General features: G+C 35.8%; 59 protein-coding genes, 3 pseudogenes and 1 other annotated feature (2 of these 63 running past the window's edge). Of the genes and pseudogenes, 45 read left to right on the top strand and 17 right to left on the bottom strand.

The annotated features are described in order from the left end of the window. Nucleotides 1-844 carry the 3' portion of a helix-turn-helix domain-containing protein gene (locus MHH44_RS10450; protein WP_340798515.1) on the top strand. The gene continues 404 nt to the left of window position 1, outside the view, so 844 of the gene's 1248 nt are visible here — the last part of the coding sequence; its start codon lies off the left edge, out of view; its stop codon occupies nucleotides 842-844. Between the two features lie 74 nt (nucleotides 845-918). Here the strand turns inward: MHH44_RS10450 and msrA are convergent, their stop codons facing one another. After that, nucleotides 919-1440 carry a peptide-methionine (S)-S-oxide reductase MsrA gene (gene msrA / locus MHH44_RS10445; protein ID WP_008407243.1) on the bottom strand — a complete coding sequence of 174 codons (522 nt, stop codon included), beginning with the start codon at nucleotides 1438-1440 and terminating at the stop codon, nucleotides 919-921. Between the two features lie 288 nt (nucleotides 1441-1728). Between msrA and MHH44_RS10440 the strand changes: the two genes are divergently transcribed. The 3 genes from MHH44_RS10440 (at nucleotide 1729) to MHH44_RS10430 (ending at nucleotide 4471) form a co-directional block, all read left to right on the top strand. Next, complete coding sequence (locus tag MHH44_RS10440; protein WP_339264583.1) at nucleotides 1729-2667, top strand: LCP family protein; 939 nt, start codon at nucleotides 1729-1731, stop codon at nucleotides 2665-2667. A gap of 93 nt (nucleotides 2668-2760) precedes the next feature. Continuing rightward, nucleotides 2761-3972 carry an AI-2E family transporter gene (locus tag MHH44_RS10435; RefSeq protein WP_340798514.1) on the top strand — a complete coding sequence of 404 codons (1212 nt, stop codon included), beginning with the start codon at nucleotides 2761-2763 and terminating at the stop codon, nucleotides 3970-3972. 106 nt (nucleotides 3973-4078) lie between these two features. After that, the gene (locus MHH44_RS10430; protein WP_008407240.1) at nucleotides 4079-4471 is read left to right on the top strand and encodes a cysteine synthase; all 393 of its coding nucleotides are present in this window, start codon (nucleotides 4079-4081) and stop codon (nucleotides 4469-4471) included. Between the two features lie 45 nt (nucleotides 4472-4516). Here the strand turns inward: MHH44_RS10430 and MHH44_RS10425 are convergent, their stop codons facing one another. Further along, entirely contained in the window at nucleotides 4517-5656 is a 1140-nt protein-coding gene (locus tag MHH44_RS10425) for an aminotransferase class I/II-fold pyridoxal phosphate-dependent enzyme (RefSeq protein ID WP_340799508.1), read from the bottom strand. 204 nt (nucleotides 5657-5860) lie between these two features. Between MHH44_RS10425 and MHH44_RS10420 the strand changes: the two genes are divergently transcribed. The 6 genes from MHH44_RS10420 (at nucleotide 5861) to MHH44_RS10395 (ending at nucleotide 11655) form a co-directional block, all read left to right on the top strand. Beyond that, nucleotides 5861-6661 (top strand): hypothetical protein, encoded by an 801-nt coding sequence (locus tag MHH44_RS10420; protein ID WP_340798513.1) that lies wholly within the window; start codon nucleotides 5861-5863, stop codon nucleotides 6659-6661. A 168-nt stretch (nucleotides 6662-6829) separates the two neighbouring features. Then, nucleotides 6830-8194 (top strand): FAD-binding oxidoreductase, encoded by a 1365-nt coding sequence (locus MHH44_RS10415; protein ID WP_014823837.1) that lies wholly within the window; start codon nucleotides 6830-6832, stop codon nucleotides 8192-8194. Between the two features lie 11 nt (nucleotides 8195-8205). Further along, nucleotides 8206-9186, top strand: a complete 981-nt coding sequence (locus MHH44_RS10410; RefSeq protein WP_340798512.1) for a TRAP transporter substrate-binding protein — start codon at nucleotides 8206-8208, stop codon at nucleotides 9184-9186. A gap of 15 nt (nucleotides 9187-9201) precedes the next feature. Next, nucleotides 9202-9669 (top strand): TRAP transporter small permease, encoded by a 468-nt coding sequence (locus MHH44_RS10405; RefSeq protein ID WP_340798511.1) that lies wholly within the window; start codon nucleotides 9202-9204, stop codon nucleotides 9667-9669. Beyond that, entirely contained in the window at nucleotides 9669-10937 is a 1269-nt protein-coding gene (locus MHH44_RS10400; RefSeq protein WP_340798510.1) for a TRAP transporter large permease, read from the top strand. Before MHH44_RS10405 ends, MHH44_RS10400 begins: the two co-directional genes overlap by 1 nt. A 16-nt stretch (nucleotides 10938-10953) precedes the next feature. Further along, nucleotides 10954-11655 (top strand): FadR/GntR family transcriptional regulator, encoded by a 702-nt coding sequence (locus MHH44_RS10395; protein WP_340798509.1) that lies wholly within the window; start codon nucleotides 10954-10956, stop codon nucleotides 11653-11655. A 341-nt stretch (nucleotides 11656-11996) separates the two neighbouring features. Here the strand turns inward: MHH44_RS10395 and MHH44_RS10390 are convergent, their stop codons facing one another. Further along, complete coding sequence (locus MHH44_RS10390; protein WP_340798508.1) at nucleotides 11997-12416, bottom strand: RDD family protein; 420 nt, start codon at nucleotides 12414-12416, stop codon at nucleotides 11997-11999. Nucleotides 12417-12983: 567 nt separating this feature from the next. On the opposite strand from MHH44_RS10390, the gene MHH44_RS10385 reads away from it, so the two are divergent. Further along, nucleotides 12984-14291, top strand: a complete 1308-nt coding sequence (locus MHH44_RS10385) for a sensor histidine kinase (RefSeq protein WP_008407231.1) — start codon at nucleotides 12984-12986, stop codon at nucleotides 14289-14291. A 158-nt stretch (nucleotides 14292-14449) separates the two neighbouring features. Here the strand turns inward: MHH44_RS10385 and MHH44_RS10380 are convergent, their stop codons facing one another. Continuing rightward, the gene (locus MHH44_RS10380; RefSeq protein ID WP_014823843.1) at nucleotides 14450-15253 is read right to left on the bottom strand and encodes an enoyl-CoA hydratase/isomerase family protein; all 804 of its coding nucleotides are present in this window, start codon (nucleotides 15251-15253) and stop codon (nucleotides 14450-14452) included. A 173-nt stretch (nucleotides 15254-15426) separates the two neighbouring features. On the opposite strand from MHH44_RS10380, the gene MHH44_RS10375 reads away from it, so the two are divergent. Both MHH44_RS10375 and MHH44_RS10370 read left to right on the top strand, forming a co-directional pair. Continuing rightward, nucleotides 15427-16296: a tyrosine-type recombinase/integrase gene (locus MHH44_RS10375; RefSeq protein WP_340798507.1), complete on the top strand. Its 870-nt coding sequence runs from the start codon at nucleotides 15427-15429 to the stop codon at nucleotides 16294-16296. Nucleotides 16297-16335: 39 nt separating this feature from the next. Next, entirely contained in the window at nucleotides 16336-16740 is a 405-nt protein-coding gene (locus tag MHH44_RS10370; protein WP_340798506.1) for a hypothetical protein, read from the top strand. A 54-nt stretch (nucleotides 16741-16794) separates the two neighbouring features. On the opposite strand, the gene MHH44_RS10365 is transcribed toward MHH44_RS10370, so the two are convergent. Next, complete coding sequence (locus MHH44_RS10365) at nucleotides 16795-18216, bottom strand: hypothetical protein (RefSeq protein WP_008407227.1); 1422 nt, start codon at nucleotides 18214-18216, stop codon at nucleotides 16795-16797. A gap of 277 nt (nucleotides 18217-18493) precedes the next feature. Between MHH44_RS10365 and MHH44_RS10360 the strand changes: the two genes are divergently transcribed. Continuing rightward, entirely contained in the window at nucleotides 18494-19435 is a 942-nt protein-coding gene (locus MHH44_RS10360; RefSeq protein WP_340798505.1) for a tyrosine recombinase XerC, read from the top strand. 125 nt (nucleotides 19436-19560) lie between these two features. On the opposite strand, the gene MHH44_RS10355 is transcribed toward MHH44_RS10360, so the two are convergent. After that, nucleotides 19561-20820: a mechanosensitive ion channel family protein gene (locus tag MHH44_RS10355; protein ID WP_340798504.1), complete on the bottom strand. Its 1260-nt coding sequence runs from the start codon at nucleotides 20818-20820 to the stop codon at nucleotides 19561-19563. 199 nt (nucleotides 20821-21019) lie between these two features. Here MHH44_RS10355 and MHH44_RS10350 point away from each other — a divergent pair, with 199 nt between their 5' ends. Together MHH44_RS10350 and MHH44_RS10345 are read left to right on the top strand one after the other, a co-directional pair. After that, nucleotides 21020-21181, top strand: coding sequence for a hypothetical protein (locus tag MHH44_RS10350; protein WP_008407224.1), 162 nt, complete (start codon nucleotides 21020-21022; stop codon nucleotides 21179-21181). Beyond that, nucleotides 21174-21341, top strand: coding sequence for a hypothetical protein (locus MHH44_RS10345; RefSeq protein WP_008407223.1), 168 nt, complete (start codon nucleotides 21174-21176; stop codon nucleotides 21339-21341). The genes MHH44_RS10350 and MHH44_RS10345 overlap by 8 nt, the downstream gene beginning before the upstream one ends. A 100-nt stretch (nucleotides 21342-21441) precedes the next feature. On the opposite strand, the gene MHH44_RS10340 is transcribed toward MHH44_RS10345, so the two are convergent. Beyond that, nucleotides 21442-22815, bottom strand: a complete 1374-nt coding sequence (locus MHH44_RS10340) for a nucleoside-diphosphate sugar epimerase (protein WP_065215953.1) — start codon at nucleotides 22813-22815, stop codon at nucleotides 21442-21444. A gap of 501 nt (nucleotides 22816-23316) precedes the next feature. On the opposite strand from MHH44_RS10340, the gene MHH44_RS10335 reads away from it, so the two are divergent. From MHH44_RS10335 to MHH44_RS10320, 4 genes are all read left to right on the top strand, one after another. Continuing rightward, on the top strand, nucleotides 23317-23691 hold the full coding sequence (locus MHH44_RS10335) for a hypothetical protein (protein WP_008407221.1): 375 nt from the start codon (nucleotides 23317-23319) through the stop codon (nucleotides 23689-23691). Nucleotides 23692-23846: 155 nt separating this feature from the next. Continuing rightward, on the top strand, nucleotides 23847-24386 hold the full coding sequence (locus MHH44_RS10330) for an ATP-dependent exonuclease (protein ID WP_340798503.1): 540 nt from the start codon (nucleotides 23847-23849) through the stop codon (nucleotides 24384-24386). 134 nt (nucleotides 24387-24520) lie between these two features. After that, a complete protein-coding gene (locus MHH44_RS10325; protein ID WP_340798502.1) occupies nucleotides 24521-25321 on the top strand; it encodes a protein phosphatase 2C domain-containing protein in 801 nt (266 codons plus the stop codon). Nucleotides 25322-25342: 21 nt separating this feature from the next. Further along, entirely contained in the window at nucleotides 25343-25987 is a 645-nt protein-coding gene (locus MHH44_RS10320) for a hypothetical protein (RefSeq protein WP_008407218.1), read from the top strand. A 44-nt stretch (nucleotides 25988-26031) separates the two neighbouring features. Here the strand turns inward: MHH44_RS10320 and MHH44_RS10315 are convergent, their stop codons facing one another. Together MHH44_RS10315 and MHH44_RS10310 are read right to left on the bottom strand one after the other, a co-directional pair. Beyond that, nucleotides 26032-26541, bottom strand: a complete 510-nt coding sequence (locus MHH44_RS10315; protein ID WP_340798501.1) for an Ltp family lipoprotein — start codon at nucleotides 26539-26541, stop codon at nucleotides 26032-26034. A 429-nt stretch (nucleotides 26542-26970) separates the two neighbouring features. Beyond that, nucleotides 26971-27363, bottom strand: a complete 393-nt coding sequence (locus MHH44_RS10310; protein ID WP_340798500.1) for a hypothetical protein — start codon at nucleotides 27361-27363, stop codon at nucleotides 26971-26973. Nucleotides 27364-27662: 299 nt separating this feature from the next. Between MHH44_RS10310 and MHH44_RS10305 the strand changes: the two genes are divergently transcribed. From MHH44_RS10305 to trxA, 3 genes are read left to right on the top strand one after another with little or no spacing between them, the layout of a single operon-like run. Then, nucleotides 27663-27815, top strand: a complete 153-nt coding sequence (locus tag MHH44_RS10305) for a hypothetical protein (RefSeq protein WP_340798499.1) — start codon at nucleotides 27663-27665, stop codon at nucleotides 27813-27815. Beyond that, a complete protein-coding gene (locus MHH44_RS10300; protein WP_340798498.1) occupies nucleotides 27742-28788 on the top strand; it encodes a TlpA family protein disulfide reductase in 1047 nt (348 codons plus the stop codon). Before MHH44_RS10305 ends, MHH44_RS10300 begins: the two co-directional genes overlap by 74 nt. Nucleotides 28789-28791: 3 nt before the next feature. After that, the gene (gene trxA, locus MHH44_RS10295) at nucleotides 28792-29103 is read left to right on the top strand and encodes a thioredoxin (RefSeq protein ID WP_014823856.1); all 312 of its coding nucleotides are present in this window, start codon (nucleotides 28792-28794) and stop codon (nucleotides 29101-29103) included. Nucleotides 29104-29281: 178 nt separating this feature from the next. Here the strand turns inward: trxA and MHH44_RS10290 are convergent. Next, nucleotides 29282-29431 (bottom strand): annotated as a pseudogene (locus tag MHH44_RS10290) (sulfurtransferase TusA family protein); the annotation flags it as partial. Between the two features lie 80 nt (nucleotides 29432-29511). Here MHH44_RS10290 and MHH44_RS10285 point away from each other — a divergent pair. Genes MHH44_RS10285 through arsC form a run of 3 tightly spaced genes read left to right on the top strand, consistent with a single transcriptional unit; the run spans nucleotide 29512 to nucleotide 31567 of the window. After that, on the top strand, nucleotides 29512-29826 hold the full coding sequence (locus MHH44_RS10285) for an ArsR/SmtB family transcription factor (RefSeq protein ID WP_340798497.1): 315 nt from the start codon (nucleotides 29512-29514) through the stop codon (nucleotides 29824-29826). A gap of 9 nt (nucleotides 29827-29835) precedes the next feature. Next, the gene (locus MHH44_RS10280) at nucleotides 29836-31125 is read left to right on the top strand and encodes an arsenic transporter (protein ID WP_445683051.1); all 1290 of its coding nucleotides are present in this window, start codon (nucleotides 29836-29838) and stop codon (nucleotides 31123-31125) included. Between the two features lie 16 nt (nucleotides 31126-31141). Next, entirely contained in the window at nucleotides 31142-31567 is a 426-nt protein-coding gene (arsC, locus tag MHH44_RS10275) for an arsenate reductase (thioredoxin) (protein WP_008407210.1), read from the top strand. A 45-nt stretch (nucleotides 31568-31612) separates the two neighbouring features. On the opposite strand, the gene MHH44_RS10270 is transcribed toward arsC, so the two are convergent. Both MHH44_RS10270 and MHH44_RS10265 read right to left on the bottom strand, forming a co-directional pair. Then, nucleotides 31613-33010 carry an NAD(P)-binding domain-containing protein gene (locus tag MHH44_RS10270; protein ID WP_008407209.1) on the bottom strand — a complete coding sequence of 466 codons (1398 nt, stop codon included), beginning with the start codon at nucleotides 33008-33010 and terminating at the stop codon, nucleotides 31613-31615. A gap of 69 nt (nucleotides 33011-33079) precedes the next feature. Beyond that, complete coding sequence (locus MHH44_RS10265; RefSeq protein ID WP_008407208.1) at nucleotides 33080-33526, bottom strand: MarR family winged helix-turn-helix transcriptional regulator; 447 nt, start codon at nucleotides 33524-33526, stop codon at nucleotides 33080-33082. Between the two features lie 93 nt (nucleotides 33527-33619). Here MHH44_RS10265 and MHH44_RS10260 point away from each other — a divergent pair, with 93 nt between their 5' ends. The 14 genes and pseudogenes from MHH44_RS10260 (at nucleotide 33620) to spoIIP (MHH44_RS10195) (ending at nucleotide 48035) form a co-directional block, all read left to right on the top strand. Further along, a complete protein-coding gene (locus MHH44_RS10260) occupies nucleotides 33620-34108 on the top strand; it encodes a GNAT family N-acetyltransferase (protein WP_008407207.1) in 489 nt (162 codons plus the stop codon). Nucleotides 34109-34418: 310 nt separating this feature from the next. Continuing rightward, complete coding sequence (locus MHH44_RS10255) at nucleotides 34419-35009, top strand: YitT family protein (RefSeq protein WP_340799507.1); 591 nt, start codon at nucleotides 34419-34421, stop codon at nucleotides 35007-35009. Between the two features lie 269 nt (nucleotides 35010-35278). After that, nucleotides 35279-36574 carry an MFS transporter gene (locus tag MHH44_RS10250; RefSeq protein ID WP_340798495.1) on the top strand — a complete coding sequence of 432 codons (1296 nt, stop codon included), beginning with the start codon at nucleotides 35279-35281 and terminating at the stop codon, nucleotides 36572-36574. A gap of 359 nt (nucleotides 36575-36933) precedes the next feature. After that, nucleotides 36934-37168, top strand: a binding site (T-box leader). A gap of 46 nt (nucleotides 37169-37214) precedes the next feature. Further along, nucleotides 37215-38861 (top strand): methionine--tRNA ligase, encoded by a 1647-nt coding sequence (gene metG, locus MHH44_RS10245; protein WP_340798494.1) that lies wholly within the window; start codon nucleotides 37215-37217, stop codon nucleotides 38859-38861. A 317-nt stretch (nucleotides 38862-39178) separates the two neighbouring features. Continuing rightward, a pseudogene (locus tag MHH44_RS10240) lies at nucleotides 39179-39690 on the top strand (cytochrome c biogenesis CcdA family protein). Between the two features lie 57 nt (nucleotides 39691-39747). Further along, on the top strand, nucleotides 39748-41109 hold the full coding sequence (locus MHH44_RS10235) for a sensor histidine kinase (protein WP_340798493.1): 1362 nt from the start codon (nucleotides 39748-39750) through the stop codon (nucleotides 41107-41109). Nucleotides 41110-41124: 15 nt separating this feature from the next. Next, on the top strand, nucleotides 41125-41805 hold the full coding sequence (locus tag MHH44_RS10230) for a response regulator transcription factor (protein ID WP_008407202.1): 681 nt from the start codon (nucleotides 41125-41127) through the stop codon (nucleotides 41803-41805). Nucleotides 41806-41835: 30 nt separating this feature from the next. Beyond that, entirely contained in the window at nucleotides 41836-42372 is a 537-nt protein-coding gene (locus tag MHH44_RS10225; protein ID WP_008407201.1) for a CueP family metal-binding protein, read from the top strand. Nucleotides 42373-42478: 106 nt separating this feature from the next. Further along, on the top strand, nucleotides 42479-43210 hold the full coding sequence (locus MHH44_RS10220) for an urease accessory protein UreH domain-containing protein (RefSeq protein ID WP_008407200.1): 732 nt from the start codon (nucleotides 42479-42481) through the stop codon (nucleotides 43208-43210). 212 nt (nucleotides 43211-43422) lie between these two features. Continuing rightward, entirely contained in the window at nucleotides 43423-43743 is a 321-nt protein-coding gene (locus MHH44_RS10215) for a helix-turn-helix domain-containing protein (protein ID WP_008409062.1), read from the top strand. Nucleotides 43744-43751: 8 nt separating this feature from the next. Next, nucleotides 43752-44615, top strand: coding sequence for an IS3 family transposase (locus MHH44_RS10210; RefSeq protein ID WP_340797581.1), 864 nt, complete (start codon nucleotides 43752-43754; stop codon nucleotides 44613-44615). A gap of 214 nt (nucleotides 44616-44829) precedes the next feature. Beyond that, a complete protein-coding gene (locus tag MHH44_RS10205; RefSeq protein ID WP_340798492.1) occupies nucleotides 44830-45141 on the top strand; it encodes a hypothetical protein in 312 nt (103 codons plus the stop codon). A gap of 248 nt (nucleotides 45142-45389) precedes the next feature. Then, nucleotides 45390-46910: a multicopper oxidase family protein gene (locus MHH44_RS10200; RefSeq protein WP_340798491.1), complete on the top strand. Its 1521-nt coding sequence runs from the start codon at nucleotides 45390-45392 to the stop codon at nucleotides 46908-46910. Nucleotides 46911-47018: 108 nt separating this feature from the next. Next, nucleotides 47019-48035, top strand: a complete 1017-nt coding sequence (gene spoIIP, locus MHH44_RS10195; RefSeq protein WP_340798490.1) for a stage II sporulation protein P — start codon at nucleotides 47019-47021, stop codon at nucleotides 48033-48035. A gap of 166 nt (nucleotides 48036-48201) precedes the next feature. Here spoIIP (MHH44_RS10195) and MHH44_RS10190 read toward each other — a convergent pair. From MHH44_RS10190 to MHH44_RS10180, 3 genes and pseudogenes are all read right to left on the bottom strand, one after another. After that, nucleotides 48202-49169 (bottom strand): annotated as a pseudogene (locus MHH44_RS10190) (IS110 family transposase); the annotation flags it as partial. A gap of 993 nt (nucleotides 49170-50162) precedes the next feature. Continuing rightward, complete coding sequence (locus MHH44_RS10185) at nucleotides 50163-50762, bottom strand: hypothetical protein (protein WP_340798489.1); 600 nt, start codon at nucleotides 50760-50762, stop codon at nucleotides 50163-50165. A 55-nt stretch (nucleotides 50763-50817) separates the two neighbouring features. Further along, complete coding sequence (locus MHH44_RS10180) at nucleotides 50818-51279, bottom strand: hypothetical protein (protein WP_340798488.1); 462 nt, start codon at nucleotides 51277-51279, stop codon at nucleotides 50818-50820. A 359-nt stretch (nucleotides 51280-51638) separates the two neighbouring features. Between MHH44_RS10180 and MHH44_RS10175 the strand changes: the two genes are divergently transcribed. The 5 genes from MHH44_RS10175 to spoIIP (MHH44_RS10155) all read left to right on the top strand — a co-directional run bounded on the left by MHH44_RS10175 (nucleotide 51639) and on the right by spoIIP (MHH44_RS10155) (nucleotide 55263). Further along, complete coding sequence (locus MHH44_RS10175) at nucleotides 51639-52394, top strand: SDR family oxidoreductase (RefSeq protein WP_340798487.1); 756 nt, start codon at nucleotides 51639-51641, stop codon at nucleotides 52392-52394. A 159-nt stretch (nucleotides 52395-52553) separates the two neighbouring features. Further along, complete coding sequence (locus tag MHH44_RS10170; protein WP_340798486.1) at nucleotides 52554-53168, top strand: kinase; 615 nt, start codon at nucleotides 52554-52556, stop codon at nucleotides 53166-53168. A 146-nt stretch (nucleotides 53169-53314) separates the two neighbouring features. Continuing rightward, on the top strand, nucleotides 53315-53590 hold the full coding sequence (locus tag MHH44_RS10165) for a hypothetical protein (RefSeq protein ID WP_445683039.1): 276 nt from the start codon (nucleotides 53315-53317) through the stop codon (nucleotides 53588-53590). A gap of 253 nt (nucleotides 53591-53843) precedes the next feature. Further along, complete coding sequence (locus MHH44_RS10160; RefSeq protein ID WP_340798485.1) at nucleotides 53844-54383, top strand: RNA polymerase sigma factor; 540 nt, start codon at nucleotides 53844-53846, stop codon at nucleotides 54381-54383. Continuing rightward, nucleotides 54373-55263, top strand: a complete 891-nt coding sequence (gene spoIIP / locus MHH44_RS10155; RefSeq protein WP_087617246.1) for a stage II sporulation protein P — start codon at nucleotides 54373-54375, stop codon at nucleotides 55261-55263. The genes MHH44_RS10160 and spoIIP (MHH44_RS10155) overlap by 11 nt, the downstream gene beginning before the upstream one ends. 420 nt (nucleotides 55264-55683) lie before the next feature. Here spoIIP (MHH44_RS10155) and MHH44_RS10150 read toward each other — a convergent pair whose 3' ends face one another. Both MHH44_RS10150 and MHH44_RS10145 read right to left on the bottom strand, forming a co-directional pair. Beyond that, complete coding sequence (locus tag MHH44_RS10150) at nucleotides 55684-57201, bottom strand: transglutaminase domain-containing protein (protein ID WP_340798484.1); 1518 nt, start codon at nucleotides 57199-57201, stop codon at nucleotides 55684-55686. Nucleotides 57202-57219: 18 nt separating this feature from the next. After that, nucleotides 57220-57671, bottom strand: the 3' portion of a protein-coding gene (locus MHH44_RS10145) for a GNAT family N-acetyltransferase (protein ID WP_340798483.1). The gene runs 88 nt beyond the window's last position; only the last 452 of its 540 coding nucleotides appear in the window; the start codon falls outside the window, past its right edge; its stop codon occupies nucleotides 57220-57222.

Here is a 57671-nt window from a genome sequence, read left to right as displayed (position 1 = left end):
CAAATCACTTGATGAATATTGGAAGTTTATCGATCAATACGAAGAGATTCATGCATATAGTCAAATGCTTCGCTGTTATTTTTATTTATGTCAGGCTGCGATTGAACAGCGTAATTACAATGAAACATTAGCTATATTAAAGCAAGGAGAAAAACGGATTGAACCTTATGAACTGATGATGGACCCGATGGTAATCCTTGATTTATACTATAATTTAACGATTTCCTATTCGGCAGTAGATAATACTAGAATGTCAGATCATTATTTACAAAAGGCATTAAATATGGCAAAAAAGAAGCAAATATTTTATCGTATGGACCGCTTTTATCATTTGTTGTTTATTCAATCCATTGCAAATGAGGATATTAATAAATGTAAAGAGTACATAGAAAAATTAATGCTTTTATCAGAGTTTGCTGACGATCCGGCGATATCTGTACGTTATTTGTACAGCAAGCTGCATTATATGAACATTGTTGAAAAGAAATACGCACAAATCGTTATGGAAATTGACCATTATAAAACAAAACTGCAGGATTACTTATTTTTATTTAAAAATCCTATCTTCATCGGTGAAGAGATGTATGCGGAATTTAAATTACAAAACTACTCGAAAGCACTCCAAATCGGTACTGCTTTAACCATTCCTGACTACTTACACCATCCCATTGATCTAGCCAAATATTATCAATTCTTTGCTGTACGGGCATTAGCTTCTTACTATGAGAAAGATGAAGTTGCCGCGAAACGTGATATCATTTTTGCCAAAAATGGTGTAGAAGACTTTCCCGAGACAATTTACAAAAAATTTATTTATAAAGCTTTCAATGAAATTTTTATTTAATTCAATCAAAATTAACTTAAAAAGAACGTACCGCTCGAAATTTCGAGTGGTACGTTCCTTTTTATACAGAAATTTTAACTTTCCTTCCAGTGAACATCAATAAACTCATCGCGTCCTGATTTAGCCCGGTCTTCCTGATAATGTGCTTCTTCTTTTTTGTAATAGTCTTGATGGTAGTCTTCCGCTGGCCAAAAAGTTTGTGCCTGTTGAATTTCAGTGACAATCGGTTTTTTGAAACGTCCACTTTCCGCCAAGTCTTTCTTTGATTTCTGAGCAGCCTTATATTGATCATCGCTATGCGTAAAAATAACTGTTTTGTACGACTCACCGCGATCTTGGAACTGACCGCCAGCATCTGTTGGATCAATTTGCATCCAATATATATCCAATAATTTTTCATAGCTGAAAAGCTCTGGATTAAATTCAATCTCGACAACTTCAACATGTCCAGAGTCACCACGTTTTACATCTTCATATGTAGGATTTTCCACATGACCACCCATATAACCGCTTGTTACTTTTTCGATGCCTTCCCATTGATCAAAAGGTTTGACCATACACCAAAAACAACCACCTGCAAATGTAGCCTTTTCCATTCTGTATCACTCCTCATAAACCAGTAAAAACATATTCAACCTTAAACTTTAACCTTAATTAAAGCAGTTAAATATGCTGTATTCTACCATGGATAAGAATGACATTCAATTTATTAAACTTCCTGTAAGCGCATATAATATTCTATAGCAAAAAATTGAAAAAAAGATATGCTGACATTTCATTAATTAGGAAGAAAATGTGCATAAAATGGTATACTATAAGTAATTTGCAACTAAATTTAATGTAAATCGTCTAAACTTCACAGAAATAGAAAGGAAGTTGTAGGAATGGAAGAACAGACGCGTCAAACCCGCTATCGAAAGAAAAAAATGCGCAAAGGCCGGTTACTTTTCGTAGTGGTATTTCTTTTGCTTATTAGTGCTATTGGATATAGCTATGTCCAATTTAATAAGGGAAAGGAATTGGCAAGCGGTAATAAAATTGAAGTAGAAGGCTTTGAACCAGATGACAATCATCCGACTATAGAAAATTATTTAATCTTAGGTGTAGATACCCGAGGTGAAGAAAAATCGCGTTCCGATACGATGATGGTTCTTTCATGGAACCATAAAACGAACGATATGAAGCTCGTATCATTTATGCGTGATATTTATGCGGAAATTCCCGGTTATCAATCGTATAAACTGAATACGGCCTATTATTTAGGTGGGGTACCGTTACTTCAGGAAACGTTAAATAATATGTTCGATATACCGATCCACCATTATGCAATGATTGATTTTAAAAGCTTTGAAACATTGATTGATATTTTGGCTCCAAACGGTATCGAAATCGATGTTGAAAAAAAGATGGGTGGATTAATCTATGTAGAGATTGAAAAGGGTCTTCAAAACTTAAACGGTAAAGAACTGCTCGGCTATGCCCGTTTCCGTGGGGATGCTGAAGGTGATTTTGGACGTGTAGCACGTCAGCAAAAAGTAATCGAAGCATTGAAAGATGAATTCTTATCACCAAAAAATGTTGCGAATCTGCCAAAATTCATCGGTGCTACCCAAGGTTATATTACGACGGATTTAACAAATAAAGACCAGCTGAAAACCGCATTAAAGGCAGTTTCAAGCGGGGAAATCAATGTTGAAAAAATGACGATTCCAGCAGAAGGTACGTATAAAATTAACAACTACCGACATGCTGGGGAAGTACTGGAAATTGATGTTGCGAAAAATTCGCAAATTTTACATGATTTTTTAAATTTAAACGAGTAAGCATTACGTGTACATCCGTTATTCATGATAAAATAAATAATAAATTAAATATTGTTGAAATATTGAGGTGGTCTTTTGGAGAGAAAAAATGAAATGAATAAAGTGAATTCTTTACCCCAGGAAACGTCTAGATTTTTCTCTTCTAAATTTATTCGATTTTTAGGTGGTAAAAATTTATTATTCTTATTAGTGATCATCTTATTGGTTGGTTGTACGGTATTCATCTACGATAAAATTTCCTTTATCTTCGAGCCGTTACATGTATTATTTGAAGTCATCATATTGCCTGGTGTATTAGGGGTAATCTTGTTTTACTTATTACGCCCGCCATTGAAGCTTTTAGTAAGATGGAAAGTGCCGCGTGCCTTAGCGATTCTAATTTTGTATATTGTAGTTATTGCTTTGATCACATTGCTTGTTTTACTGGTTTTCCCGTTTTTACGTGATCAGTTTACAAACTTAGTACAGGAATTTCCTGTTGTTTTAATGGCACTTGCAAATGATTTATTAGCATTTTTAAACAACTCTCACTTCAGCGAGTATTTTGAAAAGATTAACTTTGACTACAATCAGATTTTAACGGACTTTACTGATAGTTTCATTACAACAGTAAAGGTAACTTTAGGTAGTTTAGCGACTGGAGTTGCGACTGGTATTACAGGATTCCTGTCAACAGTTACAGGTATCATTTTATCGCTCGTAATCGTGCCGTTTATTACATTTTATTTATTATATGAAGGGGATAAAATGCCGCGCTTCATCTTACTCCTATTTCCGCCGCGTATGCGTAAGCGAATTGGAGATGTATTGCATGATATGGACAAGCAGATTAGCTCTTACATACAAGGCCAGATTTTAGTATCGTTTTGTATTGGTGTCATGATGACAATCGGCTTTTTAATTATTGGAATGCCATATGCTTTACTACTTGGCTTCCTCGCAATGATCACAAGTGTTGTTCCATATTTGGGACCAGCCATTGCCGCTACTCCTGCAGCAATTATTGCGATTGTAAATTCACCATGGCTGTTAGTAAAGTTAGCTATTGTATGGACAATTGTACAATTAATCGAAGGGAAGTTTATTTCCCCTCAAATTATGGGTAAATCATTAAGTATCCATCCTATTACGATTATTTTTGTATTATTAACAGCTGGTTCTTTATTTGGAGTTCCAGGTGTCGTGCTAGGTATTCCTGGTTATGCTTTAATCAAAGTTCTCATTTCACATACGTATCGACTCTTTAAACAACGTTACAATCGTTTCCAATCTGACGAGACGAACCTGTATGAAGAATTGAAATAAGAAAACAGGAAATTGTAAAGATGGGGTGTGTTAAAAGCGAAAACTTTTAACACGCTCCCTTTTTTAAAATCTTTTATCAATTACATATTTAAATGGAGGAGTATACATGTTAAGCAAATGGCTAACATCACTTGAAGAAAATGGCGTGAAGGTTGAAACTGTCATCGAAAAGACAGAGCTTGTAGAAGGTGACATATTAAACGGTTCCGTTTATGTTACATCACTTACAGAAGATGAAGAGGATAAAATTGATTACATTTCATTATTAGTCCTTTGTGAAGAGTTGGATGGTGAATTTTCCATTATCGGAAAGCACTCGTTTCAGTTAGTTGGAGGGATTCGATCAAAAGATGGGGAAATAATCCCATTTGAGATTATTCCAGACGAACGCTGGGTATGCGGTAAAGATGAGCAGCTGATTTTCCAAACGACAGTTGTATTTTTAGACGGTGTGGAAATCGAAGAAAAAGGTGTTATTACGTATAGCGCTATGGAATAATTAAAAAGGCGTTGCTGATAATTACATACAGCAACGCCTTTTTGTTTATAATTTTATTGTAGACAGTCGTTTAACCGCTTCCTGGAGTTGTTCGACAGGTTGAACCAATGCGAGACGCATATAACCTTCACCGGCTGTGCCAAACACCGTACCCGGAACCATAACGACACCAGTTTGTTCGATCGCTTTATAGGCAAAGTCAATACATGGAATATCATACGGATATTTTGCCCATACAAACATCCCGCCATCACTTGGCGCAACTTCCCAGCCGATTGATGTTAAGCCTTCCATAAGTGTTTTATGGCGTACAGAGAAAGTTTCTCTCAGTACACTTGTAACTTGTTCAGCATTGTCCAATGCTAAAGCCGCTACTTGCTGAATCGGTTCAAAAATACCAAAGTCCAAGTTCGATTTCAGTTGCTTCATAATCGCAACTAATTCGGCATTTCCAACTATGTAGGCAATACGAGTCCCAGCAAGACTGAAGCTTTTCGATAAAGAGTTAATTTCCAAACCGACTTCTTTCGCACCAGGTGTGGCAAGGAAGCTGATTGGGGCATCTCCCTTAAAGTAAAATTCAGAGTAAGCCGCATCGTGCAAAACAATAATATTATACTTTTTCGCAAAGGCCACCACTTCTTCAAAATACGCGATTGATGGCATGGCCGGTACGGGGTTACCCGGCAAGTTTAAAATTAGTAATTTTGCTTTTTGACGAATATCTTCTGGAATGGCTTTTAAATCAGGCAAATACTGATTTTCCTTTGTTAATGGCATATAATAAGGTGTTGCGCCTGCCAAGTGAATCCCCGCATCATAAGCAACATAGGCAGGATTTGTAGTAAGTACAATATCACCAGAATCACAGAAAGCGACTGGAAGATGGACTAAACCTTCCTGAGAACCAATTGTTTGGACAACTTCTGTTTCCGGATCCAACCCTACATTGTTTACTCGTTTATAATAACGACATACCGCTTCATTAAATGTTTGAATACCCGTTAAAGTATAGCCGTAAGAAGAGGAGAGCGCAGTAAGCTCGGACATTTTTTGGCGTAAATTCTCTGCAGGAGCGATATCAGGACTCCCAAGGCTTAAATCAATGAGTTCCGTTCCTTTTTGCTCTTGTAATTTAGCATGTTTTTTTAAGTCACCAAATATAGCCGGCACAAATAATGACATTTTTTTTGATGGTTGGATATTCAATTTTAACACTCCTTAAAACTTTCAATTGTAAGCACCATTTTATCATACACATCACGTATAATGGGGATGAAATCAGAAAAGAGAATTAATTCACTACATAAAGCACGAAACCGTAGTGGAATAGCAATATAGGTACAGGAAATATTATTAACAGCATAATAATTGATTAAGAGGTGCAGCATGAAAATCTATTCTTTAAGCGGGCCAAGCGGGACAGGTAAAAGTACGAGCGCTTTGCAATTTGCATATGACAATGAAATCGAAGCCATTATTGATGACGGCATACTTATTATTAACGGTGAAAAAGTCGCGGGAACGTCGGCCAAATTTGAGAAAAATACATTAAAAGCAGTACGCCGGGCCATTTTGGATGATGATATACATAAAGCTGAAATCGTACAGGCAATTATGTCCCATGAAGTGCAGTCCATTTTACTGATCGGTACTTCCGACAAAATGACAAAAAGAATAGCAGGCCGGTTACAACTTGGTGAAATCGATGAATTTCATTATGTTCATAATATCCGTACAGAAAAGGAAATTCGCATTGCCAAATATGTGCGGGAAATTCAGGGCAAACATGTGATGCCTGTTCCATACCGCCAAGTAGAACAGAACTTTTTTAAACGCCTGATTCAGCGGGGAAAGGAAATTTTCTCCTCTTCACAAGTAAAGCTCGGAGAAACGACGATCGTACAACCTGATTTTCATCAAAACAGTGTCTATATTTCCCGTACTGTATTTACAGATGTATTGGATCATGTACTTGTAAGGCAGGAAAGACTGGCAAAATTTGAAATAGCGCAGATTCATACGGATGGCGTACCCCAAATGACAATCGGTGTTTATTTAAAATCACCTGTTTCATATGTTGTGCCTAGCTATATCTATGAACTTCAAAAGGAAATTGCTGAAGAATTTTCATTGCATTTTGGTATTGAGCCCGAAACGATTCACGTACAAATTAAAGGTATGAAATAAAAAGACTAAACAGGAGCTGACATTTAAACGTCAGCTCTTTTTTTATGGAAAATACAGTATAAAAAATAAATAGTTTGTATTTTTAGAAAAATAAATATATTCTAATTATTAAGAGTTGGTTGGACCAAAGCTCCAAAGGTCCGACAACAAAAGTGAGGAGGAATTGGTTTGAATTACATTGAACAATTGCAACATCTTTTATCACATGAGCAGGTCACAACGAATGAAGTATTACGTACACAACACGGGAAGGATGAATCTTATCATGAACCGCATTTACCGGATGTTGTAGTATTTCCGAAGACAGCTGAAGAAGTCAGCAAAATTGTAATACTGGCAAATGATCAGCGAATTCCAGTTGTACCATTTGGTCTTGGTACGAGTTTAGAAGGTCATGTAATTCCTTATAAGGGAGGAATCTCTCTTGATTTATCGATGATGAATGCTGTATTAGAAGTACGCCCCGATGATTTTCTCGTAAAGGTCCAACCAGGTGTAACCCGCAGCCAGCTCAATAAAGAATTAAAAAAATACGGCTTATTCTTTTCTGTCGATCCAGGTGCAGATGCGACATTAGGAGGAATGGCCGCGACAAATGCGAGCGGTACAACTTCTGTCCGATACGGCATTATGCGAGACCAAGTCCGTGATTTAGAGGTGGTGTTGGCAAATGGTGATGTGATCCATACCGGCGGATTGGCCGCAAAATCATCATCAGGCTATCACTTGAATGGTTTAATGGTAGGTTCGGAAGGGACACTTGGGGTCATCACGGAATTAACATTACGTGTTTACGGGATACCAGAAAAAATTATTGCGGGCCGCGCTACATTTGAAACAATCCAGCAGGCAGTGGATGCTGTTGTTTCATTAAAACAAGCGGGAATCCCAATGGCACGTATTGAACTTGTCGACAAACGCAGTATCGAACAAGTAAATTTTGCTTCCGATACAAATTTCCCCGAAACACCGACATTATTTTTGGAGTTTCATGGAAATGAAGCAGGATTGAAGTCAGATGTCATTTTTGCGACTGAATTATTGAATGACAATGGCTGTATTGAGCTGGCATTTGAGCAGGATGAACGTGCGCGTAATCAATTATGGGAGCTTCGCCACAACTTGGCCTATACATATATTCATTCCGCACCGGGAAAAAAACTGATGTCCACAGATGTCGTTGTTCCGATCAATTCGTTGCCTGATGCCATTCAAAATTCCCGTGAAAAAATTGAAAGTATGGAAATCGACGCGGGGATTGTCGGCCATGTTGGTGACGGTAATTACCATATTTTGCTGATGGTCGATATGGAAAGTCAGGAAGAGATTGCAAGAGCAAAAGAATTAAATGAACATGTTGTTGAATACGCACTGTCGCTTGGAGGAACTTGCACTGGAGAACATGGTGTAGGGGTCGGCAAGGCCAAGTATCAGCAACAGGAACACGGAGCTGCCTACATTTGGATGAAAGAAATCAAACGGCTACTCGATCCGAACAACATTATGAATCCTGGAAAAATTTTTATTGATTAGGGGATTAAAAGATGAAAAAAATACTATACATCGCAGGATTGATCCTTGGGAGCATGCTGTTAACTGCATGCTCCACTTCCGATGAAAAAGAGCAGTATGTTTTATATGCGGGACATTCACTTGCTGCTGATCATCCATTTGAATTGGCGATGCAAGAGTTAAAAGAACGAGTGGAAGAACGTACAGACGGTCGCGTAATTATCGAGACTTTTCCATTAAGTCAGCTCGGTGCTGAGCGTGAATTGATCGAAGGGGCCATGCTCGGTTCAGTCGACCTTGTCGTTTCAACATCAGGACCTATCATGAACTTTGTTAAAGATTTTGCGGTACTCGATTTACCGTTTTTATTTAATGACCGTGATGCAGCCGTCAATATTTTAGAGGGAGATATTGGCGAAGATCTATTTGCCCAATTGCGTGAAATCGGAATTGTAGGCCTGTCTTGGGGAGAAAATGGATTCCGTCATGTCACGAATAGCATAAAACCTGTTGCGACACCGGAAGATCTGGAAGGATTATCATTACGTGTACAGGAAAATAAAGTTTTCATCTCCGCATTTAATAAACTAGGTGTAACCCCTTCTCCGATGGCTTGGACAGAAGCATTGACAGCACTCCAATCCGGAGTAGTGGATGGACAGGAAAATCCTATTCTAGTAATTGACAGCTATAAACTGTACGATGCAAATCAGAAGTTTATGACGTTAACAAGTCATGCCTATTCGTCAGCGGTATTCATGATGAGTGAACATGCCTATAATCGCCTGCCGGAGGATCTGCGTGATATCGTCATGGAAGAAGGCGAAAAAATCGGTGCCTATGAACGTCAACTTGTTGTCGATATGGAGGAAAAGGCACTTCAGCGACTTAAGGAAAACGGAATGGAAGTTGTTGAAGAAGTTGATACAGGGGCATTCCGAGACAAGATTATGAAAGTTTATGATAGTTCGGAAAATCAGCAGTTATTGCAGCGTATTTTAAGTGAGCAGTAGGATGGGAGAAAAAATATGGTGAAATTAGTAGAAGGGATTAATAAAGTTGTACATATTGCATTGATTGCCTTAATGGTCGTACTTGTAGTATCTGTATTTTGTCAAATTACTTTGCGCTTTTTCAACTATTCCATTGCATGGACCGAGGAATTGTCCAGGTACTCGATGATCTGGATGACCTTTTTAGGTGCTGCGTATGCATTGGCCAAACGAGCACATATCGGGATGGAACTATTCGTTGATCGCACAGAAGGTTTGTTGAAACAGGTTTTAATTGTGGTTGCGGCAGCAGTATGTTTAGTGTTTTTCGTGCTCATGGTCGTAAAAGGGTATGAACTGTCGATGAGGGTAATGGATCAGCCATCCGCTGTAATGCAGGTTCCAATGGGGATTGTTTATTCTGTTATTCCGATCAGTGGCATAATTCTCGTTGTGAATCTGTTTTATGTAACCGTCAAACAATTGAAAGGAGAATTATCGTAATGGCAGATATAATTCTTTTCGTTGTTTTACTCTTGTTAATTTTTATTAATGTTCCGATTGCGATTGCACTTGCAATGGCCGCAACATTGTTTTTTGTCACACAAAGTGAAATGCCTATTGTAGCGATTTTCCAGCGTATGTTTAATTCCATTGATTCTTTTCCATTACTGGCGGTACCATTTTTCCTCTTAGCAGGTAAGTTAATGGAATCAGGCGGAATTTCACGTCGTCTAATCCACTTGGCAGAAGTAATGCTCGGTCGGGTTCGCGGAGGACTGGCGCTCGTTTCCATTGTTGCTTGTGCCTTTTTTGCGGCATTATCCGGAAGTGCTGCTGCAACAACGGCAGCTGTCGGGGCGATTATGATTCCTGCAATGGTCAAAAAAGGGTACGATAAAAACTTTTCCACAGCGATACAGGCTGCCGGGGGAACGATTGGTGTTATTATCCCTCCAAGTGTACCGCTCGTATTATTTGGTGTAACTGCAGGTGTTTCGATTAGTGACCTGTTTTTGGCCGGTATCATTCCGGGTTTCTTTGTTACGGCTGCGCTAATGATTCTAGTTTATGTTATTTCGATTATACAAGGATATGGCGGTGGTGAAAAATATAATTTAAAAGAATTTTTCATTGCCTTTAAAGATTCGATTTTGGCACTTTTGATGCCTGTTATTATATTAGGCGGCATTTACAGTGGTATTTTTACGGCAACGGAAGCAGCCCTTGTTGCGGTTGTTTACGGATTAATTGTCGGAGTATTTATATACCGTGAAATTACATTGAAAGATTTATATCATATATTCTCATCGGCAACGATTATGAGTGCAACGATTCTTTTCATTATTGCCGGCGCCTCTATTTTTGCCTACTATTTGACACGCGAGCGTATACCTATGCAAATTACTGAAGCATTACTCGGTATTACCGATAACTGGATTTTTGCATTGCTCATCATCAACGTCATTTTGCTAATTGTCGGTACCTTTATGGAAACAGCGGCAGCGATCTTAATATTGACGCCTATTTTAGCACCGGTTGCTACGGCACTTGGACTGGACTTAGTTCACTTCGGTATTATTATGATTGTGAATTTGGCAATTGGGTACATTACGCCGCCAGTCGGGTTAAATTTATTTGTGGCAAATAAAATTGCCGGAACGAAATTTGAAGGAGTTATGCGTGCCATCATTCCATTCATTATTGTGATGGTTGTATGTGTACTCATTATTTCGTTTGTTCCAGCCTTAAGTTTATTTTTAGTAAAATAGTAAAGGTGTGAAGAACGTGACTTCGGCAAATAAACAAAAAGTGTATGAGATTATAATTCAAAAGATCCAGACTGAAATTACTGCCGGAATATTAAAAGCAGGGGAGAAACTGCCACCGGAACGTGAGCTTGCAGTAAAATACGGTGTAAGTCGGACATCGATACGCGAAGCACTCCGACTACTGGAACTAAGTGATTTTGTCGAAATTCGCCATGGGGATGGAACTTTTATAAAAACCAATAAGCAACAGACTATTCAACAGCAATTGACAAGCGTCGCGCTAAAAACAGACCAAACGACTTTGTATGAAATGCTCGAATTACGTCTAATCCTGGAATCTCAGTGTGCTGCACTTGCTGCATTACGTGCAACAGGACAAGATATTGAAAAAATTGCGCGCACATTGGAAGCGATGAAAAATACTGATGATGAAGAAATCGGTATACAAGCTGATTTGGATTTCCATATGGCAATTGCGGCAGCAGCGAATAACAGTGTGCTTGCTCAACTAATTTCGTCATTTGCATCGCATATGCGAAGTACGATCGAAGTAACAAGAAAACATCGATTATCTTCAAAAGAAAATTTCGCCCGGACTTTAGAAGAACACCGCGCGATATTTATAGCGATTAGCCGGGGAGAAAGTGACAGAGCAAAAGTATTGATGGAAGACCATATTCGTACAATCAGACAAGAACTATCCGAATTAACGATATAAAAAAACTGTGTGGATTTGAATTAAAGTTAAATTGTTTATAAAAAATACGTACCGTTTTGAACAAAGTTTAAACGTGTAAAATAAATGAACCGGAATTTCCTCTCTCTGTCTATGAAGAAGGATTTCGGTTTTTCTTGTGGATTAAACCTGTTATGTGATAATAAAGTTATTCCATTAAAGGGCCAGATTATGAAATAACACTTCGTTACATTAAAAAAAGATAAACGTTGTTGTAACAGCGTTTACCTCTTTTTTGGCTCCAAATCCTTTATTTAGGAACATTATTTTGTAAGTTTTATAAATCGTTGTTGTACTAGGGCACCTGTTAGTGAAAGAAAAATTTATTCTTTATTAACATAAGTCCCGCTTATGAAATCATGAATGGCTCTCTTGTCTTCTCGTAAGATAACCATAAGTCCACTGACCAATACTGATATTCCAAAGGTAGCTAATACAATAATATATTTACCAACCACTTCTCTCATAATCATATTGAGTATTGTAGGTTTCTCATCATCGTTAAAACGCTTTATTTTAACCTTACAAATTTTTTTGCCAATTACGTATCCACCCCACAAAATAGGAGTAATGGTCAAATACAAGGTATATAATGCTTGAAAAGTGAATTCTTCGGTCTGTTCGATAGAATAATTACCGTTTATCATGTAGAATACGATTCCAAATATTGACGAAATAATTAAAAAATCTATAAAACTTGCGACAAATCTTATACCAAATCCTGCTGGTTTCTTAAAATTCATCTAATCCCCCTAATACCTCATTTACTAAAAATTATACCATTTTCTTGTTGAACTACTATCTCGTTAATTGAAGATAAACGTCCCCAAAGCTAAGTTTAGGAGTATTGCTGATCCATATAACCTTGTCATGCCATTTTAATGCTGTAAGGTTAGCAAACGAGGTTTTAGAATTATATTACTTATGTTATATTTTGATAAAGATCATTCTAAGTTTGATGTGAACTTGTTTTGAAAAGATTTTTTATTAATGTATTATTAATTATGTTAATTGCACCTATTATTAGCAGTATTCTAAAAAAATTGGATTAACTTTGCGGATAAATATATAATTACATTCTTTGATAATATAAAAGTTTTTTGGACAAAAGGATTTGGAACATTTATACTGTTTTTTGTTCCTTATATCCAATTAATATTAATAATTATAGATTCTATAACAGATTACTAATTGAAATAGCCCTTATTTCATCAGTCGTTGGGATGGGCTTTTTCATTTTCAGGAAAATAATTTAATTGTTTAATTTGCTGCAAAATATGTATTTAATAGTAAGGGAGTATTGTTTTGATATGAAACGTTTTAAATTAAAGCTAATAATAGTGTTATCTATCGTATTAGTCATATTCTTTATTGGAATAAGTATGTATACTTCCTATATAAAGATTGAAGATACAGTGGAAGAGGCGATTGCTAACCAAAATCTTGAAGCTGCCAAATCCATCGCAAAGGCGATTGATCTGGAAACTTATGAGCGATTTTTAAAAGAACGGAATCGTGATGAAGATTATTGGACAATACGACATTATTTGAATGATGCCCGAGAAAAACTAGGTGTATTATACGTCTATACTATGGAAATAGACAATCCTACAACATCGAAGATTTTAATTGTAGGTTATCCTGAAAACAAGGATAATCCAAATGATTTTCTAATAGGTGAAGTTTGTACAGTACCGGAAGCCCAAGTGAAATTTGCGTATGAGGAAGGAAAGCAATTTGTAACAGAGATCCTAGAAGATACGAAATATGATCATCATTATATAACGGTTGGGACTCCTATTATGAATGAAAAAGGGGAAATTATTAGCTACCTTAGCATTGATATTAGTACGGAAACACTTGACGGGATTAAAGAAACAGTTATTAATAGTAATATTTTTCTATTAGTACTCAGTGGACTTTTTGTTATTATTGTTATTATTTCTTTCTTCCTTTTACAAAAGTGGTATCAAAAAGAAGTTGGAACTACGGAGTATACATATCAAAAGGAAATTAAAACGTTAATTGCTTCTGTCTCATCATTAAGGCACGATTATATTAATCATATCCAAGTTTTACATGGATTTCTGCATATAGGTGAGGTAGATCAAGCGACAAAGTATGTCGATTCTTTGTCTAAAGACATACAGACAATTGAATCCATTAAATTGAATCTTGATCACCCAGGATTAGCGATATTACTGCAAACAAAAAAATTAACATGTCAAAATCAACAAATTGATATACAGATAACCGTTGATGATAATCCATTTGATAACATAAAAACGATTGATTTAATCAATATATTATCGAACATAATTGATAATGCGATAGAAGCAACAATGGAGTTGCCAGAGGAACTACGTAAAATTACAGTTAGCTGTAAAGCAGACGAGTTATATTATACGTTCTCGATTACGAACGCTGGGCGAAAGCTACCTGACATAAATCAAATTTTTAAACAAGGCTACTCAACGAAAAAAGTAGAGAAAGGAAGAGTTAGAGGACAAGGTTTGTTTATTGTTAAAGAAACAATTAATAAATACAATGGAACGATTACACTTGATACAATAAACGAAAAAGAGACAATTGCGATTGTGAAAATCCCTAGTAAGTAAATAGTAAAAGGTTATGGTACAAATTCAAATGACTTGCCATAGCCTCTAACTTTGTTTCAAAACAGTTGGTTTCTGTATAAAATAAGCGATTATAACTTACTTTTAACCAAACTTTATTCAATAACTTCAAACTGCCTCCACAAAATGGAGGCAGTTTTTTATTGTTTTGGAAGCTGTCTTGTGAAAACCGGCTGACGTTTTTCTACAAATGCCCGGACACCTTCTGAAAAGTCTGTTTCGGACACAAATGGTGTTGAACCTTCCCATAATACAGGGGCAGAATCGACGCATTCTTTTACGGAGCGTTTTACTGCTACTAACGAATCAGGAGACATACCCGCAACAAGCTTACCCATACGGATTGCAAAACGGTTTAGATCTTTTTCAGCAACTAAATAATTAAGCATTCCGGCTTTAAACGCTTCTTCTGCTTTATACATGCGTCCTGTAAATACAAAGTCTTTCGTTGCGGATGGTCCGACCAGATCGACTAGACGCTTTGCAAATTTATTATTCAATGTTATGCCGAGCTTACCGACCGGAATCCCCATTTTCGCTTTGTCCGAACCGATACGAATATCACATGCGAGGGCAAGTTCCAGTCCTGCACCCATTGCCGGACCGTTAATAACACCGATTACTGGGATCGGTAAATTTTCTATCGTGGAAATGGTTCTTTCCATATGCACAAAAGCTTCTTCTGCTTTCTCCAACGAAATCGAATTAAATTCTTTAATATCCGAGCCTGCTGTAAAGTTCTCGCCGGAGCCGCGCAACAGCAGCACTTTGTTTTTTGGATTTTCCAATGTGCGCAATGCAATTTTTGCAAGCTGATCCCACATATTCGCCGTTAATGCATTTTTAAGTTGCGGGCGATGAATGGTAATAATGGCGAGCCCCGCAGTTTCCTGATAAATGATTTTCGCTTCTTCCGCTTCAAGTCTTGTCGTACGTACTTGCATTAAATGGTCCCCCTTAACTATATATACCTAGTCATTATAGACGAAAAAATATACAATAACATGCAATCTGGGCGGTTCAAGTAAATTTAACGAATTTTCAGCAATTTTCCGTATGAAATCCATATAACTCTTACCTCTGTGCATGATACAATACAAAGAAAGGGGCGTAAAATATGGAAAAAATCCAACCGTATGTTAAAGCGTTTACTGCTTATTTAAAGTCTTTAAATAAATCTTTTCATACAACGAAACAATATACATTGGATGCAAAGCAATTCGCGGAAATTATTCAGCATGAAAATAAAATTAATGAAGCATTGCAACTTTATTCAAAAACAATTCAGGAAAAATATCCTTCGTTCAATTCGGTCAACCGCAAATTCGCATCGATTCGCCATTTCCTTACTTTTCTGCAGCTACGCGGTGTGATTTCTGTATATAATGAAGAAATCATCGCCCCATTGACAAAACAGGAAACGGAACTGAATGTGTTGAAGGAAAAGCAGTTCACTCGGGCCTTAGCCTATTGGCCGAAGCAATATGAGATTGCCTTGAATGAGGAACATGAATGGCTCGCATTACGCAATACGGTCATTGTTTTTACAGTTGCTGAGCTTGGTATTAAGCCAGCCGAACTTGTGCGCATGGAATGGAAGCATATTAACACCGAAAAAAATGAAATTATTGTTCTGGCATCGAAAAGTTACCGTGTTTTACAGTGTTCGAAAAAACTGCTGGAATTGCTCGAGGACTATAAACACCATACTTTGGAATTCATGCCGCTAACCGAAAATTCACCATATGTTTGGCTCGGTGTCGGCAATAAAATGGGGGAACCGGTCTCCGTCAAAACAATTGAACGGATTTTTAAGGCGATGTCCGAGCAACTCCAATTTAAAGTGACCGCCACAAATATGCGCTACCACGCCATTCAAAAATTGCTAACGAAAAATGAGGATACGAAAGTTTTGTACGAGCAATTCGGCTATGCAAGAAAAGGTGTCTTGCTTGAGCGAGAACAACGCTTCCCGAAAAATAGCTAGTAAATAATATAATTGATGAAAGATTGAGAGGGAGAAATAATGGCGATATCGATGATGGAAGCCTATACGATCGAATTACTGAAAAACCATCCTTATACATTTGAACAAATTAAACACTTTATTGAAAATGATGAACTTCATTTATTAACAAATTCCTATGATATCGATACAGATAGTTTAAGAATTTTATTAAAAGAAAATGCTAAAGAAATGGAACAGGCTTTTGCTGGGAACTATGAGGTGAAATTTGTAACGATGAACGGATTGAAAAACTTGCTGCGCATGCGTTTTCATATTTCTGATGACCAATATGAACTGCTAGCGGAGGGGAACGGTCTGCATTTTTTACAAGTCGATTCGATTACCGAGCAACAAATTCGGGGAATGCTTTCTTCAAACTGGAAAGTAGAGCGGAGCGGGGAACAGATTACATTATATGTCTAAGGATAATAAATATGGGGTTATGGGTGCAGTCAATTGACTATCCCCATAACCCCATTATCTTTGACGTCGCCTATTCACTTTCCCGTAGTAGCTAATTGAATATTTATAAACTTGATTCAAAATAAGCAGTGCCAGCGTCAGTAAGCCGAAGACCATCAGTATAAGTGCAATCCATTCAAAAAATGTAAAACTAAAAATTTCGGATATATTAAATGGCTCTGCCAGCATTTCAATGACCAAGTTCATTCCATATATACCGGAAATCATACTGAAAATCGTCAAAATAAAAATCAGTTTATTTAACCTGTCCGTTGAACGGTCTTCCTGTATCCGATATAGTTCTTCGAGCGTTTCCTTTGTCTCGCGGTACAGTCCATCAATACGAAACGCTTTCCGGAAATAGTGCGAAATTTCTTTACCTTCCGAACGTGCCGAAACCTCTGAAAAGTAATACCTGGATGCGAATTTCGTAATCTGTTCAATTAATTCCTCTACAATGTCCTTATCTTTCGAAAACTTCAATTCACTATGTTCAAATACGAGTTTTAACAACATCAGCTTATAAAAATAGTGGATAAGCAATGTATAGTAGGAAACAGAATGAAAGCTGTTCAAATATTTCTTCATGCTTTCATCGTTTACGGACGAAAGGTGAATATGGCCTTGCAATGTGGTTATAATATGAAATTTCGGTGCCCATCTTTCGTAGCAATGCTCCTGCACAAAGCGTTCAATATACTCTTTATTTGAACTTGAAATATAGGGATCCCCATTTTTGTCACGTCCGTTTAACTGTCCTGCTCGATACAGTAAATGCTCGTCGATTTCAGCGCCTTCTTCCAAATGAAAAAAAGCACTGACATACATCCGCTCATCTTCAAAAAACGGTATTTTACTAATATTTTTATGAATCGAAGAATAATCGACAAAAAACTGTTCTAAAAAAGGTGCAATTTTCTTTAATATTAATTCATCTGTATTATAAAAGACAAAATTGTCGTAAGTAATTTCTGCGCCTAGCTCTTCATCAATTTTTGGCTGCAGTACTCTAAAGAAATGACCAAATGATAATGCGGCATTTAAATCCACATCATCTGCCAATTGTATCCTCACCGCTAAAATTCCGATCCCAAATGGACAAAGATTGATATCCGCGCTCAATAATGTAAATGGAATATCATCGAATGCCGTCTTCATTTTTCCATCACAAAGAATTTTTTTGGAGTAGCGGTTAAAGTTTCGTACGGAAATCTCGTCGTTCAATAATTTCTCTTCCATGAAAGGGTAAAAGAATTGCTTTAATAATTGGTGGGAAACTTCGATATCCGGACCGTAAAGTGTTTCGTTGAATTCCTCTTCATCGATAGTAAAATGATAAAATTTGTTGCGTTTTAATATTTGCTGTAATTTTACAAAATCGTACTGTCGATAATTGAAAGGATAATAAAAAACATAGTGGGTTTTTAACGAATTCATCCTTTCACCTCCTGGAACATCTATTCCCAAAATCCGATAAATTTAACCAAAAGCTGCAATGACAAAAATCGCGCTCAGACGATTCGACATGGGTTACCATCCACGATTCGACATTTCACTTCGTCTGAGGGCGAAATTACGAAATAAGAACATTTGTTCCTTTTTATTGTCGAAAAACCGCTTAAATCTTCTAAATTAGCAATAATGTTCCCAAATATAAATTTGGGAACATTATTTATGCTATAATAAGAGCTAAATAGAGGGGGATTGGACGAAAATGCAGCTGCCGAAATTTTTACGTGATTTTTTAATATACTTAACAACGATTACGGGAAAGTCGCAAAGAACCCGAAAAGAATATGAATATGATCTTATTTTATTTATGCGTTTCCTTAAAGCGTTTGAAGAAGATATTCCGTTAGACCGTTTACATACAATCGACATTTCGACTATTACAATTGACCAAATAAAAGAAGTGTCTCTGGAAGATTTATATTTATTTATGGAATATTGCGAAGTACAGCGAGGTAACTCCTCATCAGCCCGCGCACGCAAAGTCGCAACATTAAAATCCTTTTTTAAATATTTAAAAGGGAAACGTCGTCTAATTGATGAAAATCCGGCTGAACATTTGGAAACACCAAAAATTGGCCGACGCCAGCCAGTTTACTTAAATTATAATGAGGCAAAGGATTTTATCGGCGCAGTACAGACACAGTCCTATTGTGCACGCGATGAATGCATGATGGTTTTTTTCCTGAATCTTGGCATTCGTGTATCCGAGTTATGCTCACTCAATATCGATTCTATTAATGGTCGTATGCTGACGGTAATCGGGAAAGGGAATAAAGAACGTCATGTGTATTTAAATGATGCCTGTATGAATGCATTGGATAAGTATTTACAGGAGCGGCATGCGTATAAAGGGGACGGGAAAGAACCGCTGTTCATTTCCCAAAAAGGGACACGATTTGCGAGACAGTCGATTGCACGAATCGTGAAAGTAATCAATGCAAACAGCCATTCACCGAAAGAGAAGCTGACACCGCATAAACTTCGACATACATCCGCGACAATGATGTATAAATCCGGAGCGGACATCCGGACACTACAGCATATTCTTGGTCACTCCAGTGTCGCGACAACACAAATCTATACACATATCGAAGACGAACAAATTCAAGAAGTACTTAAAAATAACCCATTCAATAATTTATGATAATAATATTATGTAAACTAGATGAATATAGAGATATTTAACAGGAAGCGCGATAGGAGCCCGCATGAGTTAAAAAAAAATAGCCATTTCTTATGAAAGAAAATGGCTATTTTTAAAGCGATCAATTAATTTGATTCACCTTCATGATTATTTAAATGTAGGGAACTCATCGCTTTAAAGTCATTGCCCGTCGGATTTTGGAATAGTCGAAGGTCAAATTCTGACGCAATGGCAAAGAGGTGGTCGAAAATATCAGATTGTATAGATTCATATACGGCCCAATTGATATCATTTGAAAAAGCATAAATTTCAATTGGTAAACCATATTCATTCGGAGCCAATTGTCTTACCATTGTGGTCATTTCTTTATGAATGCCTGGATGATTTTTTAAGTAATTACTAATATATGTTCGGAATAAACCGACATTAGTCAGTGCTCTGCCATTTACCTGATTGCTTGTATCGATCCGATGCTTGATATTATATTCAGTAATCTCACGCTGTCTCGTATCAATATAGTCCGTAAGATAATGGATGTTTCGTAACTTCTCCATCTGTTCCCTCGAGCAAAACGCAATACTTGTTGTATCAATAAATAAGGAACGTTTGATCCTTCTCCCACCAGTTACTTGCATACCTCTCCAGTTTTTAAAAGAGTCCGAAATTAGTGCATAACTTGGAATCGTCGTAATCGTTTTATCAAAATTCTGTACTTTCACAGTGTTTAACGAAAGGTCAATGACATCCCCATCCGCACCGTATTTCGGCATTTCAATCCAATCACCTACACGCACCATATCGTTTGATGTTAATTGAATCCCTGCAACAAGCCCTAATAAGGAATCTTTAAAAACGAGCAGCAAGACAGCAGACAGTGCACCTAGCCCACTTAGAATAATGAGCGGATTTTTACCAATTAAGTTCGCGATGATCAATATAATCCCCAGGACATAAACAATAATTTTTGCTACTTGAATATAGCCTTTAATCGGCTGAACTTTTGAAATTTCATACGTAAGATAAATTTCATGAAAAGCATTCAATAAACTGCCTAATAAACTTATTACGACGATTATGATATACGTAATGGCCCCTTTTTCGATGAGGTCCTGATACGTAAAAGCTTCAGCAAAATGATAAATAATAATCGCCGGAACGATATGAGATAACTTATGAAATACTTTCTTTTCTAAAAGGATGTTATCCCACGTATATTTGTTATTATTCACAATATGTGTAATAAATCGGATGACAATCTTTTTAGTGATAAAGTTTGCCAATAAACAAAGGATCACGATAAAAATAATCATGATTCCTACTGAGAGATACTCAGCAACTATTGGATTTACTCCAAAATCGATTAGTTTTTTATAAATAAGTTTCATTAAATTCCTCCCGCCTCCTATGGTAACAAAGATGTCGATGAGATGAAATTATTGTCTACTGCGGTTCCACGAAAAGAACGGTTCGTCGCTAATGTTCAAAAGTAAAATAAAATTCAGATAATTCATTGACACTGTTTATAAACTGTTATATATTTAATTTACAAATAAAAACTGTTATATAACAAAGGAGAGAAGTCCAATGAATTATTTTGAAAAAGGGTATCAGATGTATGTAGAGAAATGTGAACAGTTTGGATTACAGCCGGTTAATTTCCGATATTATGTGAATCAGCTTTCCCATCAGCAATTACTTGCTTATAACGGCTATGCAATGGAACAGGAGATGAGACAACATGATTAGTCCTCAAACCGAAACAGTATATTATAAGGATGTAATGCCGATTCATTCGATTGAGCTTGTGAACATTCACTATATCCAGCCTGATCTGACGATGGAAATGTCTTATCTGTCTGCAAATTACGCCATGCTGCATCGAGGTGTTTATGAAATTACAACTTAATCTACTTTATTAAATCAATCTACAAATATATTGTAGGTTGATTTTTGTTTTTTAAAACAAAAAAAGCTGCTTCGTAATGGTGATACAAAGCAGCCTTGTATTAATCAAGGAAATAATTTTCAATTCGCAAAAACTCTTCCTCATCAATATTGTCCATATATTTATACAGCAAATCGAGATCAACTTTAATTTCGTCTTTATGCGTTAAATAAAACTGCTCTGTTAAATGAGAAATTATTAACGGAACCGCTTTTTGATGGTTAAACCGGTGCAAATAAGTTGATAAAAAATCAGCGTTAACCGCGATATCCGTATTCTGGCCTAGCGCATTGAAATCGACATAATTAAGATGCGCTGTTAAAAACTGTTCCGTTAAATGCACATTATATTGGCAAATATATGACCAATCCAGCTCATTTCGGTATTTATTTAGCCAATGCAGCTCCGCGATTGCTGTAAATAACTGCTTTTGTTCTTCATTGTAGGCCTTAAATTTTTTATCCATTTCGGTATTTGTTAAGCGTCTATCCCCATACCGGTTATACTTCTGACTGACAAGGGAAGGGATTCCTTTAACTAAGTGCTCACTGCCTGCCCATTTATAAGATCCGCGGTCATATTCGAATAGCTGTAAATCCATATCCGGGATGTCATCGGCTTCCGGTAAATAGATAAGCTCAAAGGAATTATAAAAGGCATTGCTTTCGATAAAATCATCCAGCTGATCTACAAAATCCGGATTCAGACGCTTTTTGTTGGCCATTAACGTTGTCACTAAATAACGTTTAAAGGACATCGACAACCGCTCAAGTACCGGCTTGTTATACTGTAGTGCTTCCAGATCCACTTCAGGCAAATAATCGATTAGAAACTGCTCTGATAAAAGCGGATTCGCATAACACACATACGTAAACGGCAAGTATTGAAAATAAGCTGTTAAGCGGGAAGGATGCAACTGAACTGCTTGAATGCACCAATTTCTATAAGCTTCCAAAAATACACGGTCATATGGTAGTTGCTCGTAAATGGTCTCAACATTGGCCTCCAGCTTTTTCATAACAGATAAATCGTTAAAATCATCTACTGAAAACTGTGTAGGGAACGCAATTTCCTGAAAAGCCTTATTTAAATGGAAGGCTGCTCTCGGCTTAGTTGAGACAAAACTGTACGTCCCGATGGCCCCGCGTTCTTCCAGTAATATATAGGCAAGTTCCTGGCGTTCATCCCGTGTTAACTCACAGTCTTTCGGAAACTTTACAGCCGCAAAATACTGCGCTTTTGCCAAGTCATAGAAAAACTTGTAGTCGCCTTCTTTCGTATAAGGTTCCTTTGATTCATTTTGCTGCCAGTAGAGGAGGGCACCTTGTATCGGACTTCTATTTGAAAACGTAATATTGGCGATTGAAAATATATTTTGCGCTATTGCGTCGTCATACAGAACTTTAATAAATTCGATCTTTTTAATTTTTAGCATGTAAGACACCTCCGTTCCTTCTATTATATACTTGAACGATAAAAAATCCGAAAAAAAAGTCTGCACATTAGGTTTAAGGATGTTTTAAGGTGGTATATAACTTGTAAGTAAAGTTGCGGTCACTGAAGAGTAGACAGTAAGTTAACCACTAGTTTAGATTGTTTATATGATGATTTCTATTAGCTTCGTTGTATGCGTTTATCAAGCAACATTCACAGTTTATTTTAGGCAATTAATGAACAAAATGCTTTAACGAAGATTTTCGAAAGATGCCAAACCAAATTAGGCGAGCGAAATGCATACACGAATTGAGATATACCATTGAAAATTTCAGCTCAAACGTTTTATAAAAGTTAAACTAACGTACAAAACATTACAACTTAATATGCAATACCGGCCGCAACTTTACCCCTTTACACTCCTTATGCCATAAGGAGTGTTTTCATTTGCCCGATAATGGCTATATAATATACGTAATGAATTGGTGATAGGAGAATGACGATGTGGAAGATACATAACGGGAAACTGATCCAAACAACGGATGAATCAAGAATCCGGTATAAAACGCGAATGAGCGCGGCGATAATAAACAGCTTAAAACAGCTTGCCGAAAAATATGATACCCATATCGGCTATTTATTGGAAAATGGTTATAGTAATTTAATTGAGTCCGGTACCATTGCTTATGATAAAAAAAACCGACCAAAAGATCGCATTGAATTTCGGACAACATGCGATAAAGAATTACTGGAAAGCCTGAAGGAATTTGCAAAACAGCATAACCTGAACTTAAACGATGTCATCGAAGCAAGCGTTGCGTATATCAATTATGAGGATGTAAAGCATACAAATTGGCGTTACCGTGTGGAAGTTTAATAAGAAAAATGGTAAAAGCAATTGGAAAATTCGATTGCTTTTTCTTATTTGTATAAAATTCATTTCCTTATTTTTTCCAAATTATTGAAAAAATGGTCCATTATACATTAAATTTATAGTATAAAGATATTTTTTAAGAGGGGATGAGAACGGCCATGTTTAAAGACTATTCACCGAGACTGATTTTTGGTGTAATGGCGGTTACTTGTATCATTATTTCACCGCTGTTCGCCATATTTGTACCTATGACTGTTCCGGATTTATTTTTGACAGATCGCTCGTATTTTTATATTTATTCATTTAGAACCAATGTGAAAATTATTATCGCAGGATTTGTAATATTGGCTGCAGCTTTTGCATTGCTATGCTGGAAACGTCAAATTGCGACCTTTGTGCTTAGTTTACTGCTCCTGATCGGAGGGTTGGTGACGTTGTATAGCTCAACAAGTACGTACACAGCGATTAATGAACAGGTAGTGTTTAAAAGCCAATTAATCGGCTCTCAGAAAATGCAATGGGATTCGATTGAGCGTGTTGCTTTAGAGTTTGTACCGAATGCATTAGGCAATTATAAATTTATTGATAAATCGGGGAATGAATTAATCATTCAGGAAGATAAATCTATGGCAACGAGTTATATTTATCTAATGGCTAGTAAGAAAAACATACAATTCGATGAGTATGAAAAGAAATAGTCATTTCCAGTCGAGATAAAAAAAAGCTTAGCTCAATAAAGGGTTAAGCTTTTTCTTTACTTTACAAATTTTACCTTAAAGGTGATATACTATGAAAATCTATAAATTATGTGGCGTAAGGAGGGATGTAGAAAGTGTTTAAATTCAGTTGGGTAGGGAGCGAAACGCATTTTGTAGATTTACCACATATTCAGCAATTCACCAATCTTGCAATTGGACGGTTTGGCGGTAATTCATCAGCAGGGCAATACAAAAACGAAGATGGTTGTATCGTTTGGTTGAATGAAGAGCAGGACTGGGAATTCGTTATGATTCTTGATGCTCATAACAGTGCGGAAAGTGCCGAACTAGTCGTGGAGACCATTGTGAAAGAAGAATATAACTTGATCACAATTTTAAATAAGTCATTCCCCGATGCTTTTAATGAATTGGACGATTATATCATTCATATTTTTCAGGATCCGCATTTTTTAGCTCGTTGCCGTAAGGTGCAAGGGGAAACAGCTTGTCTTATCGTTTTTAGGAAAAACAAATATATTTGGTGGTTTTCAGTTGGAGACTGTATTCTTCATCTATTTCATCCTGAGCTGGCTATTATGCATCAATATCAGCTAAATCAAAGGAATTTTTACGAGTGGATCGGGAATGTCAATACATTTGAAATGGAAGTACCATGTTACAGTACGGGGCGCAGGGAATTGCGAAAAGGGATAAATCAGCTTTTTGTGACAACGGACGGGTTAACAGAATGTCCTCATACTTCATTTGATGACCCTCAGGAAATTATGAAGGTGTTTGACCATACCAAATCTCATTCCAATGCTGTGCGCCATCTATTAAAAGATATTCAAGAAAACGGTGTACGGGACAGTACAACGATTGTTTCATGGACCGTGAATATCGATAAAAATGCGAGTGAACCGAGTAATAAATAAACTTTTTAAGGGGGTATGTGTATGTTTAAAGTAAAAACAGATACTATTACAGGTTATAAAGAAAAGGATATTCCATTTACAATATTAAGCACTGATGAGCATGCCTCAAAATTGGCGATTCTGCTTCCCGGGGCCGGATATACCACTCAAGCACCTCTACTTCATTATTCAACGGGTATATTTTTACGGAAGTCTGTAGATGTACTGCAGGTCAATTATACGTATAACGATAAGTTCTATGACCATTTCAGTATGGAAGAACTCGTTGAAGCGATAAAACATGATGTGGGTGCGGTCATTGATAATGTTTTAAAAGAAAATTCGTATGAGGACTATTATTTTGTCGGAAAATCTCTAGGTACCATTGCTATGGCGTCTCTGTTGGAAAGAGAGACTTTTTATAATGCAAAAGCTGTGTGGTTAACACCGCTTCTTAATCGGGATGATGTTTTTGAATCGATGTTAAACAGTCATAATGAAAGTTTATGTTTTATTGGGGATGATGACACGCATTATAATGCGGAAAGATATAGTCAATTCGTCAATAATCCTAAGCTTGTGACAAGTCTACTTGCTGGTGCGGATCATAGTTTGCAGTATAAGAGCGATCCTGTCAATTCCATTGATCTTTTAAAGACGGTAATTAAAAAGATCGATGAATTTTAACAGAAGAAGCCTTCCACCAATCAATTTGATGGAAGGCTTTCATTTTATTCTAAATTATCAATTGCGTACTGAGCTTCTTCAGCCGTAAATTTTTCACCGTATTCGGAAATCAATTGATCATAAATTGCAGAGTCAGACATTGCCATTGTTTCAGCGTATGATTTTGCTTTTTCTAATGCATTCGCTTTCCAGTCATGCTCCAGGTTATCGATTGCATATTGCGCAGCTTCTTTAGGGAAACCTTCTCCATATTCCGAAATTAACTGATCGTAAATACCTGCTTTAGACATTTGCATTGTCTCTGCATACATTTCCGCTTTTTTCAACGCAGATTTATATTCGCGCGGTACATTATCTTCTTTCGCTTCCTCTTTTGGTTCTTCTTTAACAGCATCTTTTGTTTCTGCTTCGTTTTCTTTTGGTTCAGTTGCCGTTTCAACTTTTGTATCTGAATCCACTTCAGACGTATCTCCGTCACTGAACACTGCAATGATTATCACTAGTATTATAAGTGCTAAAAAACCACCACAACCAAGTTTAAATACTTTTTTCAACGCGGTAAATCCTCCTTAATCTTTATAATAATATTTTACTAGTTATTGTAGGATAATAATACTGGTAATTCTTATATATATAACAAATTTTTATTGGATTTCCGGAAAATATCTAGTTTTTTTAATTAACTTTATTTTTAAGGAGGCAAAGGTTGTTTAAATGAGAGTAATCTTATGCAATTTTAATGGAAATTATTTTTTAAATATGAGGTAAAGATGCCACGAGAATTGGTTCCTCAATGTCTATCGGATGACATTTGTTAGAAGTACAGCAACAAGAGGCTGGGGAAGCAATAGAATGTCAGTATAATTAATAAGTCTAAAATATGACAAAAAACTCGCCATTATTGAAGCGAGTTTTATTCAAAGGAAGGGATTCACGGTTCATTCATTTTCGAACTACCTTTGGAGACATTAGATAAATTGCGCTTATCCAATGACTTGATTAAATACAATGCCGTCTCCTTTGGTGTTTATAAATTTTAAACGATTGGTCTCTTTTACAAACACGGCTTTGTATTGTAGTTCACCTTGTGCATTTAAAAAATGGAGAATACGAGTTTCTTCGTTATTAGCAATGATCACAATTTTGTAAGAACCGTCTCCAATTTGCTTACGGATAATATTGTATTCCGGTAATTTTGCAGCCTCTTCCTCACTGAGTTCGTCTTTAAGCTGATCGGTTTCATTTGGTTTTTCTTCTTCCTGGAGAAACTCACCAGGAGTTTCTTCCTTCGCCTTACTATTCTTTTCTGCAGCTTCATCGCTGCACCCAACGAGCAGCATTCCTGCCATTATAAGTACTATGGTCCATTTGATCATAATGCATTACCTCCAGTTCAATTGTTTATTGTAACAAATTAATAAACCCTATACACTCAAATACAGGCTAAGTTTTGGCATAATGAGGGTTTATCTCATATTTGCAAAATTATTGATAAAAATAAAAAAGGTAAAGTCTCTAATCAAAAATTATACATTAAAGGACAATTAAAACTTCACTGGACGTGGAAATAGAAAGGTTTATAAAAAAATCAATTGACTATATACCTACCAGGGTATAATGTATTGTGTTAGAAATAGGTGTTTTGCAAATATAAGAAGAGGTAGGAGGTTTATGGATGAAAAAAGTAATCATTATTGGTGGAGTTGCAGGCGGTGCTTCTGCAGCAGCCAGAACTGGTAGAGGGGAATTAACAGATGATGTATATAAGTTTAGGACAATTCAATATTCCGGTAGCATGGCTCGCTTTTATACTTGCTATTTTATATAGTGATTTTAGAAGTCGGAAGGTAGGTGTAGCAACAAATAAATTATTAGAGCATCTTGTCTTTACCTATATTCTCGTTTGGAAGTTCAGCTATATCCTATTCTCTTTATCCGACTTTATAAAAGCACCGTTATCATTAGTTTATTTTGACGGAGGACTAAAAGGACACGTTCTCGCATTAGTGGTGCTTGCTTTTATTCTATATAGAAAAAGACAAATACTAGTATGGGCGGATATTTGGATATACTGGGCGAGAGTTGTGGCGATATTTAGTGTCATTAGTTTAGGATTTCAGGAGCACTGGCTGTATGCATTAATCTGGCTTTTGGTCCTTGTACTTATTGAAAGAAAATATCAACACGGGCTGTTACTCGGACAGTTTTTACTACTAGCATGGTTGAATGGCTTTACGAGCAGTTTAACACTAGTCCAACTTTTTGTATTGTTAACAGTGTATTTAAAAACAAAGCAAGCACAGTATTTGGTCGTCACGGGTATTTTAAGTTTAGTAGCAATGATGCTTGTGGATGTGGAGAAAGCAACTGAAACAATAGCCCATGAAATGATTGATTTACCGACAACGACCGGGGAAATGTATAGTTTATCGGAGCAAGAGCAGAAACTGACTGTTGTTAACTTCTTCGCAACCTGGTGTCCACCATGCAAAGCAGAAATGCCTCACTTGCAAAGCTTTGCGGAAGATTTACCGGCGGGGGTAGCGCTCATCGGGGTAAACTTAACAGACCGTGATAACGGGGAGCAGGCATTGGTTAATTTTATGGAAACATATGAAGTGACCTATCCAATTTTATTGGATGAATCAGATGAAGTAGGAACTGCCTTTCGGGTAATGTCTATCCCGACAACAGTGCTACTTAATGCACAAGGTGAGGAACTGGAGCGCTTAGTAGGCCCTGTCAGCGAAGAGGTCTTGCGCCAATTAATCAAAAAACATCAAACATACTTGGAGGAATAAAAAATGGCAATTGTACATGCAACAGATCAAACATTTGAACAAGAAATTTTAAACGGTGTAGTATTAGTCGACTTTTGGGCGGCTTGGTGCGGTCCATGTAAAATGATTGCGCCAGTTTTAGAGGAATTGGATGCAGAAATCGGAAACGAAGTTAAAATTGTGAAGGTAGACGTAGATACGAACCAAGTTACAGCAGAAAACTATCAAATTATGTCAATTCCATCGCTATTAGTGTTTAAAGATGGTGAATTAAAAGGAAAGACAGCTGGTTTCATGCCAAAAGAAGATTTAATCGATTTTATTCGTCAATATTAATGGACAAGGAAGCCATATACAGCAGATGTGTATGGCTTTTCTAGTGTCCACTTTGTAAAAGTTTTAGAAATTTTGTGTAACCGCTCCATAAACAAATGGCAATGGATTTCCATTTGTTTATCCTTCTTTCATAAAAATTAAAGCGAGTAGAACAATGCTCTACTCGCCCAAGACACTGTTATGCTTTTTGAATGTAGAAGTACAGTACGCCTGCTTCTTCTTTTTGCTCTAAAATAGTGTGACCACCTGCGCCAGCCCATGCTGTAAAGTCTGCAAGTGCACCTTTATCTGTTACTTGTACTTCTAACACTTCACCAGAGTTAATTGTAAATTAAAATTTAGTAGTTGCAAAACCGTGACTAAGAACATAATATAAGTATATTCTTATATAGCTATGGAGGGATGCAAATGGAACTCGATTTAATGGAAAAACAATTAAAGGCAGTTGCAGATGCCAATCGCTTACGAATTTTAGCCTGTCTGAAAAAAGGGGAAGTTTGCGTATGTGATTTTACAGACGTCCTTAATATTTCACAGCCTGCCGTGAGTCAGCATCTACGCAAACTTAAGGAAGCTGGTATTATTACTGAACGCAAGGTAGGGACATGGAAGCATTATCGAATACAAGAAAATCAAACTTCGTTAATGCGAAATATACTTGTTTCAATTAATGAAGATTCAACATGTGGATGTAAAATTAACAGTGAATGTGTGGAGGGCTAAAAATTGAATATGTTTGTCATTGCGTTACTCATTTTTATTGTAACGCTGGTTTTTGTAATCTGGCAGCCAAAGGGACTGAATATTGGCTGGTCGGCAATGGTTGGCGCAATCGTCGCATTACTTGTTGGTGTTGTTGATTTTAACGATGTCGGCACAGTCATTGACATTACGTGGAATGCCACATTATCGTTTATTGCGATTATATTAATTTCACTTATATTAGATGAAATCGGCTTGTTCGAATGGGCTGCACTACATATGGCACGGGCCGCAAAAGGCAATGGTATCAAAATGTTTGTGTATGTTAGTCTGCTAGGTGCTGTCGTTGCTGCATTATTTGCGAATGATGGAGCTGCTTTAATTTTAACACCCATTGTGTTAGCAATGGTGCGTAATTTACAGTTTAGCGAAAGAATGATTTTCCCGTTTATTATGGCAAGTGGCTTTATTGCGGACACGACAAGTTTACCGTTTGTCGTAAGTAACTTAGTCAACATAGTTTCTGCAGATTTCTTCGATATTGGGTTTGTAGAGTATGCTTCGCGTATGATTATTCCCAACTTGTTCTCGCTAGCGGCAACGATTGTCGTGCTGCTGATTTACTTTAACAAGTCGATACCACGCGAATACAATGAATCGATGTTAAAGGAACCAAACCTTGCAATTAAAGATATGAAAATGTTTAAACTTTCATGGGTTGTGCTTGCAATTTTAGTTGTTGGCTATTTCTCAAGTGAATTTATTGGCGTACCAGTTTCTCTTGTTGCAGGCGTTATTGCAGTTTTCTTCTTAGTCATGGCGCGACAAAGTGCTGTCGTTGATACAAAAGCGGTTGTGAAAGGTGCACCTTGGAATATCGTATTCTTTTCAATCGGGATGTATGTCGTTGTTTACGGACTTGGCAACGCAGGTTTAACTCCTATGTTAGCTAGTGTAATTGAATGGACAGCAGAGCAAGGATTGTTCGCAGCTACTGTTGGAATGGGCTTTATCGCGGCTTTTCTATCATCTGTCATGAACAATATGCCAACAGTGATGGTCAATGCTTTAGCGATTGCTGAAACGACGACGAATGGTACGTTACGTGAAGCATTAATTTACGCAAACGTGATCGGGTCAGACTTAGGTCCAAAAATTACACCAATCGGATCACTGGCAACACTGGTTTGGTTATATGTACTATCTCAAAAAGGTGTAAAAATTTCTTGGGGTACGTACTTTAAAACTGGGATTGTGTTAACGGTGCCTATTCTTATCTTTACTTTAATTGGACTATATATTACATTACTAATCTTTTAATAAGGGCGGTTTTCAAATGACAAAAAACACACTATATTTCTTATGTACAGGGAATTCATGTCGTTCACAAATGGCAGATGGATGGGCACAAAAGCTATTACCGGAAGATTGGGAAGTGTATTCAGCTGGAATTGAAACGCATGGTGTCAATCCCAATGCGATTAAGGCAATGAATGAAGTAGGGATCGATATTTCTCACCATACTTCGGATTTAATTAACCAAGATATTTTAAACAAAGCAACATTAGTCGTAACACTTTGCGGAGATGCAGCCGATAAGTGTCCAATGACCCCACCAGGTGTACGCCGCGAGCATTGGGGATTCGAAGACCCGGCAAAAGCTACAGGTACTGAGGAAGAGAAATGGGCAATTTTCCAGCAAGTACGTGATGCTATAGGTGCACGCATTGAACAGTTCGTAAACGATGAGTTAAAAAAATAGTATAATAAAGAAATCCCCTTGAAATGTTTTCAAGGGGATCCTTTTTTAACAGCAGTTAGAATTGTTATTACTATTTAAATCTAAACTGCAAACACCCGTTTCAGGAAGATCCAGCTCAACTTTACGAGCTGCTTCGAGATCACCTGTTAAGTAAGCGACAATTGATCGAACTTGTTCATAACCAGTTGCCATTAGGAATGTAGGAGCACGTCCATAACTTTTCATACCGACAATATAAAAGCCAGATTCAGGATGACGTAATTCTAACTCACCATGAGGACGGACCGTACCGCAGCTATGCTCATTTGGATCAATGAGTGGTGCTAATGCTTCAACACTTTCGACAGTAGAATCAATCGATAATCGGATTTCTTTTAAAAATGAGAAGTCTGGTCGGCTTCCTGTATTCGCAATGATTTCATCAACTGCTGGAAGTTGATGTTCGCCAGTTGGGCCATCACCTTTTATGATAATTCCAACAGATGTTTGTGTAAGCTCTTCGATATAAAATGGAGTAAAGACTTTTATTTTTCCTTCATTAACTAAAGTATGAATGCGACTCCCTAATTCACCTCTAGCAGCAAGCGCATCCTTTTCTTCACCGCCATAAGCTTCTTCTACACGCTTTTTACGTAAAACCCAGATAATTTCAACATCTTCAAGTTTTTCTAATTCTAAAATCGTATTAATAGCTGAGTGCCCACCTCCAATAACAGCGACTCGCTTGCCTTTATAGCGATCATTTAATGATTTAACATTCGGAATACCATAAAAGATCTTGTCAGCAAGCTTTTGCTCAGCTGAAGTCCAAACATTCTCTGCATGAACAGGATTTGGCGTTGCCCATGTACCCGTAGCATCAATAACAGCACTGGCAAAAATGCGCTCTGTCTTACCGTTTTGTTCTGTATAAAGTACAAATGGCGCAGAATCGCGACTGGCTGATTTCATTTTATCGCGATTCTTTTTACTAATGCCGAAAACGGTTGTATTAAACGATATAAATGGTTTGATCTCAGGTAAATTTGCTAATGGCTGTAGATACATCGCGCGGATTTCTTGACCTGTTGGTAAGATGGATTCTTCAGGCATAGTCCAACCAGATTTAAGTAGCAATTGTTTAGCAGCTTTATCTACGTTGTATTGCCATGGTGAAAATAGACGAACATGCTGCCAGGATTTAATGTTTTCAGCAACCTCTGAGCTCTTTTCAAGAAGGATAAATGCTTCACCAGCTAAAGATAGATGGGCAGCAGCAGCTAAGCCAACTGGACCTGCTCCAATAATAGCGACAGGATACGTTTTATTTAGTCTAGTAGGTGATTCTTTAGGGAGCGACTCATTTTGTGTACCTTCCACAGGACCACAGCAAGAATTAGTTGACGCTGATACTGGTGCACAACAGCTTGAATTTTGATTTTTAATTGTTAACGGTATGTTCATTTATAACTTCCTCCTCAAATACTTGTAGTTTGCAACTATACACTAAATAAAAAAGCAAGAAATCCTTGCTTAGTAAATCGGGGTACAGCATACCGTCGATTTAGACATTGCTTCGTTTAGAAGCTGAATCGAACGAAGTACCGTTTCTTTTTCAAAGTCGTTCATATGTGAGAATACTTCTTCTAAATAGGCATTCATGGATTCATCTATTGTTGTTGCGACAAATTTTCCTTGTGCTGTTAATGATAAAATTGATACACGTTTATCTTGAAGAGAAGGCGTTTTTTTAACCAATTCCATTTTCACTAGTGTTTGAATTTGTCGGCTGAATGTCGTAATATCCATTGCAAGTGTTTCAGCAATTTGTTGCATAGAAGGTGTTTGCTGTTTATCAATTTCGTAAAGAATTTGACTTTGAATTGTAGATATTTCAAAGGATCCAACAGAACAGCAATTTTTGTTTAGTAACCCAAATCTTCGTGTTAGTATGTGAAAAATTTCACGTTTATTCTCCATTCAATCACCTCTAATTAAAGTAAAACAAAAACATTTGCAAAATGCAACTATTTATTTTATTATTTTAATATTCAGTCACTTGGAGGTTGGTATATGACTATTAAAATACGATTTGTTACAAGTGAAGATTGGCTAGACGTAAAGCGAATTTATGAAGCAGGGATCGATACTAAAATAGCTACATTCGAATCGAATGCCCCCGATTCTTATAATGAGTGGTTTGGTGAAGCAAATCCAAATTGTTCATTTGTTGCTTTGGAGGAAAATCATATTTTAGGTTGGTGTAAATTAACGCCTGTTTCAAAACGTAAGGTGTATAAAGGAGTAGGAGAAGTAAGCATTTATATTGCACCAGATGCAATGGGAAAGGGAATTGGACATTTGTTATTGAATCATATGATTACAGCATCTGAAAAGGAGGGATTTTGGACATTAGAATCCAAAATTTTTAAAGAAAATGTTGCTAGTCTTAATTTACATATTAAAAATGGTTTTCGTGTGGTTGGTGTTCGCGAAAAGATTGCTCAACTCAATGGAGAGTGGAAAGACAATATTTTAATGGAGAGAAGAAGGAGTATTTAGCCGATTATGTTAGATTCGTGAATTCACGGTTAGAAGTTAGTGTATATTTCAGGAAGTGGTTTAAATCCAGCGATTTATTTCAGTGGAAGCATGAATGTACTGACTCGATTGTTAGTGTATTTGGTGAAGAAACTGTTATGTATTGAAGGTTAACCTCATGCTAGAAGGAATTTCAAAACACTAAAGCAAGTAGTAAAAAACTTTTGGGGGTTCTTCTTTAAACTGAGTAATGAACATATATTTTTAAGTATTTCCATTACTTGAATTGTACTAATAGATGTTCTGAAAAGTATAAATAAGAGGTGATTCCCTGTACTTTTTAAAAAAAGGTTTGGCGCTAATTACCGGAAGCATTTTTATATCAATGGGTATAAATCTGTTTATAGTGCCACATGAAATATTAGATGGAGGAACAGTAGGAATTGGATTAATAGCAAATTACTTATGGGGTTTTAATACAGGATTAATAGTTATAGTAGTTAGTATTCCTATTTTTATTTTTGCTTGGTTTTTTTATAGAAATTATTTCTATAACAGCTTACATGGTCTGATTCTGTATGCCTTTTTTATCGATTTTCTATCACCATTAAATAATCTAATTGAATTAGAAGCTATATACAGTTCATTACTAGGTGGCATTCTTGTTGGAATTGGAAATGGATTGATGTTAAATTTTCAGACAAGTACGGGAGGCACGGATTTTATTGCCCAGTTTTTATGTGAGAAGACGGGGATAAATGTAGGGATTTATATTTTGTTTATTGATTCCATCATAATAATTATTGGTGGCTTATTATTATCTTCAGAGACGTTTTATCTCTCCGTTATGACTATACTTTCTATTGGTATCACCACGAGTTTTATTACAAGTAGAAAAGGACATGTTGTCGCTTTTAAATGATGTATAAAGCGAGGAAAAGAGCATGGACGGCAGGACAGGCCAAAGTAGTTGCTATCTATGATCGTGCCTTTTGGAGGGAACGAGGACTTTCTGGATACCTAAGGAGTGGGGTTGGTAGTTGGAAATAGTTGTCCGGAAAGGGCAGTAAGGATTTCTGTTTGCGTTATCAAATATTGTTTGCCATACAATTTTCATATTGTATGGCTTTTATGTGCGTGTTATGATATTCCAAATCTTGTAGGAAGGTTTTTAGAAAGGCAGGCAGGAATATGGTACAAAAAACTCGTGTAGAATCTTCAGAAGAACAAACAGCTACACTGAAAAGCTACATTCTTTATCCGGAAAAACAAAAAGCGTTATATAAGCGGACATTATTCGTTGTAAGTGTCTCACAAATTTTTGGTGGGGCAGGATTAGCAGCAGGCGTTACGGTGGGGGCGCTTCTTGCACAGCAAATGCTTGGTACAGAAGCCTATGCCGGGCTTCCTTCCGCGTTATTTACTTTAGGTTCAGCAGGAGCAGCTTTAATCGTCGGGAGACTTTCGCAAGCGTCTGGACGTCGTATCGGGCTGGCTACAGGTTTTATGATTGGTGGGCTTGGGGCAATAGGGGTCATCATTGCAGCTATTATAAATAGCGTTTTGCTGTTATTTCTATCTTTACTTGTTTATGGTTCAGGAACTGCAACTAATTTACAAGCTCGGTATGCAGGTACGGACTTAGCAAATAATAAACAGAGAGCGACTGCTATTAGTCTTACGATGGTTTTTACAACTTTTGGTGCAGTTGCTGGTCCGAATTTAGTAAATGTAATGGGTGATATTGCTCTTTCTATTGGCGTTCCAGCACTTGCTGGACCATTCATTTTAGCAGCAGCTGCATATATCTTAGCAGGAATTGTGCTTTTTGCTATGCTTCGGCCAGATCCATTACTAATAGCAAGATCAATAGAAGCGTCCAACAAAGAAAAGCATGAGAAAACACATTCAGCTATTACAGAGCAAGTAGAAAACCGAAGAGGCATAATTGTAGGTGCGACAATTATGGTTCTCACTCAAATTGTAATGGTAGCTATTATGACAATGACACCTGTTCATATGCGGCATCATGGGCATAGCATAGGGGAAGTTGGTATTGTTATTGGTTTTCATATAGGTGCCATGTATCTGCCTTCTCTGGTTACTGGTATCCTTGTTGATAAATTGGGACGTACTGCTATGGCGATTGCTTCTGGAATTACGTTACTTCTGGCGGGTTTAACAGCAGCATTTGCACCAGGAGATTCCATGGTTTTCCTGGTGATTGCACTTTCTCTACTCGGATTAGGATGGAATTTTGGGTTGATAAGTGGGACTGCACTTATTGTTGATTCAACTACAACCTCTACAAGGGCTAAAACACAAGGTACATTGGATGTTTTCGTGGCGTTGTCAGGAGCTGCTGGTGGAGCCTTGTCGGGAGTGATTATGGCAGGATCAAGTTATCTAACTTTATCATTTATTGGAGGGATTCTCTCTTTATTATTAATTCCGGTTATGATCTGGTCTCGTATTGCCAAAAATTAGAAGGGTTAAATTACTAACACTTTATTTTGGATATATCTTTGTGAAGTAGAGTCCTCTAATTTCATAATAAAGGATTATAAATCTTTATACATATTCAAAAAAACATGTTTATACAAGTAGGGGGTGAACAGTTTTGTTGACGGGATTAAGCTTCCACGGGCGCTACGTTCTACCCCGACTCCGTTATAATAAGACCTAAAAGAAAAAAGTCAACCAGAAAAATCTGGCTAACCTTATATTACGATCGGCAGCTATTTTTGAATAAGGAAGGTACTTTTTACCAAAATTTCCAGATTGTATAGCGAACTCAAATAGAATATTTTGACTTTTTTGACCATTGTGGTAAATTATAGTTGTAATATTTAGCGTTGATAAGGAAGAGTAAGTATTGGAGTTTTTATAGAGAGCTTCTGATGGTGGAAATGAAGCAAAACGAATTTACTGAACATGGCCTTTGAGCTTCGTACCGATATGTAGGCTACGACGAGATGAGCACTCGTTACAACAGCGGCAGTATGACTTCGTACTGGCAGAGGCAAATAGTGTAAGCTATTTGTAAAATTAGGTGGTACCACGAGATAATTCGTCCTAATCGCAATTTGCGATTAGGCCTTTTTTTATTATAAGGGGGAAACATAGAATGAATGTATTAATCGGAGGCGCTTGGCCTTATGCAAATGGTTCTTTGCATTTAGGTCATGTAGCAGCACTTTTGCCAGGAGATATTTTGGCAAGATATTATCGCTTAAAAGGTGAAAGGGTGCTTTATGTATCAGGTAGTGACTGTAATGGTACGCCAATTTCAATACGGGCAAATCAAGAAAATACTACAGTAACAGCAATTGCGGATCGTTATCACACTGAATTTTTACAATGCTTCAATGAATTAGGATTTACTTATGATCTATATACAAGAACTGATGCATCACATCATCATAAAGCTGTACAAAATATATTTTTAAAGCTTTTAGAGAATGGCTTTTTATTTAAAAAAAGGATTGAGCAAGCATACTGTACAGTAGATAATCAATTCTTACCAGACAGATTTGTGGAAGGAACGTGTCCAAATTGTGGGGCAAAAGCACGTGGAGATCAATGTGACAATTGTTCAACCATTCTAGATCCACTTGACTTGAAAGATAAAACATGCAAAATTTGCGGAAATGAGCCAGAAATCCGAGAAACTGAACATTATTATTATGAGTTTAGTCATTTTCAACAGCAATTAGAGAACTTTGTTAATGAAGCATCTATAGAAGGAAGATGGCGAGAGAATGCCGTACAGTTAACTAAACGTTATTTAACTGAAGGACTACCAGATAGAGCTGTTACAAGGGATTTACCTAATGGGATAACTGTACCTGTAAAAGGCTTTGAACAAAAGAAAATCTATGTTTGGATTGAAGCAGTAGCAGGATATTACACAGCAAGCTTAGAATGGGTAAAACAAAATGGAAAAGATGTTTCTGAATGGTGGAATGAGGAATCCATTTCCTATTATATTCATGGCAAAGATAATATCCCATTTCATACAGTAATTTGGCCAGCAATCTTAATGGGGCTAGGTCAAGAGGGATTACCAACACATATTGTTTCAAATGAATATTTAACATTAGAGAAAAGAAAACTTTCTACAAGTCAAAATTGGGCAGTTTGGGTACCAGAAATATTAAAAGATTATGATCCAGATTCGATTCGCTATTTTTTAACAATCAATGCACCAGAAAATCGTGACGCCGATTTTTCCTGGCGAGAATTTATCTACAGTCACAACAGTGAACTATTGGGTGCATTTGCTAATTTTGTGAATAGGACGTTGAAATTCATTGCAAAATCCTTTAATCACAAAGTCCCTCAAGCAAAAGTAAACATTAGTATTAAATTAGATGTGGAACACTTATATGCAAAAGTTGGGGAACATATCGAATCAGGTGAAATGAAACAGGCAATTGAAGCTATTTTTAACTTTATTCGCAGGTCAAATCGCTACTTTGATGAAGAACAACCATGGACTACTGTTAATAAACATATTGAACAATGTGAAGAAACGCTTGCAACTTGTGTTTACATTATTCAAAATTTAGCTCAATTATTACATCCCTTCTTACCATTCGGATGTGATAAGATTCGTCAAATGTTAGGTACCTCTTTAAACGGATGGGATGAAGTTGCGGAATTACCAACTGAATTAAATAATATAGAACCTCTATATGAAAGGATTGATGTAAAAAAAATAGAAGAAGAACTTCAAAAATTAGACGAAGCATCTAACGAGTTTAAGTACTAATAACCAATAAAACTAGTTAGTATTATGTACTTCTCATTTTATAAGTTTTATTCAGCAATCGGGCGCTATTGTGGAACAACACTCTGAGGAAATAATCGATCTTTTTTTATATAAGTCTCATACTTAACTAAAATGAAAACCGCCATTATGATCATCTTTTTTCAAAATGGCGGTTTTAGCTATATTGCTAAATAAGGACACAAAACAATTATAAATTAATTTCCTGCATAATTTCTCCATATTTATTACTTATACTAACATTAGCTATTACTAAAATAATGAATACGGTTTTATGAAAAGATTAGTGAAAATATTTAATTACCCAAATAAACCCATTTTTTGCATATGGAGCTGTGCTTTTGGCTTTTATTTCTCCATGTTCACTACTTCTTTATCCGGCATTTTTATCTTATATGCCCTTTTCTTCTTTGAGTTCGTTAAAGGAGATTTATGTAATATAGATTTACTAAGACAAATCAGCGCAATGTTTTTATTTAAATCACGCCCAAAGGGATATTTAGGCACCATCATTATCGGTATGGGGTTTGAGCAGGTTGGACACCATGTACTGGACCAATTAGGCAGGAGTTATTGCTTTAGGGATATCGGATCCAAATAGATGTATATGGTATATGTTATTTTATGTACTAGGTTTTTCGATTCCATCTTTACTAATGTCTCTATTTATAGGAAAATGGAGTTTTTTCAAAAACGTAGTGACGTTTTTATGAAGATAGATGGCATTATTATGATTATAATGGAAATTTTATTGTACTCTGATTGGATGACAATAATTATTGCGTTATTAACGCCATTTTTTGGGGATTAAATTAGCTAACAATCTATTTATATTTTAAGACGTTTTATGTGAGGAGAGCAAAATAAAGTGAATAAAATTTCTACAAAATTGGCGGTTTGTTTCTTCATAGTGGTGCTAATAATGGAATCGCTTTTGATGTATTACCTTCATCAAAATATGATTAATAATAGGGTGGAAGAAGAGTTCTCGTTATTATTGGCAAATGGTGCAAATCATCGCGACGTTCTTATTGAAAATTATTCAGATACCACGATAAAACATATTGTGTTAATGGAAAAAAATGAAAAGCGTGAAGTGATGATAATAGATAGTACAGGTAGTATTATTGGCAGTTCCGATAACTCCTATATGTTGCAAGAAGAGTATCAACTATCTGTAGACGATTTTAATGGTGAAAAAGATTACATAGTAGTTTCGGATTGGAGAAGTCTACCATACATAATTAGCGTACATCCATACGTAGTGGATCAAAATCGGTCAGGCGTTGTCTTAATGTTTCAAAGTACAAAATCAATCAATCAAATGGTTGATGACATGAACTTGCATTTTGTTATATCTGGAATTATAGGATTAATCGTTTTATTTATTATATATGCGTTACTATCTAAAATTCTAACTCGACCGTTAATCCGAATGAAAGAAGCAACTGAGAAATTAAGTAAAGGTGATTTTGAGGTGAATTTACCGAATTTAGGGAGTGATGAACTAGGTGACTTATCGTATTCCATTCATAAGTTAGCAAAGGATTTAAAACGATTAAAGAATGAGAGAAATGAGTTCCTTGCTTCTATTGCTCATGAATTAAATACACCACTAACATATTTGATTGGATACTCGAAAGTTGCAAAAAGAGAAGATTTGAGTGATAAGGATCGGAAATATTACTTAGAAATTATTGGTGAAGAATCAAATCGAATGAAAGAATTAATGAAAAACTTATTAGATTTGGCACGAATGGATGAAAACACCTTCACCATTTCCAAAGAACATTTTTTGGCCAAACCATTTCTGGAGAATATTTATAAATTCGTAGCCCCTTCATTTGAAATAAAAAAAATCAAACTTAATCTTGTTTGTGAAAGCAATTTACACATCTATGCTGACGCTCTTAGATTAGAACAAATAATACTAAATTTATTAGATAATGCTTTAAAATATTCCAACGAAAATTCAGAGGTCTGTTTAAAAGCATATGAAAAGGATGGAAGTACAGTTATTTCTGTTATTGATACTGGTATTGGGATTCCATCAAACGAAATAGAATTTATATTTGAGAAATTATATCGAGTTGAAAAATCAAGGTCACGTGCGTACGGAGGCTCAGGAATCGGTCTCGCTGTTGTGAAAGAGTTAGTAGATGCACATGGAGGAACCATCGAGGTCGAAAGCAAAATAGGACAGGGTAGTACGTTTAAAATAACGATATAAAAGGAGAAAGAATAAATGCAAACGGTTCTTTTAGTAGATGATGAACAAAGAATGTTAAATCTGGTTGAATTATTTCTGGTTCCACACGGATTTAAATGTCTAAAAGAAAAAAATGGAGAAAATGCTTTAGAAACACTTAGAAATGAAAAAGTAAATTTGGTTATTTTAGATGTAATGATGCCTGAAATGGATGGATGGGAAGTTTGTAAAAAGATACGTGAATTCTCACAAGTCCCTATAATTATGCTTACCGCAAGAACAGATAAACTGAACTTAGTAAAGGGATTAAATATCGGCGCTGATGATTATCTCACAAAGCCATTTGATGAAAGAGAATTGGTTGCCAGGGCTAACGCGATTTTACGAAGAGTTACAAAAGTAGATGAGAGTAATCGTGATAATGTTGTTTATAACGAATTCTATTTAGACACGGAGAAATATTCCTTGTATTACGAAAATTCGACTGCTCAACTTACATCGAAAGAATTTTTTATTGTGAAGGCGCTGATGTCTAGACCTTCTAAAGTTTATGTACGGGAAGAATTGCTCAATGCGGCTTGGGATTATGAAACAGAAACGGATATTCGAACAGTTGATTCCCATATTCGCAATTTAAGAGAAAAGTTGAAGAAAGCAGGTTTTCCTACTAATGAATTTCTAAAGACTGTCTGGGGAATCGGTTATAAATGGAATTAATCTAATTAAAACCAAGAGGTGTAAAGTAAAATGAAATTAAAAATGCTTATTAGTACTATTTTTTCAGTTGTTCTAATGACAGCTTGTAGTGAAGAAAATAAGAATGAGGAAAACAGTTCTATAAAAAATGAAAGTAGAGAAATTAAGGAATTAGTTCAAGACTATAGTGCCCGAAATGTTACAGCTGAGTCCGCTTCTATAACATCTAAACAATTATTAGTAAAAGAAATCGATGGAAATGAGAAAGTATATGACCTTCCTAAAGATGAATTTTTTGTTTCAATTGCCCCTTACATAAACGAAACACATCCTTGCGAAAATCACAGTTTAACGGGATGTCAGGGTGAAATGGTAAGTGAACAGTTTGATGTATACATTGAGGATGCCAAAGGTAATGTCCTAGTTGATGACACATTAAAAACAGAAGAGAATGGATTTATTGACTTATGGTTACCCCGTGAACAATCATTTAATATAAAAATTGAGCATCAAGGAAAAGCCATTGAATCTGAATTTTCTACATATGAAAATGACGGTACTTGTATCACAACAATGAAATTGATTTAGGGATTTTGAGATAGAGCAGGTAAGGTAAGAAATTTTCAATCTATAGATAAAGGTCTAATTGGGGCAGAGTAGCTTTCAATAAGTAACTAGAGAAGGTGACAATAAAATGTATAAATTTTTGTCTCAAATAAGTCAAATAATCAGTAATCCAGTTTCTGCTTTTTTACATTCATTTGATCATTCTCCATTTTTTATAGCCCTTCTTCTAGGGTTAATTGGCGCGGTAGCACCCTGTCAACTTACCGGAAATATCAGCGCAATAACCCTTTATGGAAATCGAACGATTCAAATAAACAACAGTTGGGGAGTAATCACATCTTTCATTATTGGGAAAGTGATGGTTTATAGTGTCATTGGATTTTTAGCCTGGTTTTTTGGTCAATCATTTGAAACAAAAATAACGGAGTACTTTCCATTATTCCGTAAAATAATTGGTCCCTTATTAATTATTACTGGATTTGTACTATTAGGGTTTTTAAAGTTTCAATTTTTAAGTCGCTTTAATTTTCATATTCCAGAAAGTTTAAAAAAGGGAAAAGTAAGCTCATTCCTTTTAGGTGCAAGTTTTGCAATTGCATTTTGTCCTACTATGTTTGTCCTCTTTTTCGTTTGGCTAATGCCTACGGTAGCATCTACATCTTATGGATTAGTGCTCCCTGCAATATTTGGAATCGCAACATCGATTCCTCTTATGCTGATTTTAGGGTTAATATGGTTTTTTGATGTAAAAGGCTTAATCATGAAAAAAAGTATGAAGGCAGGAAGAGTCATACAAAGGATTGCTGGAATTGTGCTAATTTTCATTGGCATCCTTGACACCCTCACATATTGGGTATGATTATAACACCGGCAATAGGTGTAGCAGTTATGTCATGAGTACGATTATTTGTGCAATAAATGCACAGCTTTTAAAGATTAATAATAAGTAAAAATAGTAAATAAAAAATTGCCTAAGAATTCGAATTCTTGATATTATCCCCTTTAAGTAGACAATGTTAAAAAACCTACAGTACGCTGTAGGTAAACATTTTACTTAAAGGGGATTTTTCTGTGTCGAGAAAAAATAGTATTTATTCAAACGAGTTGAAGTTAGAGATTGTACAAGCTTATTTAACAGGCAATGAAAGTATGCAAAAAATTGCGGATCGATATGAGATTCGTAATGTTTCTCAAGTAAAAGCTTGGGTGAAGAAATATAAAGAAGTCGGATCCATCGAAGCTTTTAATCGTATCGCATCTACAGGTTCTGGTGCGAAAGGTGAGAAGAATCCTTTAAAAGGAAAACGGGTCCACTTTAAAAATGTAGAAGAAGAACGTGATTACTATAAGGCACAGGTCGAATACTTAAAAAAGCAGTATCCAAATCTGTAAATGGAGGAATGCCTACTTATTCAGATCGTTATCAAATTATTGAAGAAATGAAAGATCGCTATCCCATTACATGGCTTACTAAAATGGCAAAATTGGAACGTTCAGGCTACTATAAGTGGCTTAAAAATGGCAAAGTATCGTTACGCAAACATAATGATATTGTTTTAAAGGAGCAAATTTTGGCAATTCATCAAACGCACAAAATGTATGGATATCCACGCATGAAAATCGCTTTACGAGACAAAGGCTTTCTTGTGAATCATAAGAAAGTCTATCGACTAATGAGTGAGTTGGGTATTCAATCGATTATCCGTAAAAAGCGTCGCGTATGGGGCAACCGTCTCTCACGTGTATTTGATAATGTGTTGGAGCGTCAATTTAAAGAACGTGTAGAAAATGAGGTGCTCGTAACAGATATTACGTATCTGCCAACGAAAAATGGATTTCTCTACTTGTCAGCTGTACAGGATTTATATAACAACGAAATTGTCGCTTGGCGTATTAGCAAGCGTAATGATTTAGAATTAGTCATGGATACCCTCCAGGAATTGACCGCAAAAAGAAATGTGTATCGAAGCATCATTCACTCAGATCAAGGCTACCAATACACATCCATAAAGTATCATCAAACAGTAGAGCAGCTTGGCATGATTGGCAGTCATTCTCGCAAAGGAAACTGCCATGACAACGCTTGTATTGAGTCCTTTTTCTCGCACTTTAAAAGCGAGTGCTTGTATCTGTTACATGATTATTCAGAGGAAACGGTAAGACAAGCTGTTGAGCAATATATCTACTTTTATAATTACCAGCGCTTCCAAAAACGACTCAACCATCTGGCACCGATAGAATATCGTCACCAGATGGCTGCTTAGTCTTTTTATAGGCTGTCTACTTGACAGGGGTAAGTCCATTCTTAGGCTTTTTAATATTATTTTTTAATATCCAGTTTAGTAGCAAAAATTAAAGGTGAGTGAATATAATAAAAAAATATGTAATTATTTATTCAAATCTAATAAAAGTGAGTTGAGGTAAGTGTGTATTTCTAGTAATTTTGTTGAACTGCAGGCTTATAGAATATGTGAAGAAATGAAAAACCAATCAATGTACAAAATGATGAAGTTAGAGCTTTCTGATGAGAGTATTATTGAACCTCAGAATCTTGAAAACTTTGGAGATGGAAGAGCATTGATTACAAAAGCAATTTTTGAAGATACTGAGGGGAAATCCTATTCAGTAAATATTAATCATAATGGTTTAAGATTTGCTATGGGGGAATTAACATATAAAGAATATAGAAAAATGGAAAAAAATGAAGACCTAATGGCACTTGGTTTTTTAGCATTATTAATAGGTTTAATAATAACTATTATGTATAGTTTGTTACTATTCTTAAGATAAATCTGTTTAGCAATGTGGCATAACTCAATTATGTGGGGATATTTAAAAGTTTTAGGTTTAAAACCAAATATATAAATGATTTGGTAATCCCCTCTAAAAGGGGCGCATTAATTATTGAGCTATTTTTCTACACATTTTCGAACTTCACGGAAAATTTCTGCACATTCTTGGCAATGGCCGTTAATCTCCATATTTCCTCCATATTTATTTGTTACAGTAATTGTAATGAAACACAAGGAGGAAATATCATGAAGTTTAATTTTTTAGTTACTACTTTACTAATTAGTAGTGTTATTATTGCAGGCTGTAGTGCAGCTAGTTCTGAATCTGGTGAGCATGAAGCAATGGATCATGTAAACATGACAAACATGGAGGGTATGGACCATTCGAACATGACCGATGAGGAAATAGAGGAAATGGATATGGAAAACGGTCATGCAAGTCATACAAACCTTGTTGCACTAAATAATTCGACCGGGGAAAATGAGTTAGCCATCCCACAATTAATTGAACCGAAAGATGGAGTTGTTACTATTAATGCTCAACAAGGTACAACAGAAATTTTTAAGGGAGTTCAATCTCAAACATTTGGATACAATGGGTCATTTTTAGGTCCGGTTATTCGTGTTAATGAAGGAGAAACGGTAATATTTAGAACAAAAAACGAATTAGCTGAACCAACAACATTTCATTGGCATGGTGTAGATATATCAGGTGAAGGCGATGGTGGTCCACATCAGCTTTTAGGACCAGGAGCAATGGAAGACGTGAAGTTTACTGTTAGTCAAGGTGCATCAACACTTTGGTTCCATCCTCATCCAGAAGGTTCTACAGCTGAACAAGTATATAAAGGTCTAGCAGGACTAATCTATGTTGAAGATAATAATTCTAAAAATCTAAACTTACCAAAAGAATATGGGGTAAACGATTTTCCATTAGTATTTCAAGATAGAGAGTTCACTGTCGAAAAACAGTTTGATTATCAAGCAGTACGAAATGATGATGGTACAATCGGTAATACTTTATTAGTTAATGGTACGATAAATCCAAAACTGACAATAGGAAAAGAAAAAGTGAGACTTCGTTTATTAAACGGAGCGAATGCACGAAATTATACATTTAAATTAAATACAGAAGATAAATTCCAACAAATAGCAAGTGATGGTGGCTTCTTAAATAGCCCTATTGAGATGAGTAAAATTACATTAGCACCTGGTGAGCGAGCGGAAATTATTGTGGATTTTTCAAAATACGATTCTGAAAGTGATATTGCACTTTTGAATGAAGATGATGCAATACTATTACCATTTATTATTGATGAGCAAAAAACGAATCCGCTAGAAATTTCAACAAGTTTAAATGATTTCGCGGTGACAGATGAAGAAAGAAATTTATCCGTTACGAAAAAACTAGAACTTTTCGGTATGGGGAAAATGGTTTATATTAATGGTAAACAATTTGATATGAACCGACTTGATTTTTCGCAGAAGCAAGGTGAAACAGAAATTTGGGAAATTTACAATAAACCAGATGCGATGGGTGGCATGATCCATCCGTTTCATATTCATGGTACTCAATTTAAAGTTGTTTTAATTGATGGAAATGAGCCACCTGTAAACTTGCAGGGATGGAAGGACACAATTTCAATTGAAGCTGGTCAAACAGTTAAATTAGCCGTGAAATTTAATAATAAAGGTATATACATGTTCCACTGCCATATTCTCGAACATGAAGAAAACGGAATGATGGGACAAGTAGAAGTAATCTAGTTAAATAAAAGATAATTAAAGAACACCCTCAAGTAATAGTTGGGATTTACTTGAGGGTTTTTTTAACTACTTAATTTAATTAATAAATATAGCAAGGGAAGGGTCTAAATGTCTCCTAAATTAACAGAAGATACGAACAAAAGAAAGGGAAAGAATAAAACAATATTATTTCTTTATATCGCGATCCTCCTTTTTATTATCTGGGCAATAGCTACTATTTGGTTGGCAATGACCTACAAACTTAATAATAAAAATAATGAGGAAAAAGAAGCTATAAATAGTGCTTTAAATAAAAAAAGTCCCACTAATAAATTTAATTCAGAAGAGGATAAGACTTTTGAAAACACGGATAGAGATGACTTAAAACCACCTATGGAAACAGTATTAAAAGACAGAACTCTTCGAATAAAAAATATTGAGGGGATTTTTGGAAATATGGAATCACCTAAAGAAATTTCGGCTATCCACTCTACTTTTGGTAAAGAAGTTGTTTATATTTATCATTCCCATAGTAGGGAATCCTTTTTGCCCTATTTAAAAGATACAATCAGACCAGAAGAAGCTTATCATTCAGTAGCAAACATAACATTGGTTGGAAAAATGCTTGGGCGAGCAATGGATCAAAGGGGAGTAGGAACGAAAGTTGAGACTGTTGATATTGTACAACTTTTGAATTTTAGGAAATTAGATTACACCAGCTCTTACAATGTTTCAAGGGAGCTAGTGCAACTATCACAAAATGAAAATAAAGACCTTGAATACTTTATAGATATTCACCGTGATTCATTACGAAAAGAGAATACAACGATTGAAATAAATAGAACAAAATATGCTAATCTACTTTTTGTAGTTGGAACTGGCCATGCAGAATTTGAAAAGAATCTTCAGTTTGCGAATAATTTACATACACTATTAGAGAATAGATATCCATCTTTGTCAAAAGACATTCTTCAAAAAAGTAGCAGTCAGGGAAATGGAATTTATAATCAAGATTTTTCCCCAAACTCATTAATTATAGAAATTGGGGGAGTAGATAATACGGTAGAAGAACTTCATAGATCAACGGAAGCTCTTGCTGAAGTGTTAAGTGATTATTATTGGGAAGAAAATTTGGAATCTCGATGAATTAAAATTAGCTGCATTTTTTATTGTGGTATTTTTTGCTTTTGACCTCCGTACTGCAAATGCAAGTGTCTCAATGGAATGAATCATACAGATAAATAAAGCAATGATAATAAGCTGTGTTGTAATAACAGGTGTTTTTCCTTAGTAGGGGATAGGAACCCCCCCTCCTTAATGTACCTGATTCAAAGATACTTGGATCAAGACCGGCAAATGCGACTAGTTTCTTAGGGTGATTAAATCTTTCAATTTCCCCAATTTCAGATATAATCGTGGCAGCGATTTTTTCTCCGATACCAGGAATTGATTGGATAATCTTCGATTCTTCATTACTTTTGGCCAAAGCATCTATCTCATTTTCAAGTAGGGATAGGTGTTTTTTGTATTCAAAGATCATGTTAATATACATATCTAAACTTAGGGCAAGGCTAGAATATAAAGCCTGTTGAAATGGATTTTGAGCTGCTGCAGTCATTAGCTTTTCAGCCTGTTGATTTGCCCATTGTAGAGAACGAGAATTACAGAATTCTTTTATTTTAGTTGTTAATAATTCGTTATTGGCGCTCAATATATCTTCTGAAGTAGGATAAGTCTGTAGTATTTTTAAAGAAACATTCGAATATAAGTCGCCAAAAACATTACTATATTCAGGGAATACTTGATCTAAGACTGCCTGGAAATGTAGTTTAGTTTGTACAAACCTGCCTGTAATATTATCGTGCTGTCTCGTAAGATGACGTAAGTTCGCAAGTTGGATGCCACGCTTTTTATAAGGCTCTAAATCCTCTTTATAATACAGCTCGCAGAGATGATTGGCATCAACGATATCTGTTTTTACCTTTCGTAAACTAGAACTTTTCGTCTTATAAGAGATGAGTGGATTTACGATAATGATTAAATAACCTTTGTCTTCAAAATATTGAACAACTGGTGTGTGATAATGGCCTGTAGACTCCATAACTAGGGGAGGGCGCTCTCCTGAAATATCTTCTACTTCTTTAATAAAATCTAATAAACTAGCTAACCCATCAAGATCATGTTTTACTTTAAAGCTTTTCTTGTAGGGCTTCTTTCTTTCCAAATAAGCTTGAACCTGACTTTCACCTTAGCTACATCCAGGCCAATGACTGGATTCATTATAATTCCTCCTTCAAAATGATAATTGCCGGTAACCCCTAAATCCTCTTTGTAGTGTCATAGCTTCGCTTGTTATACGAGATCACTGTCCCAACCAGCCTCAAACATGTTTCTACAAGTAGGGGGTGAACTGTTTTGCGGACGAGGTTTTAGCCCCACGGGCGCGAACGTTCTACCTCGGCTACCGTTATCATATATCGATATAAAAAATGGTCAACCAGAAATATTTTCTGGCTGACCTAATAATACAATCTGGCGCGTTTCTTCAATAAGAAGATCGCATTTTTCCGTTAGAGGGCCAAATTGCTGTATAAGTAAGTAGCCCTTATTTAAACAAAAAGACAGTAGATAAATCGAAATCTTCGACATGTCTACCGTCTAAAGGGGACAAATAACTTTCGGCATTTTCACTATCAACTGCTGGTTACGAATTTTTTAACTTCCGAAGCCTTATCACCGTTTAATAAATGCGTCACACCATGTTTTACTTTAAAGCTTTTCTTGTAGGGCTTCTTTCTTTCCAAATAAGCTTGAACCTGACTTTCACCTTAGCTACATCCAGGCCAATGACTGGATTCATTATAATTCCTCCTTCAAAATGATAATTGCCGGTAACCCCTAAATCCTCTTTGTAGTGTCATAGCTTCGCTTGTTATACGAGATCACTGTCCCAACCAGCCTCAAACATGTTTCTACAAGTAGGGGGTGAACTGTTTTGCGGACGAGGTTTTAGCCCCACGGGCGCGAACGTTCTACCTCGGCTACCGTTATCATATATCGATATAAAAAATGGTCAACCAGAAATATTTTCTGGCTGACCTAATAATACAATCTGGCGCGTTTCTTCAATAAGAAGATCGCATTTTTCCGTTAGAGGGCCAAATTGCTGTATAAGTAAGTAGCCCTTATTTAAACAAAAAGACAGTAGATAAATCGAAATCTTCGACATGTCTACCGTCTAAAGGGGACAAATAACTTTCGGCATTTTCACTATCAACTGCTGGTTACGAATTTTTTAACTTCCGAAGCCTTATCACCGTTTAATAAATGCGTCACACCATATATTTCACCTTTTCCGTTATGATTAATGGCAACGTCTAAATCATTCATAATTTGCTTCACGTACTCGAATGCTTTATGCGTATTTTCATCAGTAGGTGCCCATTGATTAACTAAATCTGTTGATTCTATCGCTTCACCATTAGGATCTAAATGTACCGTACGGGCAGCTTGCTTATTAGCTATATAACTGGTTAAAAGAAACAAATTTATATAATCTTCTTCCAATTCTTTATTTCCTTTAATTAAATCGATTGGTGATTTTCTATCGACTACTAGTGACTTCAAATAATACTCGAATCCCTCATCGTTATTCGCTTTCTTCAATTTTGGGTCGTTCAACGGTTCGGAAAGTAATATGTTCATCTCTGAAACCCATTCTCCGATTTCAGCATGATAAATTTGGGATTCAGATGCTTCTACAATATCGCTATTTGTTGCTTCATCTTTGTAACTTGAATATTTAAGGACCCCACTGAGTGTAACCATAGATATAACGACAATAGCAGAACCAAATAAAATTTTTGTTTTCATGCACAAACTCCTTTCCCTAATAAATTTAATATAATCAAGAATCGCAAGACAAAATTTAATTTCTCTTAATTAGACTGATCGCTGCTGTTTTATCCAACTTCTCAATTTCTATGTCATTGGTGGAAAAGTTATAATCCACACTCTGGATAAATTTTTCAAATACCATAGCTATTGAGACATGGTTATCAACACTCCAAACAATATTGTATTTTCCCTTATGGTTAGATTCTCTAAAAATTTCAAGCTCTATTTTTTTAGTATTTCTAGTCCTTCCATTTTCCTTAAAGTAAATTTTAATTGTACCGGAGTCTGTTATCCAATTACCGACTTTATTAATAATTACTTCTTTATCAGCATAAGGGGACTTACTTTCAACTAATAAATTCTCTTCAAAATAGATCCAATAAATTAAAAAAAATAATATAACCAAGAAACCAAAACCCAATACTTTAACGGTCTGTTTTTTTACAGCTCTAATTTCTTCTTGAATTGATTTCTCATTATTTAAGTTATTCATTTAGAACCCCCTTACTTATAAATGTTACCATAAAAATTAATTTGTTTTACAATTTATCCCTTTATCAAGTGCTACATTTAAATATAATCTGCTACTAGTGAAGGGTACTTTAGTCAAAGTACCACTGTAATTCATAGGAGGCCGAAAATATATTCAAGTTGTTCAATAATCTGGCGCTTTTCTTGAATAGAAAAAGGGCATTATTTAATTAAAGGGCCATTTGAAGGAATCAAATTTAAAATGAATTTGGATATTTATGTTAATGTTAAGATGAAATGTACTTATACTAACGGGCAGGTTTGTTTATCAAGAATCGAGAAATAATATTTAAAGTTTTGTTAAATAAGGGGGGAGAAACCATGAAATTAGTTGGCTCTATAGCAATAGTCACGGGTGCAAGCCATAACAAAGGAATTGGAACCGCTGTTTGTCGTATGTTAGCAAAAGATGGTGCAGATATATTTTTTACACATTGGGCTTCAAATGTGGATTGGGCAGTAAATTTTCAAAACGAAATAATAGGGGAATACGGAGTTAGATGTGGCAACTTAGAAATAGACTTATCTGAACCAAACTCTCCATTTAAATTACTGGAAATGGTTGCTTACCAATTGGGCATACCGACAATATTAGTTAATAATGCCGCACACTCAACCAGAGATGGATATATGAAATTAGATGCAAAAACACTTGATGATCATTATGCGGTAAATATGAGAGCAACTTTTATACTGAGTGTTGAATTTGCTCGTCGCTTAAAGCTACAAAATAAATTGAAAGGCAGAATTATCAATATGACTTCTGGACAAGCACTTGGACCGATGACTGGTGAATTAGCTTATGTTGCAACAAAAGGCGCTATATCAGCTTTCACACTTTCTTTATCTGCGGAATTGGCACCATTAGGCATTACGGTAAACGCAATAAATCCAGGTCCTACCGATACAGGCTGGATGACAGATGAGATAAAAACACATTTAACAAGTAAGTTCTTATCAGGGAGAGTTGGATTACCTGAAGATGCAGCCCGGTTAGTATCTTTCCTTGCCAGTGAAGAGGCACAATGGATTACAGGACAAATAATTAACTCAGAAGGAGGTTTTTTAAGAGCTTAGATTGGGGGAGCCAGTTGAATTAGCGTATTAAATCCAAAACATTGCTAACATCACTCTATTAATTTATCTTGTCTCAATGCAAAATACAAAGGGAATATAATTTTGAGTAAAGAACTTAAATAAAAGTACAAATAAAACAGCGAAGGAAATTTAATTTAAATGAATAAATATGATAACTTGATTCTTCAAATTAAAGAGGGATACGAAAAACATAATAAAACAAGACCTTATATCATTGCTTTAGATGGCTTATCTGGTGCTGGCAAAACAACACTTGTAAGTCAGCTCAAAGGGATTCTAAAAAAATTGGTAATTATTCATATCGATGACTTTGTTGTTGAAAGAGACAAGCGATATGATACAGGGCAGGAACAATGGTTTGAATACTATCAATTACAATGGGATACCGAATATTTAAAAGAACAGCTCTATCAAAAAATACAACAAAACGTTTCGCCTTTTAAATTGCCTTTTTATCAAAAGCAAGAGGATACTCATGTCATCAAAACAATTAATTTATCAAGCAATAGCATTGTATTAATTGAAGGCATCTTTCTTTTACGAGACGAATGGAAAAATTTTTATGATTACATCGTTTTCTTAGATTGCCCTAAAGAAATAAGATACGAACGTGTACTTCTACGTGATACATATATTGGAGATTTAGAAGCAAGGTTAAAGAAATATAACGAACGATATTGGGTAGCAGAAGAATACTATTTGATAAAGCAAAAACCTTTAGAACTAGCTGATTATATTCAAAAATTTATCTAAATTCCTATTCAAAGTTATTCAGCAATTTAGAAAAATAATGGCTGCACTACACGTAAACAAAGTGGCATCATAAAAAAGTAAAAATGAAATAAAATTGACTTTGATTGAAATACTTAGAATAAAAAAGAAATACGTGGTGATGAAACATGGATGTTGTATTAACAGAAGAAATGGTATTAAACGATCTTATAAATACGTGTAATCGTGATTTTGGATTTAAAATATTTGACGCTACACCAATAAAACGGGGTTGGTTAAACTTAAAGTGGAAAATAACAACAGATACTGGTGTCTATTTAATCAAGCAATACAACAAGGAACGATACAAAAAGTATAACCATGATGAATTATTAATAGCTTTCACACAACAGATGCAATTACATAATAGTTATTGGTACGTATTGGATTTGGAAGGTAAATAGATGATATTTATTATTGAATAACTTATGGAAAGGGAATCTGTTATTCAAATAACAAAGGCATAAATATAATATTGTCTTCCACAATCGTGCGCTATTCTAAAGAAGAATGGCGTTTTATTTTATATCTTTGCCAGAACTTAGGGAGTACCGTGTAATAACCCTCTTACTACTACTAAATTTTTAAAACAAATAATTGTAACCTTTTTCCAAGATCAAACGAATAATTAGTGAATATACAATGAGGAGGAAAAGCTTGATTGATTTAAACGACTTAGAGTCCAGTATTGTTGAGGTCTACAATGATTATTATTTAGACGTATTCAGATTTCTAGTTTGCTTTACAGGAAATCAAAATGATGCAGAGGACTTAACACAAGAAGTTTTCATTAGATTATTAAAAAATCTAAATCATTTTAAAAGCGAGTACAATCTAAAAACATGGATATTTTCTATCGCCAAACATGTAGCAGTTGATCATTATCGAAAAAAGAAGTTTTTCTCCGTTTTTAAGGATGGATTCTTCACAAGATTGGAATCAAACTGTAAGAAGCCTGATGAAGAAGTGGAATTTAATGAAATGGAACAGTTTGTACATGATGCCATTTCTAAGTTGAAACCAAATTTTAGAGCGGTTGTTATACTTCGCGGCATTAATGAATTTACCATAAAGGAGACCGCTGACATTTTACAATGTAGCGAACCGAAAGTGAAAGTGGATTACCACAGAGCCTTGAAAGACTTAAAAAGAAAAATGAATATTGGTATTGAGGAGGTATTGCCCAATGCAAAATGATAAAGAACTATTTAACATGATCAAAAAAGCTTATCCTCAAAATCCAAGTAAAGAGTTTATTACAGAAACTGAAAATAAACTTAGGAGGAAGGCTGAAAACATGAAAATAAAAGGGGCAGTGAGAAGAACTTCTGCTATATATAGCGGTGTTTTACTTTTCACATTAGCATTTTCATGGTTATTCTTATTCAGTGGAAAAGAAGTAATTACAAATGTTCTCAGTAATCACGGAGACAAATCTTTATCAACTATTGCTACAAATGAAAATAATCCATTAGTGTTTATTTATCAATCGCATAATCAAGAGGCATATAACGTAAAGGTTCCCAACGAGGCATTTCGTAAGACGGATAATGTTACTATGGTCGGAATGCAATTAAGTAAAGCGTTGGAAGAAAAAAATATTTTCGCTATCCATGATGATACTGATATTTTTGCAGTCTTAGAAGAACGTAACTTAACATTTAAAGATTCTTATAATGTTTCGCGGGAAAATTTGCAGGAAACATTAAAAAAACATACGAGCATAGAAATGGTTTTAGATATTCATAGAGACAGCCAAGAACGAAAGTTTACAACGGTAAATATTGATGGAAAAGACTATGCAAAAATTGGACTTGTTGTATCAAAAATTAGTGATAATTATAAAGAAAACAGAGAGTTTGCGAACCATCTACATCAAAAATTAGAAAAGCTATACCCAGGAATATCTAGAGGAGTAATTGAGAAAGGTGAAAATCCAAGGAACACATATAATCAAGAAATTCAAAAGCAGTCTGTATTATTAAATATTGGTGGAACTGAAAATACAATGGAAGAGGCTTTTAGAGCTACGGATGCTTTAGCTGAAGCTATAAAAGAAATTGTACAGGAGCCATAAAACAACAATCGGGTACGATGGTTGGGCAAAACAGTTAGAAAATGATCAAACTTTTTTTATAAAACGGAAACTTATATATGCAAGAGAAGAATCTATTTTGATCAAAGTTTCTTTCAAAATGCATTATTCTTTTTTACCGTAAATTACGGGTTTGTGAGGCATTTTTGATTAAACTTTAAAAGTCTCGTCCAATTTTTAATCAAATGGTATTACAAAGACAAGAAAGTCTTGTGCATGTACAATGATCGAGGGAAGTCTACAGTGATCCACTTATAGGAATATTAAATAGGGACACGGTCATAATATATATTATAGGAAGTTAAGTCTCGTTTCAAAAGTATACTTATAATAGTGAGACGAAATACGTTTTTTAATGAAATGACCATAATATAACCGGATTCATATATTATGGTCATTTGCTTACTTTTTCAGTTGGATCGTTACGCTTTTAAACAGCTGTATATAAATAAAATTTTCATCAGTAAAATACTCTAACGCGTTTTGTTTACTTAACTGCTGCTCCAAGCCTGGTATTAACGCGGTTGGCATTTTCAATTGTGCCGGCTGATGGAATTCCACATTTTTTCGTTTACTTGTTATTTGTATATGTAAACCTCTATTAATATATATATCTACTGTTAATTGTTTGCAACGATCTTCTACAATCAATTCGATTCCATCCGCGCTTTTAAACACCATTGGCTGACAATCCGCTTGTTGTTCAACTGATGCTACCCAGCTGTCCCCAAATGTATTTAACGGGACTTCCAAGCGATTTTCATCCGTTTCAACTCTTAGTGAATCTTCACTTTCTGTATCCGCTGAAAATAACTTTTGAATACTATCTGTCGTTTCATCTGCATACAAGACTTCCAATGTTGTTTCAGTTTCATAGATTCGTATAACTGGTTCCGCGCTTAACTGCGTCAATTCCTCAGCAGCAATTTCAAATTGATACAAATAGCGATTATGAGAATCATTCCTGAAATATAACAATCCATTTATAGAGAAACAAAATTGAATGTTAACAGGAAGTTTCTGTTTAGCCTGTAATGGATAATTCGCCAAGTTCATTTCATACAAATGACCATTTCCAGGATGCGGATAATATACACTAGTATTGACGATACAGCCATCATATAAACGATGAAATGCTTCAAATTTAGTACTCGTACAAATGGGATAATGATTTTCATTCCATTCATGATCAAGACGCATTTTCTCATCCCCAACTAAAAAATAGCGATAGCGAACTTCTCTGCCTGGAATAGAACCGATATCATCCCAAGTCACGTCAACATGATACCAATGCCCATCAATTTGCACCATATTCCAAGCATGTCCCTCTGTTCCCTCACCCGCCGCTTTTCCAATCACATAATAACAAGGGATCTCCAAAACTTCCATCATCTTTTCAAACAAAAGCGCGTATGCCATACAAACACCGTGTTTTTCGTTCATAAACGTATATACAGCAAACGGCGAACCTTCTGTATGACGTTCATAGCTATACGTTCTAGCAATATAATCATGGACAATTAAAACCTTTTGCAACATCGACATGTCGGCATGAATTCGCTTCTTTAAAATGGCTTGAATTTCATCAACCATCCATTTTTCTTCCTGACGTGACAGCCGGTAACGCATCGTAAACTCCACTTTAATACGATTTTTCGTTAATTGGCGATATTTATAGCTGCGCTTTTCACAATGTTGGGTATAAAATGGCTGTTCTAAATGGCACTGGTCAAAAGCTTCCTTCATTAAATCATCGATTGGCATAGGCAGCTGGCCGTTAATATGCAGCGTAAATTGCCTGTCCATACGCTCTATATGGGCAATAAGCGCCGGCAGCAATTGTTTCGCTGTAATGGTTGTTGTTTTGATTGAATTTCCTTGCCGTTTATATTGTTCATAGCTTTCAAAATATGTTTTCACAATATGTCGATACTCCTCTTATAACGCTTCCGTTGGGTCTTCTTCAAATGAATTGAGCTTAACATATATTTCAACCTTTTTCCCGTCCATTTCAATTAATTTCTCCAATTGCATTCCGTTTTTTAATGCAATCTTTTTAGATCCTTCATTACCTACTTGTATTGCTGAAATATAACGGTGCAACCACATTTCTTCATCTGCGTATTTTGCCAATGCCTGAGCTGCTTCAAATCCATAGCCTTGTCCCCAGTAAGCGCGTTTAATCCAGTACCCAAGCTCAATTTCAAATGTATCATCAATAACTTGTGCAACAAGCCCTGCATGACCGATAAAATCGCCCGTTTGACGTTGGATTAATTTATGTAACCCATAATCATCAAAATTACGGTACTGTTCCATCATCCGTTCGATTAAACGAATTGCATACTGTTCATCTTTTGTATGTCCATTTCCAATAAATTTCATCATAA

This window comes from Solibacillus sp. FSL K6-1126 (genome assembly GCF_038003445.1).
GTDB lineage: Bacteria > Bacillota > Bacilli > Bacillales_A > Planococcaceae > Solibacillus > Solibacillus silvestris.
Note: the sequence above shows the minus strand (reverse complement) of the source record. Positions and strands in the feature narration are given on the sequence as shown.

Excerpts from the sequence above, each read along its gene's own strand:
- msrA (WP_008407243.1), bottom strand. The coding sequence starts at position 1,440 with ATGGAAAAGGCTACATTTGCAGGTGGTTGTTTTTGGTGTATGGTCAAA.
- MHH44_RS10440 (WP_339264583.1), top strand. The coding sequence starts at position 1,729 with ATGGAAGAACAGACGCGTCAAACCCGCTATCGAAAGAAAAAAATGCGC.
- MHH44_RS10435 (WP_340798514.1), top strand. The coding sequence starts at position 2,761 with ATGAATAAAGTGAATTCTTTACCCCAGGAAACGTCTAGATTTTTCTCT.
- MHH44_RS10430 (WP_008407240.1), top strand. The coding sequence starts at position 4,079 with ATGTTAAGCAAATGGCTAACATCACTTGAAGAAAATGGCGTGAAGGTT.
- MHH44_RS10425 (WP_340799508.1), bottom strand. The coding sequence starts at position 5,656 with ATGTCATTATTTGTGCCGGCTATATTTGGTGACTTAAAAAAACATGCT.
- MHH44_RS10420 (WP_340798513.1), top strand. The coding sequence starts at position 5,861 with ATGAAAATCTATTCTTTAAGCGGGCCAAGCGGGACAGGTAAAAGTACG.
- MHH44_RS10410 (WP_340798512.1), top strand. The coding sequence starts at position 8,206 with ATGAAAAAAATACTATACATCGCAGGATTGATCCTTGGGAGCATGCTG.
- MHH44_RS10405 (WP_340798511.1), top strand. The coding sequence starts at position 9,202 with ATGGTGAAATTAGTAGAAGGGATTAATAAAGTTGTACATATTGCATTG.
- MHH44_RS10400 (WP_340798510.1), top strand. The coding sequence starts at position 9,669 with ATGGCAGATATAATTCTTTTCGTTGTTTTACTCTTGTTAATTTTTATT.
- MHH44_RS10390 (WP_340798508.1), bottom strand. The coding sequence starts at position 12,416 with ATGAATTTTAAGAAACCAGCAGGATTTGGTATAAGATTTGTCGCAAGT.
- MHH44_RS10385 (WP_008407231.1), top strand. The coding sequence starts at position 12,984 with ATGAAACGTTTTAAATTAAAGCTAATAATAGTGTTATCTATCGTATTA.
- MHH44_RS10380 (WP_014823843.1), bottom strand. The coding sequence starts at position 15,253 with ATGCAAGTACGTACGACAAGACTTGAAGCGGAAGAAGCGAAAATCATT.
- MHH44_RS10375 (WP_340798507.1), top strand. The coding sequence starts at position 15,427 with ATGGAAAAAATCCAACCGTATGTTAAAGCGTTTACTGCTTATTTAAAG.
- MHH44_RS10370 (WP_340798506.1), top strand. The coding sequence starts at position 16,336 with ATGGCGATATCGATGATGGAAGCCTATACGATCGAATTACTGAAAAAC.
- MHH44_RS10365 (WP_008407227.1), bottom strand. The coding sequence starts at position 18,216 with ATGAATTCGTTAAAAACCCACTATGTTTTTTATTATCCTTTCAATTAT.
- MHH44_RS10360 (WP_340798505.1), top strand. The coding sequence starts at position 18,494 with ATGCAGCTGCCGAAATTTTTACGTGATTTTTTAATATACTTAACAACG.
- MHH44_RS10355 (WP_340798504.1), bottom strand. The coding sequence starts at position 20,820 with ATGAAACTTATTTATAAAAAACTAATCGATTTTGGAGTAAATCCAATA.
- MHH44_RS10350 (WP_008407224.1), top strand. The coding sequence starts at position 21,020 with ATGAATTATTTTGAAAAAGGGTATCAGATGTATGTAGAGAAATGTGAA.
- MHH44_RS10345 (WP_008407223.1), top strand. The coding sequence starts at position 21,174 with ATGATTAGTCCTCAAACCGAAACAGTATATTATAAGGATGTAATGCCG.
- MHH44_RS10340 (WP_065215953.1), bottom strand. The coding sequence starts at position 22,815 with ATGCTAAAAATTAAAAAGATCGAATTTATTAAAGTTCTGTATGACGAC.
- MHH44_RS10335 (WP_008407221.1), top strand. The coding sequence starts at position 23,317 with ATGTGGAAGATACATAACGGGAAACTGATCCAAACAACGGATGAATCA.
- MHH44_RS10330 (WP_340798503.1), top strand. The coding sequence starts at position 23,847 with ATGTTTAAAGACTATTCACCGAGACTGATTTTTGGTGTAATGGCGGTT.
- MHH44_RS10320 (WP_008407218.1), top strand. The coding sequence starts at position 25,343 with ATGTTTAAAGTAAAAACAGATACTATTACAGGTTATAAAGAAAAGGAT.
- MHH44_RS10310 (WP_340798500.1), bottom strand. The coding sequence starts at position 27,363 with ATGATCAAATGGACCATAGTACTTATAATGGCAGGAATGCTGCTCGTT.
- MHH44_RS10305 (WP_340798499.1), top strand. The coding sequence starts at position 27,663 with ATGAAAAAAGTAATCATTATTGGTGGAGTTGCAGGCGGTGCTTCTGCA.
- MHH44_RS10300 (WP_340798498.1), top strand. The coding sequence starts at position 27,742 with ATGATGTATATAAGTTTAGGACAATTCAATATTCCGGTAGCATGGCTC.
- trxA (WP_014823856.1), top strand. The coding sequence starts at position 28,792 with ATGGCAATTGTACATGCAACAGATCAAACATTTGAACAAGAAATTTTA.
- MHH44_RS10285 (WP_340798497.1), top strand. The coding sequence starts at position 29,512 with ATGGAACTCGATTTAATGGAAAAACAATTAAAGGCAGTTGCAGATGCC.
- MHH44_RS10280 (WP_445683051.1), top strand. The coding sequence starts at position 29,836 with ATGTTTGTCATTGCGTTACTCATTTTTATTGTAACGCTGGTTTTTGTA.
- arsC (WP_008407210.1), top strand. The coding sequence starts at position 31,142 with ATGACAAAAAACACACTATATTTCTTATGTACAGGGAATTCATGTCGT.
- MHH44_RS10270 (WP_008407209.1), bottom strand. The coding sequence starts at position 33,010 with ATGAACATACCGTTAACAATTAAAAATCAAAATTCAAGCTGTTGTGCA.
- MHH44_RS10265 (WP_008407208.1), bottom strand. The coding sequence starts at position 33,526 with ATGGAGAATAAACGTGAAATTTTTCACATACTAACACGAAGATTTGGG.
- MHH44_RS10260 (WP_008407207.1), top strand. The coding sequence starts at position 33,620 with ATGACTATTAAAATACGATTTGTTACAAGTGAAGATTGGCTAGACGTA.
- MHH44_RS10250 (WP_340798495.1), top strand. The coding sequence starts at position 35,279 with ATGGTACAAAAAACTCGTGTAGAATCTTCAGAAGAACAAACAGCTACA.
- metG (WP_340798494.1), top strand. The coding sequence starts at position 37,215 with ATGAATGTATTAATCGGAGGCGCTTGGCCTTATGCAAATGGTTCTTTG.
- MHH44_RS10230 (WP_008407202.1), top strand. The coding sequence starts at position 41,125 with ATGCAAACGGTTCTTTTAGTAGATGATGAACAAAGAATGTTAAATCTG.
- MHH44_RS10225 (WP_008407201.1), top strand. The coding sequence starts at position 41,836 with ATGAAATTAAAAATGCTTATTAGTACTATTTTTTCAGTTGTTCTAATG.
- MHH44_RS10220 (WP_008407200.1), top strand. The coding sequence starts at position 42,479 with ATGTATAAATTTTTGTCTCAAATAAGTCAAATAATCAGTAATCCAGTT.
- MHH44_RS10210 (WP_340797581.1), top strand. The coding sequence starts at position 43,752 with ATGCCTACTTATTCAGATCGTTATCAAATTATTGAAGAAATGAAAGAT.
- MHH44_RS10205 (WP_340798492.1), top strand. The coding sequence starts at position 44,830 with ATGAAAAACCAATCAATGTACAAAATGATGAAGTTAGAGCTTTCTGAT.
- MHH44_RS10200 (WP_340798491.1), top strand. The coding sequence starts at position 45,390 with ATGAAGTTTAATTTTTTAGTTACTACTTTACTAATTAGTAGTGTTATT.
- spoIIP (WP_340798490.1), top strand. The coding sequence starts at position 47,019 with ATGTCTCCTAAATTAACAGAAGATACGAACAAAAGAAAGGGAAAGAAT.
- MHH44_RS10185 (WP_340798489.1), bottom strand. The coding sequence starts at position 50,762 with ATGAAAACAAAAATTTTATTTGGTTCTGCTATTGTCGTTATATCTATG.
- MHH44_RS10180 (WP_340798488.1), bottom strand. The coding sequence starts at position 51,279 with ATGAATAACTTAAATAATGAGAAATCAATTCAAGAAGAAATTAGAGCT.
- MHH44_RS10175 (WP_340798487.1), top strand. The coding sequence starts at position 51,639 with ATGAAATTAGTTGGCTCTATAGCAATAGTCACGGGTGCAAGCCATAAC.
- MHH44_RS10170 (WP_340798486.1), top strand. The coding sequence starts at position 52,554 with ATGAATAAATATGATAACTTGATTCTTCAAATTAAAGAGGGATACGAA.
- MHH44_RS10165 (WP_445683039.1), top strand. The coding sequence starts at position 53,315 with ATGGATGTTGTATTAACAGAAGAAATGGTATTAAACGATCTTATAAAT.
- spoIIP (WP_087617246.1), top strand. The coding sequence starts at position 54,373 with ATGCAAAATGATAAAGAACTATTTAACATGATCAAAAAAGCTTATCCT.